Source organism: Chryseotalea sp. (assembly GCF_057350905.1).
The window spans coordinates 1-57,671 of record NZ_JBMRCF010000023.1 but is presented as its reverse complement, the minus strand read 5'-3'; the positions used below and the strand labels follow the sequence as shown (position 1 = coordinate 57,671).

The following is a 57,671-nucleotide window of genomic DNA, read 5'->3' as shown; positions in this document are numbered from 1 at the left end:
CGGTTTAGATTTTCTGGCCACAGCCAAAAGCATAACACCGGGCGTTGTGCATATCAGAACTTCTTATGGCCCTGGCGATTTTAGTTTTAATCCTCTGGCCTTTCGCCAGGATTGGTCAGCACGCTCTTCCGGTTCCGGTGTTATTGTTTCCGATGATGGTTATGTTGTAACCAATTATCATGTAATTGAAGATGCCACCAACATTGAAGTGGTAATGAACAACAACCAACGCTTTTATGCTAAGTTAATGGGCGTGGACCCCAGCACCGATTTAGCCTTGCTTAAAATCAAAGGCAGACAACTTCCCTTTGTTAAATATGGTAACTCAGATAATGTGCAACTCGGTGAGTGGGTGCTGGCCATTGGCAATCCATTCGATCTCAACTCAACAGTTACTGCTGGTATCATCAGTGCAAAGGCACGCAACATTGGCATCTTGCGCGATCGCAACAACTTACAGGTGGAGGCATTTTTACAAACCGATGCTGCTGTAAATCCCGGCAACAGTGGAGGCGCCTTGGTAAATTTAAAGGGAGAATTGATCGGTATTAATTCAGCCATCGCCACCTCTAACGGAGGCTATCAGGGTTATTCATTTGCTATACCTGTAAGTCTTGTAAAAAAAGTAATGGACGACCTGCTGGAGTTTGGTCAGGTACAGCGCGGCTTGTTAGGCGTTCAGATTACCGATGTAAATGCGGAGCTGGCAGAAGATCTTCAGTTGTCGATTAATCAGGGTGTATTGGTAAGCAGGGTAAATGAAAACAGTGCAGCGCAGGCAGCGGGCATACAACAAGGAGATGTGATTGTTTCAATTGACAGGCATACGGTAAATACAGTTTCAGAATTACAGGAGTGGGTAGCCAGAAACAGGCCCGGAAAAGAATTAACTGTAACCTATGTAAGAGCCGGTAACACCCAAGATGTAAAAGTGCGTTTGCGCAACAGCGAAGGCCTGGAAAATATTGCTGTAAAAGAAGTAAAGTATGAAATGGATGGGGCTACACTTGAAGATATTAACTACAAAGAACTGGCAGCCCTTCAGTTAGAGGGCGGTGTACGCATTGCATCACTCAAAGAAGGCAAATGGAAGAAAAGCGGAGTAAAAGAGGGCTTTATCATTGCTTTCGTTGACAAACTACCTGTTAATAATGTTGAAGATTTTAACCGTATTCTCGATTTTAAGAAGGGCGGCATACTCATAGAGGGCTATTATGCTGATGGAGAAAAAGGTACCTACGGAATTGACTGGTAGCTTCTGAAATTCCTGTTAGTTTTGCATGGTAAATACTGATAACCATGAATAATTTTGGCATGCAAGAAGCACTCAAAACATTGGGTGTAAACAGATCTAATCAAGGTACATCTACAGGTTCTACATGGTACAAAACCAAAGGTGCCAAACTTGAATCTTACTCGCCTGCCGATGGTAAATTAATTGGTACAGTACAGGCTACTGATGAGAAAGCCTATCATGCCGTAATTCAACAAGCGGCAAGTGCTTTTGAAGCATGGCGTTTATGGCCAGCACCCAAGCGCGGAGAAGTAGTGCGCCAGATTGGTGTTGCGCTTAGAAAATACAAAGAACCCCTTGGGAAACTTGTTTCTTACGAAATGGGTAAATCCTATCAGGAAGGATTGGGCGAAGTGCAGGAGATGATAGACATCTGCGATTTTGCTGTTGGCCTTTCGCGTCAGTTGAATGGACTTACCATGCACTCTGAACGCCCTAATCACCGCATGTATGAGCAATACCATCCTTTGGGTATTGTCGGTATTATTTCTGCTTTTAATTTTCCTGTAGCGGTGTGGTCGTGGAATACCATGCTGGCCTGGGTTTGTGGTGATGTATGTGTTTGGAAACCCTCAGAGAAAACGCCTTTGTGCAGCATAGCCTGCCAGAATATTATCAATAAAGTTTTTGAAAAAAATGATGTGCCTGAAGGTGTATCCTGTATCATCAACGGGGATGCAGTTATTGGTCAGCTCATGGCTGCCGATGAGCGTGTACCCTTAGTTTCAGCGACTGGTTCAGTGCGTATGGGAAAAGCCGTGGGCAGAACGGTAGGTGAGCGTTTGGGACGTGCCTTGCTTGAGTTGGGTGGCAACAATGCCATCATTATTTCTGAACATGCAAATTTAGATATTGCCATTCGCGGTGCATTGTTTGGTGCTGTGGGTACAGCGGGTCAACGTTGCACCACTACACGCAGATTGATCATTCACGAAAGTGTGTATGAAGAAGTAAAAGAAAGATTGAAGAAAGCCTATTCGCAATTGAGCATAGGTAATCCGTTGGATGCCAACAACCATGTGGGGCCCCTGATTGATCAGTTGGCTGTAAAAGCGTATAGTGCTGCGTTACGTAAAGTAAAAGAAGAAGGAGGTGAGATTTTGGTGAGGGGTGGTGTACTTAGCGGAAAAGGATATGAGTCTGGATGTTATGTAAAACCTGCCATTGCGGAAGTCAAGAACGAATACGCGATTGTGCAACACGAAACCTTTGCACCTATTTTATACATTATGCCTTATAGCACCATTGAGGAGGCCATAGCACTTCAAAATGGCGTGAAGCAAGGATTGTCCTCAGCGATTATGACAAACCACATGCAAGAGATGGAGAAATTCCTGTCTCATGCAGGTTCTGATTGTGGCATTGCCAACGTTAATATTGGTACCTCTGGTGCAGAAATTGGCGGAGCTTTTGGTGGCGAAAAAGAAACAGGCGGTGGACGCGAATCGGGTTCTGATGCCTGGAAGGTATATATGCGAAGACAAACGAACACCATTAACTATGGTAGCACTTTGCCATTGGCGCAGGGGATCAAGTTCGATATATAACGGACTCTATATCCGCTTATCACTTCTAGGCACTTTATAGCCTTTTAATTTGTAACTATATTTGTTATATAGCCCTATTTGTATATTTTTAGTAAATAATATACCAGTTTTCCATGGCAAAGAAGTACAAGACCGTAATGTTGATTGACGATAATGAGATAGACAACCTCATCAATCAGAAAATGATAGAGGCAGCTTCCATTGCAGAAAATATCTACACACACACGGGTGCAAAAAGCGCCATTGAGTTTTTGAAGAATATGGAAAAAACGGGCGTGGCAGATCAGGTATTGCCAGACGTAATTTTCCTGGATATCGATATGCCCCTGATGGATGGTTTTCAATTCCTGGATGAGTTCGAAAAACTTTCAGCCGTGGCCAAGAAAAAGTGCCGCATTGTTATGCTCACCTCTTCCATCAACCCGCAAGACTTTAATCGTTCAAAGAAATACGAAAACGTAAAGCTTTATCTCAACAAGCCACTCTCACACGAAAGCATCATTAAACTGGAGGTGTAGTGCTCTCCTAAACCCAGTTAGTATCTGCTCACGATTTGAAAAGAGAAAACACCGAATTGTTTTTTAAACAGACCATAGTCTAATTTGTATACTCAGCTTCTTAACGGCTGAGAAAATAAGATAAGAAAAGAACCATTGTTTCGGTTTTACCGAATAACGTCTGTTTTCCAAATCATTATTCAGGCATGTTTTTTCAGATGTCTAGTAGCTCGCAGCTGACAGCTAGTAACTATTAGTTGTTCACCGGCTCTATATCTGTAAGCTGCTTCACAAATTTGTCATCAAAGCGGATCAGCAACGTAGGAGCAAAATATTTCACTTCCAGAGTTTTTAACCGCGGCAGCAAAGCGCTGATTTTCTTAGCCTTTTCTTTTTTGGCTTCGCTGGTTGTAATCTTAAGTACCTTCAGGAATAACAAAATATTCTCACAACTGTCTTTACCGAGTAAGCGGATCTGGCGTTGTATGCTATTGCTGATCTGATTGAACAATTCATAATCCTGCATCATTACATATTGCAACGACAGCAAGGCCTTTACCTCCATAAAAGTAATGGCGTATTTCTTGAGACTGACTTCATTTAAAAGGTTGTTCAGGATCTTGGCAGCCTCATCATACTTGCCGGCATAATAACAAGCCATGGCCCGGTAGGTAGTGTAGATGGTATGCTTGGGTACATCCATCGGGTCTACCTCAAAATCCAGAAACAAGTTTTCATTTTCCTGATAAAGGTCACCCTCATTGCCCAGGCGTAAATGTCTTTGAATTTTAGTAATTAAAAACTGGGCTGGGAAAGTGTAGGTAGGATAATTAACCAACAAGTTTGTTGCGGCATCATTTACTTCCTCAAAGTACTTTTCAGACTCGCGATAAACTTTGTAATGGGTATAATATTCTAATCGTAAAAACTCAAACACCAGATTCAAATGATAGTAGATTGAATCAAGGTTATAGGTTTCAAAGATTTTTTGAACTTTAGCAAAAACATCTTCTATTGACTCCAGGTCCGGACGGTAGGTATCATCGGGTTCCACAAAAAGCCGGTGAAAAATAGACATGCAGCTGTGGTAAACGAACAGACGATGCGACTCGTAAAGTTTAGAGACGTTATCCATCTCCTTCAACAGTAAACCCAGGCTTAGTTTTTCTACTTCTCCACCCGTAAACAGATAGTCTCCGTATTTCTTGAAATAATCAGCCAGCAAATCCTCAGCCTTGTCCAGGGCCAGCATGTAGGCCACATGGCGGTTGTATAGCTGAGAGTACTGAAAGTAATCCGGTGAATTAATATTAAGTTTTTTGAGCGATTTATAGATGGTAGTCAACTCGTTAGCCAAATCATAATCGAGCAACTCTTTTTCCAGCTTCTTAAGCGTGGCTACTGAAATGGCTTTTTTCTTGGTAAAGAGCACTTCATTGATGTTCGCCAGCTTTTTGAGCACATCTGTGCGCGGACTTTCCAGCTGTGCCATCAAATACTCCTCAATTTTCAGGTTGAGTCTGGAACGCAGGGTGTAGTAAGCGTTGGCATTCACCTCCAACTCGGCCATAATTTTGTTGTCAGACAGCTGGCGCTCACGCAGTGATTTTAGCAGATAAGCAGATTTGTCCGCATTACTTTCTACCAAACTGTCGTGGATAGCCTGAAAATCTTTTTCGGAAAGCTGTTTAACAATATTTTTGAGCTTGGCCATCAGATCGGTTTATTTCAATGTTCAAGATAAAAAATATTTCTGTGCTCACAATATTCGGTGAAAGCTGTTTTACAGAAGGTAAAGAACTCCTCGCTTTCCTTACCTTCACGTTTTAGATCAGGTATGAGAAAACGCCTCCCATTTTTTGCCTGCGTCCTCTTTTTACTGCTGTCGCTGAAAAGCTACAGTCAGCTGGCACCTGAGCGCCTTGCCTGGAATAACCTGGGCAAAGAAAACTGGAATAAGGTGGAGATGCAGGTAAAGAAGGCCCTTCGCAAGGATAGTTTGAACCTGGGCGCTATTTACACCTATGCCTGGTTTTATTTTACTCCGGCAAATCCCAAATTCAACATCGATTCTGCGTCCTTGCTCACACGCAGTGCTCAAAATTACTTCAACAGGCTTACAAAAAAAGATAAGGAAAAAAATCTACGTTTTCCATTTGATAGTCTGGGCTTGTTAAAGCTGAGGACCTACATCGACAGTAGTGCTTTCAGTAGGGCTAAAAAATTAAATAATGTAGAAGCCTATTCTTTTTTCATCAACAACTATGCTGGCTCCAGCCAACTGGCCAGGGCCATTGAATTGCAGGAGGAGGTTGCTTTTCTGGATGCCCTGAAAGAAAATACTTACCAAAGCTTCGAGGCATATGTAAAAGCTTATCCACGGGCGAGCAGGGCTGAAGAAGCAAACAAACGCTATGAAAAATTACTTTTTGAAAGTAAAACCAAGGACCAGAAGTTAAACAGCTATATACGGTTTCTTGAAGAATACCCCCAAACTCCGTACCGGCAACAGGCAGAGCTTCAGGTATTTCAATTGAGCACAGCTTCAGGTGAGGTAAAAGCCTTTCAACATTTTTTGAAGATACATCCTACTAATACCTATGCGAAACAAGCCAGGAACTTTCTTTATTATTTTTTGAGAGAGCAGCCAGCGCAATTGCAACACATATTAACAGACTCCCTCAGCAAAGCACTATCGCTGGAAGGGCATACGTGGATACCCGTTTGGAAAAACGGTGCCTATAGTTTTTTGGATATAAAAGGCGAGGAGCATTTAAGTAATATGACTGACACACTCAATGCTGATATTGTTTGTGATGGTTTTATGCAAGATGTGTTGTTTACTAAACAGCAATTGGTGTCGAGAGCCGGCCAAGTGTTGGCCACAGAGGTAGTGGATGTGGAGGATATCGGTTTTGGATTTCTGCTGGTTGATTATAAAACAGAAGGCACAAAAGTCATGCACAAATCAGGATTGATTTGCCTGGATCAGCAAGCGAAGTTAGTGGGGCATCATTTTTTATTTTCGAAAAATGAAGGCGGGCATCTCTATACACTCACAGGCAGAAAGTTGCTGTCTGGTAACTGGGATGATGTAATGGCATACGGTGACAACATCATTTTTAAAGAGACACAAGGCTATCGGCTGACTACCGCCAGTAGCCTTGGCCTGCATATTAATGGTCAAGCACTTCAGTTTACAAATTATTTTGATGAAGTGAAAAGCATGGATGAAAACCATCTTTGGGTAAGAAAAGGAAATCAAACAGGTCTGCTTGATGTAAATCTTCAATTTGTGGTAGCACTTGCACCACAGCAAATCGAAAGGATGCAAGATTTGCTGATTGTAAAGCAGGGTAAGCAGCTTAGTATTGTGGTGAATGGCAAACAGGGTGAAGTTTATGATGATTTACAACTGACCGAAAACTGGAAGCTGGGCAAGCGACTGGGGCAATATCACTTAACCAACAGTTTAGATAAAAAGCAAACGGTATTGGATAGTGCATATATACTTTCATTTGCAGCCATAGGGTATCGCAACGATTCAACTTTTGTTTTTGCGGGCAGCACACTTCATCGTTTCTCATCGCAATTAAAAGTTGATCTGCTCACCAATGCGAATGTATCGTATTTAATGATTTCAGAAGGCGACAGAAAAACCATCATCGATAAAGCGGGTAATAAATTATTTACCGTGCAGGCAGACCATGTTGATTGTGTAAGTGCCGATTATTTTACTTATAAAAAAAGAGATAAACGCATACTCATTAATAAAAAGGGTATTGTTTTATCCTTAGCCGACTTTGATGCCTTTGGCAGTGCAACAGCACTGGCGGTGCCGGTACTGTCCAGGAAGAAGTTCGGATTAATTAACCGCGACAATGATAAAATCATTAAACCGTCCTACGATAGAAACCTGATCGCCTACAATGATAAACTGATTGTGTCTTTTAAAAACGGAGCCTATGGTTTTATTGGTTGGGATGATAAACCACTTAGCAAATTTGAATTTGATGAAATACAATACTGGAACGACTCCGTGGCCCTGGTCAAGCATCATTTCTCCTGGCGTTTTCTAGACCTGAGTAGCTTTAATTTTCGACTGGGTAAGATTACTGAATTTGTAGCTTTTAAGAATGCCAGCGAAGAACAAGTATTGATTTATAAACAGGATAATTTCTATGGAGTACTATCTAACAGAAATGGAGTTCTTCTGGAGCCTACCTACACCTCTATTGTAAACCTGGGCAGCAGCGAACAGCCTTTTTATATGACGGACAAGTTTGTAGAGGAGGCAGAGGTGCATATTGTTATCTATTACGACCAAGCGGGAAAGCAAGTAAAGAGACAGATTTATGAGGAGGAGGAGTTCGATCACATCCTTTGTAAATAGACACTTAAATAATTAACAGTCGCTTCATCAACTTTTCTGTATTCTGCAGGTAGTATTTCTTATTATTGTTTTGCATTTCATTTAAAAGCCATGAAAAAAACAGCTTTGTTCCTCACCTTTTCTCTTTTGCTTTTTAGTTGGGTACTTCCTGCTCAGCAGAATACTTCACAAAATGTGCCCAAACGCCCAAAGTTGATGGTGGGAATAATTATTGACCAAATGCGTCAGGAATATTTGTACCGCTATGAAAGTAAGTTTGGTGAAGGAGGATTTAAGCGATTGATGCGGGAGGGCTTCATGATGAAAAATGCACATTACAACTATGCCCCTACAGTAACGGGTCCCGGCCATGCTTCGGTTTACACGGGCACAACACCAGCTATTCATGGTATTATTGGCAATGATTTTTATGATAAGGATTTGAAAAAAATGGTGTATTGTGTAGAGGATCCTACACAACGCATGATTGGCAGCACCATGTCTGGGGGTGTATCTCCCTGGCGCATGTTGTCAACTACAGTAACAGATGAGCTAGAGTTATTTACCAACAAAAAGGCAAAAGTAATCGGGCTCTCTATTAAAGACAGAGGAGCTGTGTTGCCAGCCGGACACATGGCTGACGCAGCGTACTTCCCGGAGGGCAGGGGAGGAAATTTTATTACCAGCTCATTCTACAGAAATGATTTACCGGAATGGGTAACAAAGTTTAATGCAAGAAATCTTCCTGCCACCTACGTTACTAAACCCTGGACACCACTGTTGCCGATTGAACAATACACAGAAAGCGGTGCGGACGACTCTCCTTATGAGCGCAGGATTGGTGGTAAGGAAAAAATGACTTTCCCCTATAACTTTGCAGAAATGATTACGAAAAGTGGTGGTGAGCTTTTTGCTTACTCACCGTATGCGAATGATTATATAACAGAATTTGCAAAGTCGGCTATAACAGGTGAGCAAATGGGAAAAGACGATGTCTCGGATTTTCTGGCAATATCCTACTCAACGCCTGATATATTCGGTCATGCAGTCGGGCCGCGCTCTGTTGAATTGCAGGATATGTACATGCGCCTGGATCGTAACCTGGAAGATTTATTAAAAACACTTGATAAGGAAGTAGGTGCTGGCAATTACACAGTTTTTCTTTCTGCTGATCATGCTGTGGCTGATGTACCTCAATTTATGAAAGACAATAAAGTTCCTGCGGGTTATTTTAATGATGAGTATGCATTAGCCAAGCTTAATGAATACCTCGCCACATTTTATCCGGGTAAAAAACTGATTGAAAAAATCAGTAATGAACAGGTGTTTCTCAACCACAATGCCTTTGATGGTGATGCCCGTACTTCAGGCCTGGATATGTTTGTGGTAGCAGAGCTGGCAGGTAAATTTTTAATGACCATGGAGGGTGTGGCCAACTATTACACGGAAGCGGTTATCAAACAAAGTGATTTTGATGAAGGTGGTATAAAGGGAAAAATTATTCGCGGACACCATGCAAAGCGCTCTGGGGATATTGCCTTTGTGTTAGAACCCGGTTGGTTTGAAGGCAACAGTGTGCAGGGCACAACCCATGGTTCACCCTATGCTTACGACACGCATATTCCCATGCTGTTTTTTGGTCATGGTGTAAAGCAAGGTTCTTCTTCCGTGTATCATCCGATTACAGATATTGCACCAACAGTTTCAGTGCTGTTGAAGATTATGTTCCCAAATGGATGCACAGGTCAGCCGATTACGGAGCTGTTAAAAGATTGATGTGCGGATTAGAGTTGATGTGCTGATTCGTTGATTCGTTGATGTGCTGATTCGATGATTTACCACTGCTGTTCGACATGCTAGCGAAGCGCATGTCGAACTATTTATAATGCCGGATTTAAATCCGGTACATCACAAGTTCAAGATGCCCTGCAGAAACACCTGAAACAGCTGGGGGTCACACGTTCACCTTATATTATTGATCAATGCTTAAAGGCAAGGCCTACGCGCGTAACTTTTGCCATTATTCCTATAAAAGCGTTGAGCGCCTTCCATCAATAAAATTATTGCAGATCAGGTAAATTGTTAAATTGCTGAGATTATTCTGAAATATTATGAGCGAAAAAAGCTTTAAACCTGTATTGGGTCTTTGGGACGCCACCATGATTGTGGCAGGTTCTATGATTGGTTCAGGGATTTTTATTGTCAGCGCTAACATTACAACAAATGTTGGTAGCGCAGGTTGGTTAGTCGCTGTTTGGGTTATAACAGGTTTCATGACCATAACTGCAGCAGTTAGCTATGGTGAACTAAGTGGCATGTTTCCTAAAGCAGGCGGCCAATATCAATATTTAAAAGAAGCGTACAATCCACTGATTGCTTTTCTCTATGGCTGGAGTTTCTTTGCTGTTATACAAACAGGTACCATTGCCGCAGTAGGCGTGGCTTTCTCCAAATTCACAGCTTACTTGATACCGGCAGTAAGTGAAGATCTGGTCTGGCTCGATCTTGGTTTTGTTACCATCTCTCCTGCGCAGGTGCTCGCCATTTTTACCATTATTCTGCTAACCTATATTAATACACGCGGTGTTAAGAGCGGAAAAATTATTCAGTCAACCTTAACCACAGTAAAGCTGGTAAGCTTGTTTGGTTTGATCGTGGCGGGATTTTTTATGTTGAAACCCGAAATATGGCAAGCCAACTGGAGCAATGCCTGGGACATGAAAAAATTGTTACCTGATGGCAACATTGAAACGTATATTACCATTGGCGCATTTGGTGCTATCGCCTCTGCGATGGTTGGTTCTATTTTCAGCAGCGATGCCTGGAACAACGTTACGTTTATTGCCGGTGAAATAAAAAATCCACAGCGAAATATAGGCCTTAGCCTTTTTCTGGGTACGTTGATTGTGACTGTTATTTATGTTTCGGCCAACGTAATGTATACGGGTATTTTGCCGCTCAATGAAATTGCTTTTGCAGAGAACGACAGGGTAGGTGTTGCAGCATCGATCGCCATATTCGGAGCTGCGGGTACCATCGTGATTGCGTTGATGATTATGGTGTCAACCTTTGGTTGTAACAATGGCTTGATTCTTTCCGGAGCGCGAGTTTATTATACCATGGCCAAGGATGGTTTGTTCTTTAAACAGGTGGGTGAATTGAATAATGCATCGGTGCCTCAAAAGGCTTTGTGGATTCAATGTATACTGGCGAGTATCTGGTGCCTGAGCGGTAAGTATGGCGATTTACTGGATATGATTTCTTTTGTGGTGGTGCTCTTCTACATGCTTACCATCATCGGTATTTTTATACTCCGCAAAAAGAGACCTGATGCACCACGCCCATACAAAGCTTTTGGTTATCCTGTGCTACCCCTTATTTATATTTTGATGGGTATCACTTTTTGTTCACTACTGATTATTTACAAGCCAGAGTATACCTGGCCAGGATTTATCATCACACTGATTGGTATACCGCTCTATTATATAGCCTTGCGGAATAAATCAGATAAAGCCTAACGATCAGATTAGAAATTAAAAAACCCGCATAGTATGGCGGGTTTTTTAATGCTGATGCTGAAAAGGGAAGGCGCTTTGAAACCGATTTACTAAAATCAGATTTGTTCGCTGAGCAATTTTAAACCTTCATCAAATGAACGCGGCTCGTAACCAAGTTCTTTTCTGGCTTTGTCTATAATAAAGCCTGTGGTTAAGGGCCTCCGTGCAGTTTGTTTAAAAGCATTTGAGTCTGTTGCGGTTATTAATGACTTATCCAGTTTGAAGTAGTCTGCTGTTTTAATAGCGATGTCATAAGGACTCATAAAATCTTTACCAGATATATTAAAAATACCTTTTGCACTTTTCTTGGCAGCCAGGTAACAACCCATGGCTAAGTCTTCGGCCAAGGTAGGTGTACGCCATTGGTCGTTCACTACTTTTATCGCTTTACCTTGTTCAAGACTATTCTTAACCCACAACACAATGTTAGAGCGACTCATGTCTGGTGTAACACCATACACTAGTACTGTTCTTATAATACTCCAGGGGATAGCCGATGCCTGCACAATCTTCTCTGCAGCCATTTTACTTTCTCCATAATAGTTAACCGGAGCAGGTTTTTCATTTTCATCTAAAGGGCCATGACTGCCATCGAAAATGAAATCGGTAGAAACATAGATAAGGTGTGTATTGTACCATTGGCAGGCTTCCGTCAGCAATTCTACAGCAGTTACATTGGCGGCCCAGCATTTTTCACGCTGCACTTCACAGTCATCCACCTGGGTCATGGCTGCCGTATGAATGATCACTTCTGGCTTATGTTCAAAAAAAACAGCAACGATATCCTCCTTATTTTCAATATCCATTTTGGCATAGATGCCATTTTGCAACGCGTAGCCTAGGGGTTTACGTGCAGTCGCCACAAGCTCAATGTCGGGGTCTTCATCCAGGAGTCGGGCCAGTTTTTGGCCTAATAATCCATTCGCTCCGGTAATTAGAATTTTCATCGTAAAGCCACAGGGTTAGTAAAGATGCTTAATTTGCAGCCTTAAAAGTATCAATTCGTTTAATTGAAATGGTTAAAGGCACATGAAAATTTCCGCGAAGGCCGTCTATAAACTCACTTTACTTTGGGCTTTTGCTGAAAGCGGCCTGGGTGGTTTATTACACGGCTTGCACATTCCTGTAACTGGCTTTGTCTTAGGTGCTTTTTCTGTAGTTATTATTTCGCTAATGGCCCACTACTCGGCAAATCCTTCACGCGATATACTTACCTCAACACTTCTGGTAATGGCGGTAAAGTTTAGTGTAAGTCCACACAGCCCCGTGGCAGCATATGTTGCCTTACTTTTTCAGGGTTGTGCCGGTGCGCTGTTGTTTAGGTTGTTCAGCTATAATGCCATTACCCTAACAGTTTTTTCGATACTGGCCATGGTAGAATCGGCCATTCAAAAACCGCTGCTGGCTACTGTAATTTTTGGTAAAGAGCTTTGGTTGGCCATCGATGAATATGTGAATAAACTAATGGGTGTATTCACAGATTCTACTTTGGAAAGTTTCTCCATTTACTTTTTAGTGATATATATAATTTTGTATGCTTTCTGGGGATTAGTCGTGGGTGTATGGACATACAAACTTCCGGCTAAACTCGCAGCCTTTTCTATGGCTACAGAAAGCATGGAAAGCGAGACGACTTTACCAGTAATTGAAAGAAGAAAGCGCTGGTTTTTTGTTATGATCTTGCTGATCATTTTATTTTTATTGGCACTTTATGTTGTTGAATTACCGTCACCTCTACTATACATCATCAGAACTTTGCTTATTATCTTTTTCATGTACGCGGTCATTGCACCTTTGCTAAAATATTTCTTAAGGCGATTCACACAGCAGCATAATTCTTTTGTAAATGAATTTTATGAAGCACTTCCTGCAATAAAAAATACAGTTCAACAAGCAAATCGTGAAGCTTCTGTTAATAAGGGATTATATAAACGATGGAGTGTTTTTTTGTTGTGCTTACTTTACCTGAACCTGCATGATGAAGCCCGCTAAAATAGTAATACTGACAGGTGAGGTACAAAGTGGCAAAAGTACAGCCCTGCTGCAGTGGATTGAGCATAAAAATGTTGGAGGGTTTTTAGCACAGATTGTTGCAGGCAAACGTATGCTATTCTCTTTGCCGGAAAAAGTATATACTCCTTTCGAATCAGCCCAAGCCAATGAGCATACGTTGTCTGCAGGACGTTATCATTTACTGAAAAGTGCATTTGATCAAATGAATCATCAACTCATAAGTCAATCAGGCAGCTTGTTTGAGTGGTTGATTATTGATGAGGTAGGGCCATTGGAATTGAGAGGTGGAGGCATTTATCCCGGACTGATGTATGTACTCCACCACAGTGATACACCCTTACTGGTGGTGGTGAGGGTAGGTTTGGTACAACAGGTAATTGATAAATTTAAACTGAAGGACGTAGAAATTATTTCAAAGGAGCATATTGTTTAAATGCAGGTGTCAGGTTGTTGCAGACTCTATAACCGGAAAAGAAATCTGTACAATAGTTCCCTCATTGATTTTTGAACTGATGCGTAATTCACCTTTATGGAGACGTACAATATTTCTTGTCAAGGGCAGCCCAATACCATAACCCTCGTACTCGCGTGCATTCGATGCTCTGAAGAAAGGATCGTAAATATATTTGAGATCATCTGCTGGAATACCAATGCCCACATCTTTAATGATAATAAGTACTTTATTATCAACTATACTAATTGATACTGTAACAACCTGGTTGTTTGAATATTTACAGGCATTGTTGATTAGATTACTAATCGCCAGGTGAAGTAGCTGTTGATTACATCTAATCCGGAGCTGCTCTGGATTCTCCGGCATGGAACTTAAGTTTAGCTGAACCTTGTTTTTAGGATTGATTTTATCGATGGTACTTTTTACATCCCATAATAATTGATCAACCCTGGTTATTTCGATTTTTTGAACTTTACCTGTTAAGCCCGTTTGTGCGAGGAATAATAGCGATTTGGTTATTTTCTCCAGCCGTTCAGCTTCTTTTTGAATAATGGTTAAGGAATCTATGTATTCTTGTGTTGTCCTTTCCTTCGCCAGGGTTACATCGGCTTCTCCAATAATGGTGGTCAGGGGTGTACTGAGCTCGTGTGAGGCATTGCTGATAAAATTGTTCTGCGTCTCGAATGAAGTTTCGAGGCGATCGAGCATGTTATTAAAGGTTTTTTCAAGCTCACTTATTTCATCGTTTCCTTTCACGGATTCCAGCCGCAAATGCAAACTCTGTGAGCTGATCTCTTTTACCCTGTCAGTGATTTGTTTTACCGGATTAAAAATCTGTTTAGAAAAAATAAGCGCTATAAACAGGGCAAAGAGCGAGACAATAAAAATGCTGATGGTAAAGATATTTCTCAGGTAGCTGAGTAATTGGATGTTGTAATAATTGTCAGCTGAAACAATGACAATGTACTTGCCTGTTTTACCCTGGTATTGAATGCCGGCATAAAAAGTATTGTCCTTCCGATAATTTGCTTTTCCATCTTTCAACACTTTATCAAAAAATTCGATGGGTATAAACAATTCCGCAGCCTCCTGCTCAAAGCCCTTGCCTTCCTCCATTTTAAGAAAGTACTCACGTTCTTCCGGAAGTTTTTCTAAATGCATCTTGCGTACTTCTTCTAAAACAGCCTGACTGGCTTCCTCCTGATCCAAATAGGATTTGGCAGTTACAAAACCACGAATCTCGAGGCGCTTGTAAAAATCAGCAGCAGCGTATTGTATTACAAAATAATAAACACTGGCACTGAGAATAAGGATAGTGGTGAGTGAAATAAGAAAGAAAATGACCGCTATCTTAGTTTGTGTCTTCATCAGCTTCTTTTAAAACATATCCCATACCAATTACAGTGCGTATCAATTTTGTCTTTTGATCTTTGTCAATCTTCTTTCGTAGGTAGTTTACATAAACATCTACCACATTTGTACCCAGATCAAAGTCTACCCCCCAAACCTTTTCAAGTATATCCATTCTGGAAAATACTTTTCTTGGGTTTTTCAGAAAAAGCAGAAGCAAGCGGTATTCTGTTGATGTTAACGAGATAAGCTTATCACCGCGCTTCACCACTTTTGTGTATTCATTTAGGGTGAGATCATCAAACTGATAAATTTCTTCTGTATTCGCGGCAGGGTTTGTTAATGATGAACGATTGTCTGTTCTGCGCAGCAAGGACTTAATCCTGGCAAGTAATTCAACAAACTTAAAGGGCTTTACTAGGTAATCGTCTGCTTCGCTATTAAAGCCCGTTACAATATTTTCAGATGTACCTAAGGCCGTTAAAAACAGTATGGCTACTTGTTTATTATGCTTTCGGATGCTGCGACACACCTCTACGCCATTCATACCGGGCAGCATAATGTCCAAAATGATCAGATCAAAATGATGTGATAAAGCCATACTCAAGCCTGTATTTCCGTCCATGGCTACACTTACATGAAAACCCTCTTCGCTTAATCCTTTTTTAATAAAGGAGGCTACACCGGTCTCATCTTCTACTAATAAAATTTTCTTTGTTTCCGCCAGCATGCTTGGTCACATATAAGGTGTAAAATAGTAAAAGTATTCGAGAGATAATCGTGCCAAGCATGAGCAGTAGGCAAGGGTTGTATTGCCAGCGCAACCTGGGGTCTATTTGTTTTTTAGAATTATCAACGATGGCTTTGTTGCCTGACTTGTCTTCAAAGGGTACGGTCTCGGCTTGAAAATATCAGTTCGCACTGCTAGGATAAATATGGGTTTGGGAAACCATCATCCTGCACTGATTTTTCAGCTTCATAAAGCCAATGACTACACAGATCAACTGATAGTGCGTATTGTGTTAATTGCAGTTAATTGCACTATTCAGGTATTGTTTCTACGCTAAATTTTTTACTTGGACGTTGCGCAACTATAAAAGAGCTTTAAAAAACAAAGATTAATAAAATAAGCAGGCTTATTTGTGTTACAGATAAGTTATTTCCCCCTGGCTTGCTAGTAAAAGAAGGATTTACTAATTCCATTAGAAAATGAGATTTTTTATTTTTTCTATTTGGGTGCTTTCATATGGTTTACCCATACTTCCTGCCGGTATCCTGTTTACCAGAAAATTCCCTTTTAGCGATTTACCTGATGAGGCGCTCATCTTGATAATTTTTCCGGTTTCCCTTTATATCGTATTGCACTCCATCCAAAACCGTCAAAGGTATAATTTCATTACCGCCAATCTTTTTATTTCATTCCCTGCAACCATTGCCCTGATCCTGATCAGTATTCAGCAAGACCTGATCAAATACGCATACGTATTTACCTTGCTAAGTTGCCTGCTGGTACTGGTGGTCTGGTGGAAATATCCAACAAGGCAGCATAGATTTTTTTAAAAATCCTTACCTTAGTTTAATTAATTAACCGCACAATGCCCTCCAGATTATTATTACTGCTCTTATTGATCAGCCAGTTATGTTTTGCTCAACTTGAAACTCCTGTATTACCCAGTGGGCATTACGTGATCATTGGGGCTTTTGCAATACAGCAAAACGCCATCGCTTATCAGGAGCTTATACAGCGCAGTGGTTTAGCAGTAAAATACGGTTATGTACCATCCCGCAATCTCTATTATGTATGCCTGGATATGCGCCTGAACATTGAGGCTTGCCTGGAACAGGTGAAAGTAACCAGACAAGATCCTCGTTTTCCGGATGCCTGGGTGCGTTGGGTAGGTGATGAAAGTACTGTGAAAACTGAGCCGATCGTAGAAGTGAAGACTGAAACTGAAAGCATCCCTGTTGCCGAAGAGGAAATAAGCGAAGAAAAGGAAGAAGCGCCCATTCAATTTTTATCCAATCCTTCACTGGATAAAACGGAAGTATTTTTGAGTCTGTATAATGAATCTAACGATAGGGTAGTAGAAGGAAAAGTGCGCGTCATCGACAGTGAGCGGGCGCGACTGCTCACAGAAGTAGATGGTAATAGCTACCTGATGCTGCCTGACCCCAAAAGTAAATCGGGAAAGCTTGTTCTGCTGTGCGAAGCCTTTGGTTATAGAAAAGTGCAGCATGAAATTGACTTCAATAAACCCTATAACGATTCTACAGCCACCTTTATGGATGACATGGGCACCTCACTTATTGTTAAGTTTCCCCTGGTAAGGTATGTGAAGGGGGACATCCAAACTTTGTATAACGTATACTTTTATAATGATGCTGCGGTATTCTTACCAGAATCGAAATTTGAGTTGAACGAATTACTGGTGATGATGAAAGAGAATGCTGCAGTAAGAATACGATTGCACGGCCACACCAATGGTAGCTACCACGGTAAAATAATCAGAGTGGGGCCTAGTCAAAACTTTTTCTCCATCACACAAGATGTTAGCACTTCAAAAGGTTCTTCTAAAGAATTGTCAGCGAGCAGGGCAGAGGTTATACGCGACTACCTTATTGCCAATGGTGTGGATGGCTCCAGGGTAGAGATTAAAGCCTGGGGTGGTAAAAAACCCTTGTTCGATAAGCATAATGCCAACGCGCGAAAAAACATTCGCGTAGAAGTTGAGGTGCTGTAGATGTGATGCTGGCATTTCCAATTTGTTTTAGAATCATTCGATAGATTATTTGCAGGTTGGCAACTTGGCTATATGCCGCAGCATCCTGGAACTAATAAAATTTTAGCGAGGAGGCTTGGTGTTGTTTTGTAGAAAACAAGAGAATTCTTTTTGGATTTGGCGCATTGTACAAAACCTTCCGATATTAGAGGCTATATACAACAGCCGGGCTCCAGATAATGTAAATATATACAACAGTTGAATATACTTGACCGTTGCTTGCAATGTCTCTAACCCGACAATTTAGACAATGATGAACAATAGATTTATTAAAACACTAATTATTGTAAATGGACTTATCATTCCAATCTTTATATGCTTCTTTATTTATAAGTATCTATCTGACTATGCATCGGGAGTAGATTATGAAGCTGAAAGTATAATAGTTGGAGAAGAACTTGAAATGGCAAAAGCTGACAGTTTAGCACTGCAAGGAATTAGTTATGAAACACCGCAGCAGATTTATAACTCAACAAATTTGTATCTACCAATTTCAGTAATGACTTATGAAGAGGCTAAGGAACTAAAAAAAATGGCTTCTAGTGCTGGTGACATTAGCTTATCTTATTTCAATTATTTTAATGTAATATTCCTTGATAAGGACTACAAAGTAGTTGGCCAACTTCTTGACAAGAAAGCCTCAATAACAGAGATTTTCATTAACCGTGGGCAGTATGGATATAGATATGATTATCCAGAGAAAGAAGTCGATAAGACAGTCAAGAATATTGCTTATAGTATCGGATTTGAAGATTCTAACAATGACGGGAAACTAAACTCATTGGACAATCACGATTTATATATTTCAGATTTGGAAGGTAAGAACCTAAAACAAGTGACAAAGGAAATTGACATTCAGGACTTCCAATTTGTTAATTCAAATACTGAGATGTTTATAAGGTTTAAAGACAGGAGTAACGTCAGAGATGAATACAAATATGTAAAATTCGGGCTCTATAATATTGAATCGGGGATATTTATTGAGTTGAAAGAAATTGAAAACACATTACTTGATATCGAAAAAAAACTGGTGAGATAAGGCACGGCACACAGCACCGTGCGGGGTTTGGTGTTGGCTAATCAAATTCGTTTCTTAATTTAGTGCATAACGGTGGAGAGTTTCGGAGTGGTTGGGTTTGACATTCAGTTGCGTTCCATTTTTAAGCCCTCCTATACCCAGCACCGCATAAACACAAACGATGGTAGCAACGCATTTAAAAAAATGAGGACACTTATACTAATTGGACTTCTTATCATCACGTTTGACAATTATTCATGTTCATGTAGACGAGTTGGGATTATAAAAAATCAAAAGAAATCTGATTTTGTTTTCAAAGGACGAGTGACGGAAATAAATGAATTAGAGACACAAGAGACAATAACAGGAACCGACCGGACTGTAAAATACAGACGGATTGAGTTCACTTTTGAGGTATCTAAAATTTATAAAGGAAAGAAGCTAAAAGATTTTAAAAATAGAATTACAATAGTAACGACAGGAGGCGAAGCGGACTGCGGAAACAACTTTGATAAAGACAAAAAATATATTGTTTATGCATACAAGGCAGACAGTAAATTAGACATGGGACTTTACGACCAAAAGGTAGAGCCATTTATGACTACAAATCTTTGTACACGGACAAAAAAGACTAAACCACTGACAATTTTTGAGAGATTAATACTTAGTGTGACGTAATGCACTGCAGAAACACAAACGTTGGCAACAATTTCTATGAGACGACTCAGAACTATTATCATACTGACGATAACTTTACTAACAAGTGAGATAACTTTTGGGCAAGTCCTAACCGACAAGTTTAATGGACAATGGGTTAACACCTCATTATTTGACTCCACTAAAATAAAAAGGGAACTATCACCATGGATTAATGAATTTTATGGGACGGCTGTATTAGAAATATCACGTGACACATTAGTCCTTTTCGGCTGTATGGGCGGAGGATCTATCGAAAAGATTTTGATAACTGATGAAACGCATTTTACAATATCGGAGATTAGCTTCGAGCCAAAGTTTGAGTACATTAAGAATTCAGACTTAATCAAAATGACAACAAAAGAGAACTTTTTAACAGTCATTTTCAGAAGAGTGAATTCTTCAGACAGGCTTGACATTGTGACCGATGAAAAGAAATTTGAGAGCTATTTTAAATCACTCTTCTTTGAAAGTTACCTCAAGGCTGATAAAACCTTGAAAATTGACAAATTATGGGTTGGCTTTGAGACACACGCGCCTTTTGAGTTTGACGCATTTGGTGTACGGACACAAAACGGTGACATTCAATACTTCGGCTGGGAGACGAAAGACAAAACCCTTCGTATTTACGAGACAGTTAAATACACAGACCCCGACTCAGGTTTTTACCATTGGACAAAAGGAAAATTGAACAGAGAGGTAAAGTTAAAATAGAAGTTGTTGCCCAACCAAGAATTTCGCTTTTGTTTAAATTAAGCTGTGAATTTTATAAAAATTATAAGCGTTGAGATGTAGTTAATTCGGTTAATTGTAGTTGTGGTACTGGCGGTGGACTACTACTTATTCAATACATTTGCCTAATCACGCGGATACTGGCGACTTCGAAATCACACGAGCGCCACAAACACAAATCGTTGGTAGCAATTGCATAAAGAGAATATGAATTACAATATAAAATGGCTGACAGATAAATTTGACAACGGAGACGTAATCAAATATATTTTCTTTTGGGGGCACACTAACAAGCATAATGAAGATATTGGAAAATTTGTGTTCAGCCAATGGTATTACTCACCATTTACCGTTGATAACATTGAGTACAAAACAACTGAACATTGGATGATGGCTCAAAAGGCTAAGCTATTTAATGACCACGAGGCCTTTGAAAAGATAATTAGAGTTAATAAGCCTGGAGAAGTGAAGGAGATTGGAAGACAAATAAAGGGATTTGATGACATCAAATGGGAAGAAAGAAAATTTGATATCGTGAAAACTGGCAATATTTATAAATTTGAACAAAGCAAAAAATTAAAGGACTACTTAATCAGTACTGGTGACAGAGTTATTGTAGAAGCAAGTCCGACAGATACAATTTGGGGAATCGGTTTAACACAGGACTCAAAAATGGTTGATAATCCTCACACATGGAGAGGACTAAACCTATTAGGTTTTGCACTAATGGAAACAAGAGATTGCTTTAAACAATTGACCTGACATAATACAGAAACAGCTGGTAAAATAGAAATTAGTGAGGGGTAGCAGCAATCAACAATAGCTACATGACATGCTGGGTACTTTGCCAATTAATCTCAAACTATTAACTTCGCTTCGTAACGTTGTAAATAAACGTGCTTCGCTAAACTGATTTTGGATTGAGCCCAGCTTTGCAAGCAATTGGGCTGCTTAGTGAACGGAGACGCCTCAGTAATTGAGAGAGTTAATAACATCCCCATCGATTGCCTGTAAAAAAATAATCAGTTGAGAAGTTAAATCAATTGATGTAAATTGAAGGAACAGATTGCGAACCTATGGAGGCAGGAAAATATAGTGTTTTTGACAATTTGATTGAGGGGGTTCAAATCATAGACTTTGATTTTCGTTATATCTACGTCAATGAAAGTGTTGCTAACCAGGCTAAAAGCCCGAAAGAAGCACTATTAGGGTACACCATGGTGGAAAAGTATCCTGGCATTGAAAATACCGAAGTATATAAATCTATTCAAGAATGCATGATAAACCGCAATTACTTGAATATGATTAATGAATTCACTTTTCCAGACGGTTCAATAGGCTATTTTGAACTTAGAATTCAAGCAATTGAAGAGGGCATTCTAATATTGTCATTCGACATTACAGAACAGAGAAGAGCTGAAAAGATAATACGTGAAATCAACGCACAACTAGAGAGGCAGGTAAGTAACCGAACGATCGAATTGATTGAACAAAAAGCACTCATTGAAAATCAAATGTATTACCTTGAAGAACTAAATACGACCAAAGACAAATTCTTTAGTATTGTAGCTCACGACTTAAAAGCACCACTAAACTCTTTAAAATCATTTTCAAGTCTTTTAATCGACAATGTTGATAAAATGACAAAAGATGAAATAATTGAAATCAGTCAAAACTTACATTACTCAGTAGACAATGTATCAAAGATGGCTGACAATTTATTGACCTGGGCAAGAATTCAAATGAATGACTTTGAAACTCAATTTGATAAGGTATCGGTCAAAGATATAATTAGCGATTTATATGAGGTCTATAAGGATGTGGCAATTAATAAGCATATTAATTTAATCTACTCTGCAGAAGAAAATTTGTTTGTTCAGGCTGACAGAGACCAGTTAACTTTTATTGTAAGAAACCTTGTTAACAACGCAATTAAATACACTCAGAAAGGAGGCTCGGTAAAAATCAAGGCACACTCCAATGTCAATGAAGTATTAATTTCAGTATCTGACAATGGAGTCGGGATTTCAGATACTGTAAAAAGTGCTTTACTTTCAATTAATAAAGGACATAGTATGAATGGGACAGAAGGTGAAAAGGGAACAGGCCTTGGACTGATGTTGTGTAATGAGTTCATAAAACTAAATGGTGGGACTATTGAGATTGAAAGTGAAGTCGCAAAAGGGACAACATTTACTGTAAAACTTAAAAATTGGACTGATAAGAAATGAGTAATGAAAAGAGCCCAACTGCTTGCAACAAAATGCTTATGCAATGACGGGTTTTGACATAAATTTGTAGCTTTAGTTTAAACAACGTTTTATCACGGTTAACAGTGACGTGTAGGTTAAGCTAAACATTCCGTTGCGCTCCATTTCAAGCCATCCTCCTATGCCCCCAACAGCAAATAGCCAAACGTTGTTAACCATATTTTAATGAGACTCATTTTCCTACAAATATTTCTACTGACCATTGGGACAGCGTACTCTCAAACCGACTGTGATAAGTATCTGGAAAATTATATACCAAAGGACTTAAATGACGCTCTGAATTATTTAGATTGTGCTTGGCCAGACAAAGATAAAGGAGAATTTAAAACAAAAGACGAGAGAGATGCAGTTGGAGAATTGCACATGGGGACAGGACAGGGAATTAGAAATGGATGGGAGCTTTGGAAAGGAAAAAACTCACTGTACAAGTTCTTTAAATCAAAGGGCATCTCACATCCTGACGACATCTCGTCAATAATATTAACTTCATTCCATAGACAACTAAACAATAAGGACATCGACCTTGATGACCAAATCAAATATTACAAGGACTATTGGAAGCAGGCAGGACAGGAAAGCAAAAAAGCAGCGGCCGAACAAAAGCTTATTGATCAAAAAGAATTTGATAAGTACAAAATTGGAGACACAGTTAAAATGAGATTCTCACATGGTAACTGTGAGAAATGTCTACTTCTATACAAAATTCAAAATGAAGTTTCACCTTGGGAGGAAAATGAAAAATCTTGTATTGTTGTTGGTGTCGTTAAGAAAAAAAGAATCGAGAAGAAATATAACTTCATTTTGCTGATTGAGCCGACAAATATATGCGGAGAAAAAATGGCTTACCATGGAGATGGTGAAAAGGACAACTTGGTTGTGGGTAAAATATTCAGGTATAATGTCAGGTTTTATAACATAGCACGGGACTAAATTATGACTGCCAACAATAGTTACTGTCGCACAACCACATTGAAAAAGGAAATTGAAAAAATATCACCAAAATCAAACTTTTCGTTAAAATCGATGGATAACTCAGCTTGCATTTCGATTTTTCATTTTTTAGATAAGGCTTAAAAATCAATCTGTAGTCAATCTTTGACAACCAGTGCTAGAACAAATGGAATCAGCAATAATCGGTAGACCTTATGCTTTACTTTTCATCATCGGAATTCTTGGACTCTTATTTGGTCTGATATTTCTATCGATAATCGTATATAAGATGAAGGCTAAGAAGCTGGGCGTAAAAATAACCTGGGGACAGGTTATTGGGCAGCGAATCAGGACAACATTGACTTACGATATACTTGAAGCTGCGGCACTTGCGAACGAGCAAAATATCTCAGTGAACATCAAGGATCTGGAAACGCATAAATTAGCTGGTGGAAATCCTTACAAGGTCATTGCTGGATTAATCGACAATAAAGAATATGGACTGACACTCAATGAGGCGCTCGCATTAGACCTGGCAGGACTTGAAATCACAAAAGAAGAGATTACCAGACTTTTTAGAAAATGAACAATGAACCTGCTACCAATGTAGAGCAGTACAAGGGCTACCTTACCAGCTAGGTAATTTGCCAAGTCCTCACAAACTGCTAACTTCGTTTTGTAACGTTGGAACAAACTTGCTTCGATAAGCGGCTCGTCATGTAGCCCAGTGTTGGTAGCCATAATTTTGGATAACAGGATATGAAAAAATTATTTACGGAAAAACAAATAGGTATTTCAGCAATCATTGGTGGACCAATTCCACCAGGAATTCTATTCTATTTGAATTACATAAGAATTAATAAAGAGAAAGAAGCTTACATATCATTAGCTGCGACCTTCATTTTCACAATCGGACTATTTTATACGCTCATAAAACTGCCTGATGAAGTAATCGAGAAATTACCAAATTCAGTCGTGACAGGTTTTTATGGAATTTTAGTTTACATTCTCTACAATAGACTTTTGGCAAGAGAAATTAACCAGCTGCTTACAGAAGGAAACACTAAAGCAAGTAATTGGGCAGTAGCGGGTATGACAGTTTTAGGACTCGGGCTTAATCTTCTAATTATTTATGCAATTGCAATTAATGAGCCAGCTTTTGCAGGAGACAAAGTAAACTATGGTACAATTGGACACGAGATATATTACGATAAAAGTAAGACTACAATAGAAGACGCAAATAAACTAGGATTAGTGCTTACCAAGGCTGAATATTTTACAGAGGAATTTCCAGTCGCGGTGCATCTTGACAAATGGCAAAATAGCTATGTAGTTACTTTACAAATTGACAATGAACATTGGGACAACCCTGAATTGATTCAATACTTAGACGCTATAAAAAATGAATTAGAAATAGTATTTGGTAAGGACGTTACAATAGTATTAGAACATTATAATCTATCTGGAAAAAAATTTGAGAAGAGAATATAATCAGATATAACTTGATATTGGATTACAGCTACCAGCAGTATGTTTGCGCAATCGTGGCGGGATATTAAGATATTTAGTTGCATTTATTTTATAAAGTCTGTGCGCAGAGACGGGACGTGACTTTAGAAAGACAGCAATTCAGAAACACAGGCTGGCACAAACGATGGTTAAAATTTATCTATTTTTATTACTTACAATTTCACAACTAGATCTACTAGGGCAAGTGAGTCTTTGCAAAGCAGACTCAACAAAAGCTGGAATTCTTATTGACAAGTTGATCAATGAGTCGATAACAGGTGTATCTATGAGAAAGAGAAATGACAGTATTATTTTAAAAGCAACCCGGCTTTGTGAACATCATTTTCTATTATTAGAATTATTGGATAAAGAGTTGAAAGATAACCATGTGGAAACACTAACGACTTGTGACAACGGTACATTAACAGCTGTGGGATTTATTTTGACTACTAATCGCACCAGGGATAAGCAATCAATTATTAAGAAATTGAAAGAAATAATTGATAGCCGATACCGTATTATAACAAATGGATGTTCGGACGCGATTCAGACACTGTCTCTTGGTCAGTATTGCTACAATTTACTGACTCTAGAAAATAGCTTTATGGCTAACCAGGTCACGTTGTCAAGAAAGGAAAAAAGAGAAATCGAAGACAGGATAATCAAGGCTGAAAAGAACTTCTTTAGCATTAAATAGTGATAGCGAGCTCACAACAAAAGCTTCTATGATCACCTCCTACAACTACTTCCTTACGAATTTAACTGTTTCTACTCCTGCTGGAGTAAGCTCTTATACACTGTAGATACATTAATCTTAATTTTTCACTTTTATGCACCTCAATACAAATAGTTAAAATCCTTGATCTAAGACTACTTCGATTTAAAGAAATCAGCGATGTCTACTTCCAGTATCAGGGCTATTTTATAATTGTGTAGCGTATTGGAATCTTTTAGCCATTTTTAAAAAATATATCGTTGTACACATGTACAACGCATTCAATACAACTTTTTACGAAATTTACTTATTCGATAAAAAGTAAAGTTATGGCATTGGATAGCAAACAAAATCCCCTAACAAACCTATCGGTTGAAGAAATTGTTTTAATGCTCATCGCTGAGGAGCTCAAAAGTCGTAAATTCTTCAACACCTTACAGCACCTTGGCTTGGATGATTCGTGGTGTCAGCCCCACTTAGATGAACCCATCCTGATTTGCCTGGGGCTGAATGATCATACTAATGAAACTTTTGATTTTTATTATGCTGTGATGAATGAACATGCCGATAAAATAGATCAGTCAGCACCATCAGTACTGGAGCAGGCAAAAGAAGTTTATGAGAAGCTTTCGGTGAGGTAACCTGTTCTGTTAAGGCTTCCTTTATTGCGCACACAGCAAAAAAACAGCTTCGATACGTATGGAGTACGTATAAAGTCATATCTTCGTTTTTACTGAGCCCCGGTGATAGTATTTGTCAAAGGCCATCGTGGAAAGAACATCATTAAACTAAAAACAAGGATTAACAGCACTTTATGAGAAAAATAATTTCGTTTATGCACATATCACTGGATGGTTTCGTAGCAGGCCCCCAGGGTGAAATGGACTGGATTAAAGTGAATGAAGAAATTTTTGAACATGTTGGTAAGCGGATAAGCGAGGGCGACACTGCATTATATGGGCGCATAACCTACCAGATGATGGAGAGTTATTGGCCTACGGCAGCGGACAAGCCCAATGCAACGCAGCACGACATTAGGCATGCCAAGTGGTATAGCAAGGTGCACAAGGTTGTTCTGTCAAAATCAATGAAAGATGCACGCGTAACGAATACAACAATTATTAGCGATAGGCTTTCGGATAACATACATCAAATAAAACAAGAGGCAGGTAATGACATCTTGCTTTTTGGCAGCCCGAGTGCCACACATGCGCTGATCCAGCAAGACCTCATTGACGGATATTGGCTTTTTGTCAATCCAGTTATTCTAGGTCGAGGCATTCCCTTGTTTACAAACATCAAAGACAAAACAAAATTGAAATTACTAACCACCAAACAATTTGCCTGCGGAGTAATTGAACTGAATTACATATTGGACAGACAATAGAAATGAAGTGCAAACTGCACCGTAGCTGATTCATGGAGGAGTTTAAATTTATGTATTATTTTAGAAAAACCTTTTGTGAACAATGACGGAGCTTGAAAAGTATATCCAAACCTATTTTGGTGTAAGCAATCATGATTTGTCTGCCATTAGCGCCTATTTCAAGCAAAAAAAACTGAGTAAAGGTGATTTTTTTCTGAAAGCCGGTCAGTATGCCGATAAATTGGGTTTTGTTCAATCTGGCATAATAAGAGAATATGTGCTTGTCAATGATAAAGAAATAACAAAATGGATTTCGACCAAAGGCTACTTCGTGGTGGATCTGGCAAGCTTTGTTTTTGCTCAACCCGCTAGGTGGAACATTCAAGCACTGACAGATTGTGAACTCTATGTAATCGATAATGCTGACTATAGAAAAATCGGACAAGCAGTGCCGGGATGGGCAACTTTGGAAAAACTTTTTATTGCCAAATGCTTCACAGTATTGGAGGATAGAATTGTACAACACCTATCGCGATCTGCCGAAGAGCGATACGAGCAACTTTTTAATTTTAATAAAGAACTTTTTAATCTGGTGCCCCTTCAATACCTGGCATCTATGCTGGGAATGACCCCTGAAACTTTTAGCAGGATAAGAAGAAAGGCGACTGAAAAATCTTCTTGATTTTTGTCAAGAGCAAGCGCTGATTTCATGCGCAATTTTGTATTGTTCAATCTAACAACAATATAAATGAAAGCTATTAACGAAAACGCTCCGGTAAAGTGCAGTAAGCAAATTACCATAAACACCACCGGTAAAAATGTATGGTCAGTATTGACAGGTATTAATAACTGGGCAAATTGGCAAACCGATATTAGTAAACCGAGCCTGAACGGTGAATTAAAACCGGAAACTACATTTGATTGGAAAACAGGTGGCGTAAACATTCGATCTACACTACACACGGTCAATCCTTACAAAAATTTTGGCTGGACCGGCAAAACTTTTGGCATGTATGCAATTCATAATTGGACTCTAACCGAAAAGGATGGAATAACCATAGTTGAAGTAAACGAAAGTATGGAAGGATTTCTGGCCTCCCTCTTTAAAAAATCTTTCAATGCTAGCCTGGAAAAGGGAATGCAAAAGTGGTTGGATTTGCTGAAGGCTGAATGTGAAAAGTAGCTTAGATTCATTGGACAATGTGGAAAATACAAACTACTCGTAGTGAGGCGCAATTAGGGTTTGCAAGGGCTTTTCTCTTGTTATGTAGTAAATACCATGATCATGTGTATCAGTTGTGATTACTTTTCTAAGCTCATCGTTTTCGTAATCCTGATGATACTGTTTTTGAAGTAGAATAGTAAGGCCATTTCCAGTCTCATCATTTCTTGCCTCACGAATTTTATTACCGGCAACTAATTCGGATACCAGTATTGTTTCGAGGGATGGAACCAGCTTCCTTAATAGTTTCATGTATTCAATTTTTGAAGACATGGTGTGGCTTGATATAAAATGGTTATGCTCCAGATTCATAACAGACTATCTTTTCTTAGATAGAGAATTAATGCGAATATACAAAAACCGGTAAGGAGGCCGGAGAAAAATAACCTTGATACCAGTTTAGGATCGCCTTTTAAAAGATTGCACCACTTTAGAGGATCTCCGCCAAAAAGTGGGAATGTGTAGCATGGAGTAACTATAAACAGAAGAGAAAAACTCAAGGGTAGCAGTATAAGTAAGAGAAGCAGCAAAATGATGTTTTTGATTTTTCTTTTTTTAGTCAGTGTAGGCATTGAAAATGAAAGATGTTAGAACAGAAGATAATGACAGTATCAACTTCCTGTTGATTTACCTGAGCTGTGGTGAATCGACTTTCGGTTTTTTGCCCTACTTATCAATTTATATAGACCAAGACCTACCGCAAGGTATATTAGCCCTTTTTCATCAATCGGTACACCCTGATTTGGTCCGCCACAGGGTGGGTTAGTGCATGGCCTGTTTCCATTTCCATTCCCATTTCCATTTCCATTCCCATTGCCGGGTTGGCCAGACACAGTAGTTACTGCAATAATGATTATTGTGAATGCAAAGACCAACTTTTTGACGGACAGTTTAAACATAGCCGACCCTGAAGAGACAGAGAAAGCTATTCTTATTTTAAAACTATCTTGATTCTATAAAGTCCATTCTTAATCAATTCTAGCCACGAGGGCGCAAACGCTTTTGCAGGCTTTTAATCATTTGCAGTAGCTAGTTCAATGGAAGTCAGGCTTTGTATTTTTTCTTGTAGAATTGAAATTTGATAGTTTTTATTCTGCAGTTCAATTCTTAATTCTTCTGCGCTTCGCATTAATGTCTGTTGCAGATGGGTGCTTTCTTCTATGCTTTTTCGCATTTCTTCTTCTTGCTGTTTCATTTGTTCTGCCATAGCCTGCGTTTCATACAGCAGTGTTTGGGTATGTTCGTTAATTTTAATTGACCGTACAGTCATTGCTATGTTTTCACCGACCTCTAACAAAAAATTTATCTGATAGTCTTGAAATTCTTTGAAGGAAGCAAGCTCCATAACGCCATATACAGTATCATTCGTAATCAGCGGTACCAGTAGAATGCTTCTAGGTTTACTATCTCCAAGCCCACTACCGATAATAATATATTCTTCTGGCACATCCAGCAGGTATATATATTCTTTTTCCAGGTAGCATTGTCCTACCAAACCCTCCCCAATGGCTATTTGCTTTTTGATGTATTTTTTTCGTTGATAGGCATAGCATGCTTTCATATCCAGAAACTGGTTAGGCATTTCGCCTTCTGTTAGGAATAAACCACCCTGATTTGCATTTAATGCTTTTATTAAATATACCAGCGTTTTATCAGCTATTGTAACAAGCTCATCGTCTTCTCTCATTATTTTTACTACTTCAGCAACGCCTTTAGCGGCCCAGATCCTCTTTTCTTCCTCAGCTTTAGATTTGTTAAGTTCTTCAAGTGTTTTGCTTAGTTTTTCCTGAGCAACTCTTTGTTCTTCTCTTTCCAGTGCTACTCGTTTGATTAAGTCAGTGTTCTCTTTATTCGTTTTTACAAAAATGTTGTCCATGGCACTTAATAATCCAATAACGAGTATCAGTCCGATCGCGATGGTAATAAATACCTGGATAGGCGGTGTAAATGGGATTTGAGAGAGTTCAATCCACCGATTGAATTGTTCATAACAGCATGCTATGATTATGTTGATAGTGGTGGTGACTAAACGAAATTTCTTTTCTGATGGATCGAATAGTAAGAAGGGTAAAATCTGAAATCCCACTATAAACACCCAGGCCGAGGCATTGGGTAGCTGATTATTCATTTGGTAGGCACCTTGAATGCAACTGGCAACAACAACAGGAAGTATAGAAACTAAAACACGAGTAAGGTAGTGAAAGCCAAGACTGTGCATCCAGATGGTAATGGCTACTATTACTAACGATGTACTTATAGCAATCGTCATTATTTGCGTAGCAAAAAGTAAAGAACTGAGGAGCAGTAATAAAAGTATTGAGGCGAGTATGCTAAACACTACATTGGTGGTCTTGATGCGTTGTTTTAACCACTGAGGATGCGAGTCCTTTATGCCAATGTTCAGAATGTTCATAATCGTATTTTTTTCAATGCGGCCACATAACTTGTTCTTGATGTTTAATCTATCAAGGTCAGGTGGTAAAAAAACCTGGCTATTAAACTATAGAAATTATTTTCGGGATTAGAAAATTGAACTTTTAACAATGAAGATTGATGACAAATGAATATTTACTGGCTGAGAAAGTTGCGTAAAAAAGGAATTCAGTTTTAAAGCTGGAGGCAGTGATTTTTTTGGCTTGAGTAACCAAGGCTGTTCGGGTAAGCCTTCTTGTTGACTTTTGCAAAAAAACTGTGTGCAAACGCACCTCTCGTCCGTCTTCAGGGGGAGGGTGACTATTGAGCTAACCGGACTTATAATTGAAAAAGGTCTTTGCACTGATGGATATCAGCATAAAGACCTTTCCGTAAAAGGATGTTAATGATTTTAAGAAAGTTTCGGTACCGTACCTTATATTTCTTCGGCTTTAAATCCTGCCTTCTCTACTGCTGCTCTTACGGTTGTGGCAGCACTTTCAGTCAGAATACTCAGAATCTTGGCAGGATTATTCAAGTCGACACGCCAGTTACCTTCTCCCACACTTTCATTTAAGTGTGGTGTAACTTTGGCTAGACATCCTTCGCATTTTATGTTTGTTTTAAAAGTTTTATTTTCCATGTGTTCTGTTGTTTGAATTTCTGCTACCTGATAGCCAGCCCTTTTAATCGCCTCCAGTACAGAAGCCTGATTGTTGTCTAAAAGTTCAATTTCTGCCTGGCCGGGACTTATATTTTTTAAAGTCGCGTCTTTCAATTCTTGCAAAGCTTTAGTTACCGTCATCATGCAGTGTTCACTTTTCATGTTCGGTATTTTTACAGTAATGGTTTTCATAATGATTATTTCTATAATGTCATTAACGCAGTTTTTGGGTTTTCTGGTTTACAGGATTTTATGTATGCTTTATAAGATTCCATTATTAGAAATATCAGGTGTGCTGTTAAAACATGGATTACCCTGGGCTTGCAAAGCACGTAGGCTGAATTAAAGTAGCTGGCGTTTGAGATATTCAATATTATAAAAATATATGAATACAGAAAGCTGCTACTACAATGCCCAGCACAAGTATGAGTATTCTGGATGTTTTTAACATGATGCCTTTTGATGGTTCAAAAATACAGCTGCTTTTAACCTTTTTGTTATAAGATTGCATGATTGCTTTATAGCTTTTATTTAACTATGGGTTTTTGCTAAAATCATGGCGAAAGAATACTCCCCAGTTGCATTGTTGCTGTCTCTCGGCACCTCGTTCATCCACATTAAGCGCTAAACCGAAAGCACTGTGCTTGCGCTTCAAACCTATACGCACGTTTTGGTAACTTCTATTGTGAATGCTCTGTGTGTAATTACCCATCACCTGTGTTCGTATGTGCAGGAGGAGTTTTTCTGTTATCGGTACATCATAATCGAGTAAGGCCATTAGCTCGTAAGACCCGCCATGCTTGAGGTCTATGCGAGGTACAATAAGCGCTCGCAAGTATTGAACCTGAAAACTGCTTTGTAACGCCAGGGATGCAGAGATCCCCGGCTTTGATGCATAAAAGGTACCAGCAGCTAACCTGAAATGTTTAGTAAGTCCGTAGCTCAGGTATGTTTGACTCATCAGTTCGTTCTTTTGTTTTTCCACATAGAGAGAATGCAGTGATGAAGCATGAGAGAAACTGAAACGTTTATTACCTTCAAATGACTGATTAAGACTGTGTGCATAATAGTAATTCCGATCACCAGCCATTACCTCTGCGGTAAAATGTTGCGCCTGAGCACAATTGCATATGAAGATGATCGTCAACAGAACGATAATGTGTTTCATAATGCTTTTGCTTTAAAAAGCTTTTGATCAAGAGACATAGAACCACCGCCATAAATAAGCAATGTCAGACACATGGAGAGCACAAGTACATGGTATTCAAATCCCTCACCCGATTTAGTGCCCAACCAGTTCATGTGAAAGCCATAATCGAAATGGTAAGTGGCCATACCGATAAATATTCCGAAAATTCCCAAGGCAGCGATGCGGGTACCTACACCAAGCATCAGCATAATGGAACCAAAAAATTGTATGCAAATAACACTGAGGGCAACAAGCCATGGCAAATTCATCATCACAGTTAATGCTTTTAACGTGGTGGCAAGACCGTATCCACCAAACCAACCCAGCATGTTTTGGGCACCATGCGAAAATATAACAATGCCTAAAACGATGCGTAGGATCGTTGCGCCCCAGTTTTCTTTTGTGTTAAATACTATTTTTTTCATGTTGTTTAAATTTTTATTCGTTATTCTATTTTCCTTCAATGATAATTCCGTTAGAGACGGAGAATGAAAAGCGCAATGCTTTAAGAGCTGAATAGGCTGGCGAGTTATACCAGGCAATTGCTTTTTCATAGCTTGGAAATTCTATCATCACCAGAAAGCTGGGTCTCCACGTACCTTCAACAGTGATTATCTTTCCTCGATTAATGATATACTGACCTTCGTACTTTTCTACCAGCGGTACAACTTCTTTTCTATATGCTTCAAAATCTTCCCCATCGGAAATCTGTAAGCAGTCGAATAAACAGTAACCTTTCATACTTTAGTTTTTTATGAGTTGATGTTGTTGGCGTAACCTGCCGGTAGCCATGGCGATTTGTTGTCCGAACAGCTCGGCTGTCATCAGGTCGGCAGGTTCAGTAAATGTTTGGTGTGCATTATCGGAGAGCGTCATTAAACCTAAGTAGCTAGCCATGCCGTTGTGCTCGGACAGTTGTTTGCCCTGTTCGTCATACTTTGGCAACAAGCCGAGGGGTATCCAGAGCATGCTGTGTTGTGCAGCAAAAAGCGAAAGGCTGATAAGGGTATTTAGTTTATCGCCATTGGTACTGGATGAGTTTGTAAATCCTGCAGCCAGTTTGTTCTTCCATAATTGCTTTGCCCACAAGCCACCGGTAGACTCCATAAAGAGCTTGAATTCGGATGAGACATTACCAAAATAGGTAGGGCTACCAAAAACAAGGGTATCGGCCTCGTCCAGTAACAGTGGATTGGCCATGGCCTCATGTGTAGTGAGTAAATGAACCGCAGGAAGAATTGTTTTTGCACCTTGTGCAATGCGTTCGGCCACAACTTTTGTGTGGCCGTAACCACTGTGATAGATTATTGCTATTTTCATATTGAGTTTGTCTTTTGTTTGACGATTCAAAGGTGAGCCTAAGCAATAGCCTTAAAAATGAACTGAATTATTAATTTGACTTGAACTGGTTCAAGATGAAGAGCAAACTGTTATTAGAAAGTCTGGAGAAACACATTGCATTGTCGGAGGCTGACAAAAAGCTGATTACTTCCTGCTTGCGCGAGCGGAAAGTAAAAAAAGGACAATTTTTAGTGCATGATGGAGCAGTAAGCCGCTGTACGAATTTTGTAACGGAAGGCAGCATACGTACTTATTTTATTGATTTAAATGGGCAGGAGCATACTGTGCAATTCGCCATTGAGGGCTGGTGGATCAGTGACTTGAATAGTTTTATTATGCAGGTACCGGCAACCTTTAATGTTCAGGCCATTGAAGACAGTACTGTGTTGGAGATGTCTTTTGAAAGTTTGGAAATGCTTTATGAAAAAATTCCATTAATGGAGCGTTACTTTCGTATAATAACGCAAAGGGCTTTTGTGGCTTTTCAACAAAGGGTTGTGCAGAATATTAGCATGACTGCTGAAGACCGCTACCTGGCATTTCAGGAAAAGTATCCAAAAATTGAAATAAGAATTCCACAACGACTGGTTGCCTCTTACCTGGGAATATCAGCAGAGTTTTTGAGTAAGATCAAAAAGCGATTGAAAGAAGAAAAGGGGAAGAGTAGAAAGAATTGAGAACATCAGTTTTGTTATCAGTTACAAGACTGATAGTTATACTAAAAATCCCCACATACTCCCATAGCTTTAAAATTGAAGATGTTAGATAAAGAGATAATCCGTCTGACCGCTGAATTCGTATGTTAACAGCGGTTAGACGGATTTTGAGTAAAAAAGAGTATGAGTAATTTATTTATATTTTATACTGTAGTATCCAGGCTTTGGCTTTATCAGGATCGGTCATGAAATGTTCATTGTCACGACCGAATTTTTCCTCGTACTTACTGATCTTCGTTTCATCCTGATGAACATGCACTGCCGCCACACACTGAATATTTCTATTCTTTGAAAGTGTTAACTGATTGGCTTCTTCAAACAAATCTACATAGCCCACTTTCCAATAATACTTTGCCAGCGTAAGCGGAATAATAGTACGATATCGCTTATGTGCATGAATGTTGACAGCCGTAAAACCATGAAGGTTTACCAGGCATTTAAAAGTGGAGCCTGCAGGGATTTCACTCAGTGCTTTTTCTAAAGAATTTTCCCATTGAATGATATCCTCTTCATCTACATCTCCACTGAGGATGGTTTCCAGCAGCTTTTCTTCAGCATGCCATTGGCTTGTTGCTATTTTTTCAAGTGTATCCATTTATATATTCGCAAATTTTAATCTTAAACTATTACTCACCACACTTACAGAACTGAGTGCCATGGCGGCACCAGCAATCATCGGATCCAAAAGAAAGCCATTAAAAGGATATAACAATCCCGCAGCTAGCGGTATTCCGATAATATTGTAAATAAATGCCCAAAATAAATTTTGACGAATTGCCTTTACGGTTTGAGTAGAAAGATTCAGGGCTTTGGGTATTATGTTTAAGTCAGAAGTGATTAAAGTCATTTTAGCAACATCCATGGCAATGTCCGATCCTTTACCCATGGCGATACTCACATCGGCTTGCGCCAAAGCCTGCGAATCATTAATACCATCTCCCACCATGGCTACAACTTTTCCTTGCGCTTGTAATTGTTTTACAAATTCGGCTTTTTCACCAGGCAGCACTTCGGCTTTAAAATGTTTTAAGCCTACCTGCTGCGCAACGGCTTTTGCTGTTTGCTGATTATCTCCAGTAAGCATGTATACTTCAATGCCTTTGTTCTGTAAGGTAGCAATGGCTGCTTTTGAACTTTCTTTAATTTTATCAGCGATTGCGATGATTGATAATACTTGTTGCTGATCAGTAAAGTAGACTACAGTTTTAGCGGCTGCCTGCCATTCAATTACTTGTTTTTGAAGGGAGCTGGTAATACTTACTTTTTTATCTATTAACAATTTTTCATTGCCTAAATAATAGCGGTTCCCCTTGTTTTGTGCTTCAACACCTTTTCCGGTAATGCTTTCAAAGGTATCAAGTGTAATGGACTGTGCTTTATTTTCTTTCAGTCGATCGACAATGGCTTGCGCCAGGGGGTGTTCTGATTGCACCTCAATACTATATAACAAATCCTTGTATTGATTAAAGGCCTTATCCCCATCAATCCAGAACATATCCGTTACTACAGGTTTACCTTCCGTAATGGTTCCGGTTTTATCTAGGATGATGGCATTAACGGTATGTGCCAGCTCCAGACTTTCGGCATCTTTGATGAGTATATTATTTTCAGCACCCTTACCAACACCCACCATAATGGCAGTAGGAGTTGCTAAACCAAGTGCACAAGGACAAGCAATCACCAACACGGTAATAGAAGTTAACAAGGCATGCGTAAAGGCATTATCTCCGCCCAACATCATCCAGGTAATAAAAGTTACGATGGAGATACCAATAACAATAGGCACAAAAATACCGGCAATTTTATCCACCAGCTTTTGTACAGGCGCTTTACTACCCTGTGCTTCCTGTACCATTTTTATGATTTGAGAAAGGATAGTATCAGCACCAACTTTTTGTGCTTCAAATTGAAAACTTCCTTTTTGATTGATCGTGCCAGCAAATACCTGATCACCTTTTTTCTTTTCTACCGCAATTGGTTCGCCTGAAATCATGCTTTCATCGACAAAAGATATTCCATTGACTACCTGACCATCAACCGGTATTTTTTCACCAGGTCTTACAATAATGATGTTACCTGCTTTAACAGTGGCAATGGGCCATTCAAGTTCCTGGCCATCTACGAGTACACGCACTGTTTTGGGTTGCAAACCCATTAACTTTTTAATGGCTGATGAAGTATTCGATTTAGCTTTTTCTTCTAACAACTTACCTAAGGAAATGAAGGCGATAACTACTGCTGCTGCTTCATAGTACACATGGGCATGTAGGGCTCTGTTGTGCCAAAACTCAGGAAAGAAAGTATTGAAAACGCTAAAGACAAAGGCAATACCCGTAGAAAGTGCTACCAACGTATCCATATTGGCTTTTCCATGACGTGCTTGTTTCCAGGCATGTATAAAAAAGTTACGCCCGAAATAAAAAACAACAGGTGCAGTTAAAACCATGGAAATATAATTTCCATAGGGCATGTCCATAAAGAACATACCAATAATCACCACAGGCAAAGCTAAAATGGACGACCAAATGGTTCTGCTTTTTACAGCTTCGTATTGCTTACGTTGTGCTTCTTCTTTTATCGCTTGCGGATCTTCTGTATCAATAACCAGGTCATATCCGATTGATCTTACGGCTTGCTGTAAATCATTTACAGTTGCGGTACTGTTATCATATTCAACAAAGGCACTTTGATTGGCATAATTGACACTTGCCTCTGCTACACCCGGTGTATTTTTCAGCATTGACTCAACACTTACTGCACAGGCAGCACAAGTCATTTCCAGCACAGGAAAGCTTTGCTTGACCAACTTGTCTTTATTTATTTTAGGTGCTAAAGTAGTATTTGACATATCTCTTAAATTATGTGTAAGTATACTCTGCTTACAGCCCTATTGTTTTATATAATTTATGCAATTGTTTACAAAATAGTGGACTAGTAGCTTATGCGAACACCACCCCCCAGTTTCATATCGCTGTCGTAGTGTGTTGAAAGTGATACATACTTACTGAGAATATACCGCGCGCCTACACTGTATTCTAAATCACTATTTACATTTGCCCATAGCCTTATCCGTTGGGTCAGCGGAATATCATCACGACTTATTTGTAAGCGCACTATGCCTGTATGATCTACGCGCCAATCAGCCACAATAAACCAGGGCATGGTATATTGAAAACCAAAACAGGCAACGCCACGCTTGTTGCTAGTATTTGTCTGGCCAAAAATTGTTTCTTCTACTTCTGGCTCTGATCTGTAACGCTGATCCCAGCCAGTATATAAAAATAGAAATTGATTACGTCCGATAAATCTTCCTGCATGCAGCTCAGCTTCATAACCACTTTTTGAATTTAAACCAAGTCTCCACTCGCTTTGCAGCATCCAACGAGTATTGGAGAGCATTAGCTCACCATCACTACCGTTACTCTCCAGCCCAAGGGTAGCGCCCAGGTAAAAACGTCTGTCGTCCTGGTATACTTTACGTAAGGCTTTCTTTGGATTAGGAAGCTGTGGATTCGGTGGTGAATTTTCATAGCTAAAAATTTTACCCATCCCACTCATCATGTGGTAAAGAATATGACAATGAAAATACCAGTCCCCATATTCCTCTGAGGCATGAAACTCGATGGTGTCGGTTTCCATGGGCATAATATCAAGCACATTTTTTAGTGGTGCATAGTCACCTTGTCCGTTAACAATGCGAAAAAAGTGCCCGTGCAGGTGCATGGGGTGACGCATCATCGAATTATTGGTAAGGACGATCCGAATGTTTTCTCCTTTTTTAATCAGTATTTTATCACTCTCTGAAATGGTGCGATTATCCATGGTCCAGATGTAGCGATTCATATTGCCGGTAAGTGTAAAATTTAAGGTGCGTGTAAGTGCTTTTGGTAATGTAGTAGCAATGGGTGATTTGAGCATGGCATAGTTTAGCGTTACCGGACTTTGTTCTTGTTCGGTTAGTTCCCGATACATCACGGCATTCATATCCATTTGCTGCAGACTCATGTCCATGCCCATATCGTTCATTTGTGCGCCTACCGTCATCATGTCGTTCATCATGCTCATGCCTTCAAAATAGTTGAGGCGTGGCATGGGTGTGCTTGCTTGTTTCTTGCCTTCGCCTAACCAAAGGGAAGTATAGTTGGTTCTGTCTTCTGAGGTGGCACGTAATTCATAACTTCCTGCATCAGGTATTTTAATTATTACATCATAACTTTCTGATACGCCTACAATGAGGCGATCAACTTCCACGGGTACAACATCCATTCCATCGCTGGCTACAACGCTGATTTTCCCGCCTGCATAATTTAACCAGAAGTAGGTTGAGGCACTGCCATTAATAATCCTTACCCGAATGCTATCGCCTAGTTGTAAGGTTTTGTATGCTTGTTCAGGTTTGCCGTTCGTGAATACTTTGTCATAATACACATCGCTTACATCCATAGCAGCCATCCGTTTAAATTCATTTTCGAATTTTGTGCCCAGCTGTTTGGCTTTGATGGCTTCGCCATAACTTTGTGCAGCTCCTTTTTTAATGGCGTACCAATCGGTAGCATAATGCAAAGAGCGTTCAATCTGGTGTGGGTTTTCATCACTCCAGTCACTTAACAACATGGTATATTCCGGTATTTTACTTTCTTCTCTTTTATGAATGATGAAAGCGCCATACATACCAATTTGCTCTTGTAACATAGTATGCGAGTGATACCAGTATGTTCCATTTTGCACAATCGGAAAACGAAAAACATGATGTCCGTGCGGTAAAATCGGAGCAGTAGTTAAATAAGGCACGCCATCATACTCGTTGGGTAAAATTAATCCGTGCCAGTGGATGGAGGTTTCATGATGCAGTTTGTTGAAAACATGTATTTCAGCGGTATCGCCTTCGGTAAAGTAAAGCGTGGGGGCAGGTAATTGGCCATTAATGGCAATCGCTTTTTTTTCTTTCCCTGTATAATTAACAATTGTGTCGCTGATGACTAAATCATAACGCACAAGCTTTTGTGCTTGTGAAATTAAAGGGCAAAGCAATATTAGTATACTGCTGATAAGCGTACGCATAATTGAAGTATGTAAAATAAAACTAGTTAATTTTTTCAGCTACTTTTCCGCAGCTTAACATTTTAGCACCGTAGTATGGATTCTTAATGCTTTCCTCAGCACTGATCCAATGGCTTTTTTTCATGGGGCAATAATCGTAATACAGGGTTTCACCTGTAGTCGTCAGCTTTACAACGGACCAGTAGGCAACAGACAATTCAGCAAATGCAGCACGTTGTTTTTCAATATCCTTCGCTTTTGAGATAATATCAGCTTGCTTTAACAAATTATCTTTATGTTGTTTCCAGGCTGCTGCAACGGCATCATTGTCATCCGTTGTTTTAATTTTCGATATGGCCGTGGTTAACGCGATGGCAGCTTCACTGGCCTCAGCCGCTTTATTGGATATAAGTGCATCCTTTATGTCCAGGTAAGCGGTTAATAAGGATAGATCGTTGTTTTGCGCTTGTAGCTGATAAGAAAATAAAAGCGTTAGAATGATGATACGCATTTTCATAGTAAAATGATTAAGTGAACGTATGGTATTCAACGCCTGGAGGCTAACAGCGTTTTTTATAATTAAGGATAAAAGTTACACAATTTCTCTATTAAGCTCAATCAACCATCTTTATAAATCGTCAAGTGGTTTCCTGACATCTTTAGATTGCCTGTTTTTCTTTAATGCCGAGGGAGTCATGCCGGTAACCTTTTTAAATTGTGCGGATAAATGGGCCACACTACTATAACCGAGCTGACTGGCAATTTCACTCAGGTTAAGTTCATCATAGAAAAGAAGTTCTTTGGCCTTTTCAATTTTTTGCCGGATGATATATTGCTCAAGCGTGAGGCCCTCTACCGAAGAGAAAAGATTGCTTAGGTAATTGTATTCGTAATGTGCATGCTCGGCAAGGATAGTGGACCAATTGTGTTTTCGGTCAATTTCTTTGCTATGGTGAATAAGCTGAATGATTTTATTTTTCACAGCTTCAATAATGCGCGCTTTCCTGTCGTCTATTCTTTCAAAGCCTAAGTCCTGTAATCCCGCATCTAATTGATGCAGTTGCTCATCTGATGGGGGCTCAGTTAAATCAACTTCGCCTAGTGTAAGACTCGCTGGTTCCAAACCTACCTTATTGAACTCCTGCTTCACAGCAGCGATACAACGCTGGCAAACCATATTCTTAATAAAAAGACGATTCATAGAAAGATACTAGTATTCAGATAACCAAGACAAATCAAAGATAGTTTCTAGACTGACTTAAACTTTACATTGTTTACAGATAAATTTAGAGTATTTATTGTTTTGCGGTATCCCGTTGAGCAAGTTTGGTTGCAATAACGCTGATGATTAGAATTTGCAGCGCATGAAAGAGCATTAAGGGCAACAGCATGATACCTGCAGAGGCTGACTTGGCAAATAGTATTTTTGAAAAGACTGTTCCATGGACCAAGGATTTTTTGGTGCCACAAAACTGTGTGGTAATGCGATCGGCTCTGTTAAATTTCAGGTAGGTAGCCAGGTAGCCAGTAAAGTAATAAACTACAAAAAACAGAACTAACACAATCGGAAATAGTGTTAGCAACATCTTAAGACTTAACACATCGAATAAATTATTTACAAAGGATTCAGCAAAACTCTTGTAAATGATCAGGAGGATAATGACTCTATCAAAAAAAGAAAGTTGATGGCTGTATTTTAAAATATATTTTCCAAAGAATGGTTGTAACAAAATTCCCAGTACTACAGGCGCAATAATTTCCAGCAATAGTTTAAGATAGATGGTGCTGAAATTAAAGGCAGTTCCGGTGCTTTGTAAAAACAAACCCATCCATACAGGTGTTAAGCCTATTCCTATAATTCCTGACAGACTTGCATTAAAAATTGCAGCGGGTATGTTGCCCTTGGCAATAGACACCATCACTACAGAAGAAGAAACAGTAGAGGGTAAGGAAGCCAGAAAAAAGATAGCAAGCCACAGGGTTTTCTGATCATCGGTATTGGCTAAGGGATAAAATGCCAAAACAATAAGTGGGAAAATCAGGAAGGTGGTGGATTGAACCAGTAAATGAAGTCGCCAATTTTTTAACCCTTATTTTAGCTTTTCAAAACTGAGCTTTAGACCGTAGAAAAAGAAAATAAGTGAAACTCCGATACTGCTGATAAGCTCAAGGGATGAACCACCCGCTTGTACTGCCCACGTTGGAAAAAAGTAAGCAATAACTATTGTGAGTATGATGAACAGTACAAAGCGATCGATTTTCATTGAAGCAAATGATTTCAAAGGCAAGATATACCAGAATTAGTACAGATGGTAGTGAAGCTGTTAAAATCAAATTTGTATGATATAGCAATCATTTAACAATTTCAGGAAATAGAGCAAATGGAATGTCATCTATCAATTTGCATCGTCCCCTGAAGCGGGAGACGATGCGTGACATAATGCAACTTTTAAATCAATTAGTATTGGTTAACTTCTGTATGTTAGTCTGTGAGGACGTGGACTGAGGCGAAACATTTAGACCAAATAAGAATCTTAATACTTTTATTCTTCGTATAATTTCGTAGGTGATGTAGCAACCAGCAAAAGAAAAAATAAGTGTAAGTAAGAATTGAAGCGGTGCCACAATGTCAAGTGGAAAAATGATAGCAGAACCTACATATAGAAAAATCATGTGAAGTACATAGATCGGATAAGCAGCCTGACTTAAATATTGCAGGGTTTTACTATTATGGTTTAAATAGCTGTTGCCAAATGCTAATACAGTCAGTATCCAACAAATAGTCTCTGCAGGAAGCAGGTAAAAAGACAGTGACTTATTTATCTGAAATTCGGCAATGCGCAATACAAAGAGTGTAGTGCCGCCAAGGAAAAAAGGCCACCGCCAGCGTGCAATCATTTTCCAAAATTGTTCGCCACTAAAAACAAAAGTGAACCCAAAGAAGAATGAAAGTAAGCCAAGAAAAAATCCATGTAGATTCATGACATAGAACTCATAGGGCTGAGGCTTGATAACCAAAACTTCTATGATAAAGGCAACAACGACAATGAGTAAGCCCACAGGATGACGCATTACTTTCTTTATACTCAATGCTAACTTTCCATTTTCATTTTTCAGCAGGTAATAGAACAATGGTATGAAGAGTAGGATATAAACAAAGATGTTTCCTAAGAACCAAAGATGGCCTGAATAAGGAAAGTAAGTATACTCCAGACCATAATAACTACTCATAATATAAATGTGAATAGGCACGATGCAAAAGCTGCCAAACGCAAGAGGCACAAGTATGCGGTAAGCACGCTCTTGAAGTAATGCTATCCAGTTTCTGTTTTGAATAGCGAAGTACACACCCATGCCAGACACAAAGAAAAGCAAAGGTATTCGCCACACATTCAGCATGGCCATGGGCGTCCATAAGGCCGTCCATGGTTTAGCGTTTGTAATAAATCCAATCATCATACCCCAGGGCTGAAACCCAATAGATGAATGATAGATGAGGAGTAACCAGATAGCAATTACCCTTATCCAGTCAATATCATATCGTCTGTCGACAGTTAACATAGTTCTTAATTTTGATATAAATATTGCCGACTAAAACTGGTTATAAACCATTTTGTTTTTTAGTCAGATAATACTGATTTTGAGGTCAACTATTTTAACATAGCAGCAATTTCCGGACGGGTCTTTTCCAGGTATGCATAGTCTAGTTTTAAACCCATGGGGCCGAGCGCACTGACCATCATATCATATACAGGTTTTACGTCACTGAATGAACCGGCTACATTCTCGTAGGCAGTTGAATTGTATTTATTCTTGAGCGTTCTGTTGGCGTTTTTGGCAATGAGCATTTTTACAATCTCTGGTCGGCAAAAGAAGGCAGCGGTATGTAAAGCAGTAGACCCTTCGTTGTTTTGAAAATTGATGTCAGCACCGGCATCAATGAGTACTTTGGCAATTTCAGACTTTCCAAAAACGGCCGCACTGATGAGTGGACTTGATCCGCCAAATGGATCTTTTGTGTTAATGTCGGTACCCGCGGCTATGTGCATTTGTACAGCCTCAAGATTGCCGGTAACTACAGCCGTGTGGATATCCATTTGAGGTGCCGGGGCATTGCTTTTGCTTTGTTTACTTTCCGCTGCACCTTTTTTGTCCTGGCAAGCGCCCGAGGTTAACAACATGGCGAATAATGCGATTACAAAACTTGTTTTTAATGGATTGATCATACTGGTTTTCATAAGTGAATGAATTTTATTTTGTAGTGCAAAGAACTGGTTGAAGGTGTCTGGTGACTAAATATCCATGCGGCTAAAAGCATCAAAGTTGCAGCAAAGCATATAAATTTTGATGCAGAAGTATAAATTATCGCGCAAACCCTCGGTTTCTGACGATTTTTGATTGTTCAGAACCATCTCACCAAAGGTGCTCAGTCCATTTTTTTACTGCATATTGTAACAGTATTTTGTTGAAATTTTATCAAAGCACTGTCCTATGTCTGCCAACTCAACACCTTCAAATGAATTTTTGAGTCAGGTAACTGCCCTTATTGAAAAAAATATGGCTAACGAGCAATTTGGTGTTTCCGAATTGGCCGATGCCATGAACATGAGCAGGTCTAACCTGCTGAGAAAGGTAAAAAAGGAAAGTAAGCTTTCAGTAAGTCAGTTGATTAATCAGGTGCGTCTACACCGCGCCATGGAGATGTTGCGCCCCGGATCTTTAAATGTCTCTGAGGTATCGCACCAGGTGGGTTTCAACAGCACGTCATATTTTATTAAATGCTTTCGCGAGTATTATGGATATCCCCCCGGTGAGGTTGGCAAGCACCCCGAAGTAACTTCAACCCCCATGGCTATTGGTAATAAGCCTAAAAAGTTATGGATAGCGGTTTCAGCCGGAACTGCGCTTGTGGTATTGGTTTTACTCTTTATATACAGCAGAAGTACAATCACAAAGAATGAAGGAGAACTTGAAAAGTCGATTGCCATCTTACCTTTTAAGAACGAAAGCAATGACTCCACCAATGTTTACCTGATTAATGGACTGATGGAATCTACTTTACTGAATTTACAAAAAATTCAAGACTTGCGTGTGATCAGTCGAACCTCTTCAGAAAAGTATAGAAACAGTAACAAGTCAATTCCTGAGATGGCAAAGGAGTTGAACGTGCGTTATTTCGTTGAAGGAAGCGGACAAAAAATCGGAGATCAGATTTTGCTTAACATACAGTTGATTGAGGCATCTACTGATCGGCACTTATGGTCTAACCAATACAAAAGAGAAGTTAAAGATATTTTTCAGCTGCAGCAGGAGATAGCCCGCAGTATTGCCAATGAAATTCAGGCTGTGATTACACCTGATGAAAAACAGAGAATTGAGAAAAAACCAACAGAGAATCTGGCCGCGTATGATTTGTATTTAAAAGGGAAAAACCTGCAAATAGTAGGTGGGGAAGAAAACGAATTGAAGGCCATTGATTTTTTTAAGCAAGCGATTGAACAAGATTCTGAGTTTGCAGTGGCCTATGCAGAGACGGCAATAGCCTATTACTATCTGGATGTATTTAAGGCAGAGAAAAGATATTCCGAAGAAATCAGTCAATATGCAGACAAAGCATTTTTATATGATTCAAAACTAGGCGGAAGTCTGGTGGCGAAAGCCTTAGCCTACATGACCAGAAAGGAATATGAAGCAGCCGTGCCTTATTTAGAAAAAGCCCTTGAGTACAACCCAAATTCTGCTGAGGTCATTGGTTTCCTGTCAGACTTCTACTCGATTTATAATCCCAACACCGAAAAGTATTTGGCCTATGCTTTGAAAGGTATTCAGCTAGATATTGCTTCCCTTGATTCAACAACGGCAAGCTATACTTATTTACGTTTAGGAAATGCTTTAATTCAAAATGGCTTTGTAGAAGAGTCGTTATTATACATAGATAGAGCCTTAGCGTATAATCCGGCTAATCCCTATGCAAAATATGTGCGTGCCTTTATTCTTTTTGCGAGAGATAAGGATGCGAAGCAAACAAGGGATTTATTACTTGTTGAATTTAATAAAGACACTACGCGTTTTGATATCCTGCAGGATATCGGTAAAGTGAGCTATTACATGCATGATTATAAAGGTGCGTATCAGTATTATAAACGATTTTTAGAGATTCGTGAGTCGCAGCAAATGGATATTTACCATCACGAAGACTTAACCATAGCCTATGTGCTTGCACAGCAAGGATTAAAAGCAAAGTCTGATGAGTTAGTAAAAAATTATAAAGCATTTTTTGATCAGGATAAATCGATGTATAAGAACCTGGGGCTTGCGGCTTACTATGCTTATGTAGGTCAGCAAAAGGAAGCAATAGAGCACATGAAGCTATTTTCAAAAGAAGATAATGTGCAATACTGGATTATATTGTTTATGGAAGATGATCCGGTTATGATTTCCATTATAAATAATCCTGAATTCAGAAAGTATTTTGAGATTACAAAATCAAAATTCTGGGAATCGCATGAATTACTGAAAGAAGCTTTGGATGAAGAAGGATTGCTGGTGAAGCGGTAAGGGATTGGTTGATTTGAAAATTTGATGATTTGAAAATTCTAAATTCTAAATTCTAAATTCTTTATAACAAGTACTTTAAATTTCTAAATAACCCTGCACACTACTTACTAAATCTTAAAATGATACCCAATACTTATCAGCACAGGCGAGGGGTCATTGATCTCAATACCTGAAGTGTTTTGCAATGTTTTGATATCATTCTCAAAGGCAGAAGATCTAAATGGAATAACCAATTCCAAATGGATGTAGTTGTCATCACTGTTTCTTGTCTTATTCTCAAAACCGATTGCAAGCGAAGGCCCATAATACGTTTTGTCATATTGAGGTGCCCCTACTACTTTTATCACACCATTATAACCATACATGGCAGATATAGTGGGGACCATTTTTTGGTCACCAATCCGTAAAGCCAAACCAGCGTTAAAGCCAAGTCCGTTTAACGCAAAACCAGTAGCCACAAAAACACCTACCGAAGTCTTATCAGCATCACCCGGAATAAAAGTTAAACGCCCCCCAACACCACCATAATCAAGACCGATTCCGATGCCCAGGTATAAGTTAGTATTGCTAACTTCATCATCCTCTTCAGGTGCTGGACTGTTTTCTTGCGCTGGCATATCTTCTTGTTGCTTTTCTTCAGTAGGCTTACCTACAACAGCAGGACTGGCAATGGTGGTAATGCTCTGCCGAATGGTGTCGCTTGCTGGAGCCACTTCTTTTTCTTTAATAACCTTTACTTGTCCGATATAAACAACTATGTTTTCTTTCAGTAAATTTTCAATTAAAGCAGGATTTACGGTCTGCTGATCTTCCGTTTGAAATTGGATGATGGCAATAAGATTCAGTGAGAGTGCACCTTCTTTTACAATAAGTAAATTATCCTGAATCGTTTTTATTTCTGTAGAGACTCGTGCACTGTCCTTCATGGTAATGAGGGCTTGCTGTGCTTGTGCAGCTACACCGCATCCTAAAGAGAAAGTCAGAACAATAATCTTGATAAGGTTACGCATAATTAAACGTGATCGGGATATTGAGCTTTACTACTTATTTCTTTTTTTGCTCTTCAGGATATTTGTGGCCATAAAGCTTGGTGATTTTCTTCTTTGGCATCTCTTCAACTGTAACAAACATGCGTACATCTTCAGTCGGTCTGTCAGCACGATTGCGCTCCAATGCTGCTATTTTATCAATCACCTCTAATCCTTTAATTACTTTTCCAAATACGGTATATTGATCATCAAGGTGAGGCGCTCCGCCTGTAGTTGTATAGGCTTTCAATCGCTCAGGAGCCATTGACTTATTCACTTTAATACCTGTTTCTCTTTCAATTCGCGGTACCAGCGAATTTATACATGCCTGATACGCAGTTTGATCTGTCTGGTATAATTGAACTAAAGAATCATACAAAGGCTTGTTCTCAGGTTTTGAAATTAACTGCTGCATGCCCATGCCTAATTTATTTTGATCGATCAGCAAGTCGCTCTCTTTCCAAACCTGACCATGCACAATATAAAACTGAGAACCACTAGAGGCACGTTGTGGATTTTGTTTATCGCCTAATCGTGCTGCCGACAAGGCACCTTTTTCATGAAACAGTGAAGGCACAAATTCTGCGGGTACTGTATAACCAGGTCCACCGGTACCTACAGGCTGCCCTGCCATTGCTTTTTTCGAATCGGGGTCACCACCCTGAATCATGAAATTGGGGATAACACGGTGAAATAATAAACTATCAAAATATTTTCTCTTCGCAAGAGCGATAAAATTCTCTTTATGCTTCGGTGTTTCATCATAAAGAATGGCAACCATATCACCATAGCTGGTTTTAATGGTGACTACATAATCTGTCTTTTTAGATTGAGCACATCCTAATAAAAAGGTGAAGGATAAGAACAGGGAGAAAAAGCTGACACGATTCATATAATTCAGATACCAATATTTTTTAATGTTCCTTAACTAAGCTTGCAGGAGTCTGATTTTGTTGAGAATTTCCTGTCCGCCTTCCGCTAACACTTCTAATGCCACACGTTTGCCAAGCTCTTTAGCATCAATAGCAGGCGCTGCGTCTTTTATCTTCACCACACGCTTACCATCCAACGAAATAATACCAGCTTTTAGTGTAATCAAATTGCCTTCGTAGTGTGCATAACCGAACGAAGGTATGCTGCAACCGCCTTGCAAAGTTTTTAAGAAAGAACGCTCTGCGCGTAAACAATCTTCTGTATCAGGGTGATTGATATAACGCTGCACGGCATCTTTCTTTTTGAAATCAAGTTTTTTATGACACTCCACAGCAATAGTGCCCTGACCCACAGCCGGAACAAAATAGCTGGTTTCAATTTTATCCGCAATCAGATTATCGTAACCAAGTCGATGAACACCTGCGTAAGCGAGCATAAGGGCATCACATTCACCAGCTTTCATTTTTTCAATGCGTGTCTGTAAGTTGCCGCGTACGGTCACAGATTCGATGTTAGGATAGTAGTGTTTTAAAAAAGCAACCCTGCGGGTGGAGGCAGTACCAATGCGCAGGCCTACTTTGAATAAATCCAGGTGTTTATTCGTACTTACCAATACGTCATTAACTTGCTCTCTTTCAGTGAAGGCAATCAATTCCAGTTCTTCCGGTAGCTCACTCGACAAATCCTTGGCGCTGTGAACGGCAATGTCAATACTGCCATCCAATAGCTTGGCTTCAATTTCTTCTGTGAACACACCTTTGCTGCCAATTTTGCCAATGGTCACATCCAGAATTTTATCTCCTTTGGTGTCAATGGCAACAATCTCAGTTTTCATGCCGGATGGGCGGAGTAACTGTGCAATGTGTTCTGCCTGCCAAAGAGCCAACTTACTACCACGGGTACCTATGCGTATTGTCATACTATATGGTTTGAAAATGAACTGATGTGCTGATATGTTGATTTGCTCATGTGCTATTGGAAATTATATTGAATCAACACATCAGCACATCAACGAATCATCTAATTATTAGTTAGTGTTTTAGACAAGTTAACAGAAAGATCCAGAAATATCATTTTGGCGCTGCCATTTCTTTCCAGGTGATAGGTGGCATCGCTCATGAGCTGTACCGATTTTTCTATTTTTTGCCAGTTGAGCACTTTTCCGAAGTTTTGCACAAATTGTAATTCTTCACCCCGGGTTCGGTTAATGCCACTGGCTCCGGAGATGTGAAGCAGTGTTTCTCTCAGCATATTCATGCTATACGAAAGCATGCTGCGCTGACTTAGTTTATCCAGGTTGTGGTATTCATCAGCCATGCCAACCAGACCGATATAATCTTTTTTAAAGCAAGTGCGCATCCATTCAATAAAGCGCTGCGTGTTATTGTCCTCTTCTTTCGATAAAATTTTAAAAGAAAGATTCAAGTTGCCATCAGCCAGTTGTGCTGCCTTGGCTGCCCGCTTCTCATCTACTTCCATATGTTCCATCAAATACTGCTCTAACTCAGTATCGCTGAGCAGGGGCACGGTAATAAGTTGTGTACGTGATAAGATGGTGGGCAACAAACGATCCGCTGCGTTGGTAATCAGGATGAAGTAAGTATTGGGTGTCGGTTCTTCTAATATTTTAAGAATGCCATTAGCTGCCGAAGGATGCATGTATTCCGGCTGCCAGATGATCATCACTTTATTTTTACTCTCGAAAGGTTTTAACGAAAGTGCTTTAACAATCTCCCGGCTTTCTTCTTTCGAGATGTTAGCCTGCTTGTCTTCGCCACCATAAAAATTAGCCCAGTCTTCAATGTTGCCAAAAGGTTGTTGCAGCAAAAAACTTCTCCAGGTTTTTAGCTTTTCAATTTTAAAAGTTTCCTCGTCTTTGCTACCCTTAATATTCCCAATAGGAAAAACAAAGTGTGTATCCGGATGAATAAATTTCAGGTTTTTGCTACAAGCAGCACAAACACCACAAGCATCTTCTTCACCAGGATTCTGGCAATGCAGATAAGTAATGTAAGCCAATGCCAATGGTAAATTCAAGGCACCTTCGGCACCCAAAAAAAGTTGCGCGTGCGCCACATGATTGTTTTGTACTGCTTGCAGCAAAACTTTTTTTACTTCTGTTAGTCCGGGTATTTGAGAGAAGAGCATAACGTCAGGCTTTCTTTAATTCTTCGGTTGAATCAAAGATATGTTTCAATATGTCTTTGTCAAGTTGAGTAAGTGCTATATGTCTGCGACTCATCACGCGTTCGGCAGTTTCAAAGGCTTTATTGAGTTGATAAGGAATAAAACCCGAAGCGCCTCCCCATGAAAATGAAGGGACGAAATTACGCGGGTAGCCATCGCCAAAAATATTAGCTGAGACACCTACCACGGTACCCGTATTAAACATGGTGTTAATACCGCACTTACTGTGGTCGCCCATCATTAAGCCACAAAACTGCTGGCTGGTATTAACAAAACCACGTTTGGCATAACTCCATAACTTCACCTGATCGTAATTATTTTTTAAGTTAGAGGTGTTGGTATCTGCACCCAAGTTACACCACTCACCTAATACGGAGTTACCAAGAAAGCCATCGTGTCCCTTGTTGCTAAAACCAAACAACACACTGTTGCTGATTTCACCGCCAACTTTGCAATGTGGACCAATAGTTGAATCGCCTCTCATTTTTGCACCCATGTTTACAGTAGAGCCTTCGCACAAAGCAAAAGATCCCTTGATGAGTGAGCCTTCCTGCACTACAGCATTTTTGCCAATGTAGATCGGTCCACTTTCCGCGTTGAGTACAGCAGCTTTAATATCAGCACCTTCTTCTACAAAAATATTTTCTGCGCCATATACAATGGTATGTTTGTCTTGTATGCCAAATGATTTTCTTCCCTTGGTAATCAATGCAAAATCCTTTTTCAGTTCAGCTGCATTGTGTTCAAAAATTTTCCAGGGCTGATCAATCAGTGTATAGTTGCCAGCGTAGGTAATACGTTCTTTTGCTAAAGATAAATCAAGTGTATTGCAGCGCGCAGCCAATACCACATTTTCGCTAACAAGACTTTGGCCGATTGTTAGTTGTTTAATAGCACTTACTATATTTTCATCAGGACACAACGCTCCGTTAATCATCAGGTTGTCGGCTGTGGCCAGCGCAGGATATTTTGCCTGAAGGTAAGTTTCAGTAAGGCTTGAGCTCTTGTCACCAAAATAGTGCTCCCACTTTTCGCGAATGGTTATAATGCCGATGCGTATGTCAGCAACAGGACGCGTAAAGGTGAAAGGCAACAGGTTGATGCGAAAGTTGGGATCGTCAAACAGTACAAGATTCATGGAGTAAAAATAAGGGCTTATTGGTAATTTCAGCGCGATTGGGAAAGTTGATTGCCAAATAAGTGAAAAGCTTTTTCGCTAACCTTTCTTCGTGTTTTGAATCCGTCTGACCGCTGTTTACTTCAGCGTTCAGTGGTCTGACGGATTGTCATTCTTTGACAATAACTTCAGATTGATAGCTAGATAGTAGTGATACACGTGAATTAGATGATTTATTTGGGCCAGTTATAAAAGAAAAAATCCTTCCCCAGTGACAAGGAAGGATTTCTAGCAAAATAATTAGAAGAAGTAATTATGCTTTTTTGTATTTGTTCTTGAATTTTTCAACGCGACCAGCGGTATCCACAAACAATTTCTTACCAGTGTAAAAAGGATGTGAAGCAGAGCTCACTTCGACCTTAATTACAGGGTATTCTTTGCCATCTTCCCACTTTACAGTTTCCTTAGACTTAAGGGTAGAGCGAGTTAAAAATTTAAAATCGCTTGCCATGTCGTGGAAAACAACTTCGTTATATTCCGGATGAATGTCGTTTCTCATATCAAAATTGATGTTTTTCTCAAAAGGGACTGCAAAGATAGGAGTCAGGCAGCAAAATACAAGCACCCCTTTTTAATAAATCCTGAAAAACAGCAAAAAGAGCATCGAAAGCCTTAATTTTATGTTTTTATGAGAAGAAAATCAGCGTTTTTATGGCTTTTCCTCCATTTTTCAGGTTTGGCACTTGCTCAAAGTAGCTACATACCCCTGAATGAAGACTATTACCAGCGTATTGACCGCTACGAAATAAAGGCGGGGAAAATCTATCCTCAAATATTTACAGGTGTAAAACAGTACAAACGCTCGGATGTAGTGGCTTTTATAGACTCTGTTGATGCAGATGGCAAGCTGACCTCGAAAAGCGATCAATTTAATGCAGCCTATATCCGAAATGATAGCTGGGAGTGGAGCCAGGCTGAGGATGCCGATAGCAAAAAACCAGTTTTAAAGCACTTTTATAAAAAGAAGGCCGATTTCTATAGCTATCATAGTGAAGATTTTGATGTTCATATAAACCCTATTTTATACACAGGGGTAGGAACTGATACTCGTTTAAGCGATGATCAGCTCTTTATTAATACAAGAGGAGCAGAGGTGAGAGGTATGGTAGATGGTAAAGTGGGTTTCTATACCTACCTGACCGAAAATCAGATGATCATGCCTGAATATGTGAACGAAGAGAGAAGGCGGATAGGTGCGGTGCCACACGAAGGTTTCTGGAAGGGGTATAAAGGAGGGCCGGGTGTAGACTTTTTGCAAGCCAGAGGCTACATCACTTTCGAAGCAACCAAACACATCAACCTGCAGTTCGGACACGATCGTTTTTTCATAGGCAATGGCCATCGATCAATGATTTTGTCTGATTATTCGCCACCAGGACTTTTCTTAAAAGGAAATGTGAAAGTCTGGAAACTCAATTATTTATTTCTTATCAACCGCTATACTGCTGAGCCACGTGGCAACGCGGGCGGTTCTTTTGGTGATTCAGGTTATCCGGAAAAGTTTGTGGCCTTGCATCATTTCAGCATTAACGTAGGTAAGAAATTAAACATTGGTGTTTTTGAATCGGTGGTGTTTGGCGCTGACTCGTTGAATCAGGGTAAGTTTGATTTTGCCTATGCGAACCCAATTATTTTTTACAGGGCCATTGAACATCAAACCGGCAGTCGCGATAATGTATTGTTGGGTTCCGATTTTAAATGGAATGTTATTAAAAAAGTACAGCTCTATGGTCAGCTCACACTGGACGAGTTTTTACTCGACAATATTCGGGCAGGTAATGGTTGGTGGGCTAATAAATTCGCAGCACAAGCAGGCTTAAAATATATCGATGCTTTTGGCGTCTCTAATCTTGATATTCAAGGTGAATTGAATGTAGTGAGACCATTTACTTTCTCTCACTATACCCAGTATGGAAGTTACTCTAATTTTAATCAGTCGCTTACGCATCCTTTAGGTTCTAATTTTCAGGAGCTATTAGGCATCATTCGTTATCAGCCTGTGTCAAAATTAACACTTACTGCAAAAGTAATCATGATTAAGACCGGTCGCGATGGTGTAAATGAAAACTGGGGTGGTAACATTTTGAAGAATTATACAACCCGGCAGCAGGACTTTAACAATACTATTGGCCAGGGCATACAACAAGATATTATGTACGGAAGCTTTACAGGAAGCTGGATGTTGAAACATAATCTCTTTATCGATGCAGTGTTAATCACACGGGATAGTAAAAGCCCCGATCCGCTTTATCAGAATAATAGTACAATTGCTAGTTTAAGTCTGCGTTGGAACATCGCACAGCGTCATTACGAATTTTAAAAGATGAAGGTTTATTTCAGAATATTAAGTTACGCCCCACAGCTTGGTTTAAGACTTTTTCAATTTTTCTTATTTTCAGTATTAGGTGTTGTTTTTCAAGCTACCTATCTAGGTCTTACACAACCTATGTTGGATGTACTCTTCAACCAAAACGGAGAAGTTGCCATCGTGCCAATGCCTGAGTTCTCATTAACAATCGATTATTTTAAAGGCTTGTTCCGCCACTACATGACAAGTAGCGTAGTCAATAATGGGCCTTTGGATGCATTGTTATTTGTTTGTATATCGATTGTATTCTTTGTATTCCTCTCTAACCTCTTCCGCTACCTTGAGCGCATGACAGCCTCCTTGTTAAAAGCTGATGTAGTTAAGAACATGAGGGTAAATATTTTCTCGAATATCACTAAACTGCACATCGGCTTCTTTAACGATCAAAGAAAGGGAGATTTGATTTCAAGATTTACAAACGATGTGTCTGAAGTAGAAGGTGCTGTGGTTAATAGCTTGAAGTCGGTTTTTAAAGAACCCATTACACTGGTGGTTTTTATCATCATGCTGTTTTCCATTTCGGTTAAGCTGGCGTTGGTGACTTTAATCATCTTGCCAATAACCGGGGGACTAATTGCTGAAATTATTAAGCGGTTGAAGAAAAGAGCACAACAGAGTCAGGAGACGATGGGCAGAATTGTCAATATTCTGGATGAAGCTTTTGGCGGTATGCGGGTTATCTATGCCTTTAATGCAAGAAATTTTCTATTAAAAAAGATTGAAACAGAAACAGCTTTTCACAAAAAAGTGAACATGTCCTTATCGCGAAAAAATGAATTAGCTTCACCCCTTTCGGAGTTACTGGGTGTATTCATTGTGGCTATTATTCTGTACTACGGTGGTAAATCAGTTTTAGCAGGCGATGAGGAATTGAAAGCATCATCCTTCATTTTATTCCTCACCATTTATGCTTCAATGATACAGCCAGCAAAGAATTTTTCTAATGGCATTACCTCATTGCAAAAAGGTATTATCTCGGCAAGGCGCATTTTCGAAATCATCGATACCGAGTCTGCTATTCAGAGCAAACCAAATGCAGTTGTGCTCAAATCATTTGAGGATAAAATTGAGTTTAATAATGTAAGCTTCGCTTATAATGATAACACGGTGCTTAAAAATATTAACCTGTCGGTTAAAAAAGGGAAGACTCTCGCCCTGGTAGGGCCATCGGGTGGTGGTAAATCTACTCTGGCCGATTTAGTGCCTCGCTTTTACGATCCCCTTAAAGGTGAAGTATTGCTAGATGGGCTTTCATTGAAGGATTATGAGTTGGAATCACTCCGCAGTGTTATGGGTGTGGTTACGCAAGAGTCTATTCTTTTTAACGATACCATTTTTAATAACATCGCCTTTGGTATGGAAAACGTGCGGGAAGAAGATGTGATGCGTGCAGCTAAGGTGGCCAATGCACATGACTTCATTGTGCAAACTGAACAGGGATATCAAACTACCATTGGTGAACGCGGTAGTAAATTATCAGGCGGGCAGCGTCAGCGCTTAAGCATTGCGCGTGCTGTGCTCAAAAATCCCCCAATTTTAATCTTAGATGAAGCTACTTCAGCCTTGGATTCGGAATCCGAGCGTCTTGTGCAGGATGCCCTGACCAAATTGATGGAGAATAGGACTTCTATTGTGATTGCCCATCGCTTGAGCACTATACAACATGCCGATGAAATTGTAGTGGTACAAAACGGAGAAATCGTAGAAAGGGGTAGGCATGAGGAGCTGATTGCGAATAGCGGTTTGTATCGTAAACTCACAGAAATTCAGAAAGTCTGACATTTTTATTTAACTTTCCAGTGTCCTTATAACCGAAAACGAAGATCATGAATCGCAATCGCCTTATTTTTTACATAGCTTTTGGTGCTTTTCACTTAGGCGCCTTCATTTTTACAGTCATGTTAAACAATGACACTGGCTTGTTATTTAAGATGGTAGGCTATGTACCCATGTTTAAATGGGTAACATTTGCAGGCTTACTTATGTTGCTGATTGATGCTGGTTGGTACTTTATTACGAACAGAAATACATTGAAAGAAAAAGCGGCTCTCACCCAAGAGCTGAATATGCTGAAAGCAAAACTTTTCGATTTGCAGGAAGCAGCAAAAAAGCAGGCAGCGGCAGCTGCTCAGAAAGAAGGGAAATAATACTTTTTAGCCATGTTGGCGAAAACATTCGGAAGTGCAGTACAAGGAGTGGATGCCCGTACCATTACCGTAGAAGTAAACGTAGGTCAAGGCGCCAAATTTTGGATGAGTGGCCTGCCTGATGGTGCCGTTAAAGAAAGTGAGCACCGTGTTGAATCTTCTCTAAAAACTTTTGGCTATTACATGCCACGACAAAAAACTGTCGTAAACTTAGCCCCTGCAGATTTAAGAAAGGAAGGATCAGCATACGATTTGCCCATTGCTTTATGTGTGTTAAAAGCATCCGGACAAATTGTTACCGAGAAGCTCGAGCAATACATGGTGATGGGTGAGTTGGCATTAGATGGTACCCTTCGTCCGATCAAAGGTGTTTTACCCATTGCCATACAAGCCAGAAAAGAAGGCTTTAAAGGCATTATGCTGCCCAAAGACAATGCACGTGAAGCGGCCATTGTGAATAGTATTGACGTTATACCCGTCTCAACATTAGCAGAAGCCGTTGATTTTTTTGAAGATCGCCTACAGATTACACCCCTTGTTGTTGATACACGCGAAATATTTAATGCGGAGCTCAACAACTACAATGCTGACTTCAAAGATGTGCAAGGTCAGGAAAATATAAAGCGTGCGATGGAGATTGCCGCAGCCGGAGGACATAATGTGATTATGATCGGTCCACCTGGTGCCGGTAAAACCATGTTGGCAAAACGCATCGCCAGTATATTGCCACCACTCTCTTTACACGAAGCACTCGAGACTACCAAGATACATTCTGTTGCAGGTCGTCTCGGTCGTGATGCATCTCTCATGACGACTCGCCCCTTCCGCAGCCCGCATCACACTATTTCGGATGTAGCGCTTGTTGGAGGAGGAGGTAATCCACAACCCGGAGAAATTTCATTAGCACACAATGGCGTTTTGTTTTTAGATGAATTGCCTGAGTTTAAGCGAACCGTGTTAGAAGTAATGCGTCAACCGATGGAGGAGAGACGTGTTACTATTTCGCGCGCGAAAATATCGCTTGATTATCCCGCTAACTTCATGTTAGTCGCCAGCATGAATCCCTGTCCGTGTGGTTATTATAATCATCCTGAAAAAGAATGTGTGTGTGGGCCGGGTATTGTGCAACGCTACTTAAGTAAAATCAGCGGGCCTTTGCTAGACCGTATCGACTTGCATGTGGAGGTAGTGCCAGTTGGTTTTGATGAGATGACCGCACGCAGAAAAGCAGAGAGCAGCAGCGAAATTCGAGAACGCGTGGTGAAGGCACGTGAAATACAGAGCAAACGTTTTGAAAAACATACTGACGTATACTCTAATGCCATGATGCCTTCCAACATGGTAAAAGAAGTGTGTGAGATCAATGAAGCAGGACGTGCTTTGTTGAAAACGGCTATGGAGCGTTTAGGATTAAGTGCACGTGCTTACGATCGTATTTTAAAAGTATCGCGCACCATTGCCGATCTGGCGGGTGCTGAAAATATTAAGACAGAACATTTGGCGGAAGCCATTCAATACAGAAGTTTAGATAGAGAGGGTTGGGCAGGATAAGTTCAGTTAACAATGATGAAATTGACAATTGACAATGT

General features: G+C 39.7%; 54 protein-coding genes and 1 pseudogene (1 of these 55 running past the window's edge). 29 read left to right on the top strand and 26 right to left on the bottom strand.

Going from position 1 to position 57,671, the window contains the following annotated elements; translation table 11 throughout:
• From ACO1XM_RS20700 to ACO1XM_RS20690, 3 genes are all read left to right on the top strand, one after another.
• Positions 1-1,255, top strand: partial view of a S1C family serine protease gene (locus tag ACO1XM_RS20700; protein ID WP_486232616.1) — the 3' portion only. 179 nt of this gene lie to the left of the window's left edge; only the last 1,255 of its 1,434 coding nucleotides appear in the window; its start codon lies beyond the left edge, outside the window; its stop codon occupies positions 1,253-1,255.
• Positions 1,256-1,299: 44 nt separating this feature from the next.
• Entirely contained in the window at positions 1,300-2,841 is a 1,542-nt protein-coding gene (amaB, locus tag ACO1XM_RS20695; protein ID WP_486232614.1) for an L-piperidine-6-carboxylate dehydrogenase, read from the top strand.
• 113 nt (positions 2,842-2,954) lie between these two features.
• Positions 2,955-3,359, top strand: coding sequence for a response regulator (locus ACO1XM_RS20690; RefSeq protein ID WP_127123423.1), 405 nt, complete (start codon positions 2,955-2,957; stop codon positions 3,357-3,359).
• A 232-nt stretch (positions 3,360-3,591) separates the two neighbouring features.
• Here ACO1XM_RS20690 and ACO1XM_RS20685 read toward each other — a convergent pair whose 3' ends face one another.
• On the bottom strand, positions 3,592-5,052 hold the full coding sequence (locus ACO1XM_RS20685; RefSeq protein ID WP_486232612.1) for a hypothetical protein: 1,461 nt from the start codon (positions 5,050-5,052) through the stop codon (positions 3,592-3,594).
• Positions 5,053-5,175: 123 nt separating this feature from the next.
• On the opposite strand from ACO1XM_RS20685, the gene ACO1XM_RS20680 reads away from it, so the two are divergent.
• The 3 genes from ACO1XM_RS20680 (at position 5,176) to ACO1XM_RS20670 (ending at position 11,228) form a co-directional block, all read left to right on the top strand.
• A complete protein-coding gene (locus ACO1XM_RS20680; protein ID WP_486232610.1) occupies positions 5,176-7,731 on the top strand; it encodes a tetratricopeptide repeat protein in 2,556 nt (851 codons plus the stop codon).
• A gap of 90 nt (positions 7,732-7,821) precedes the next feature.
• A complete protein-coding gene (pafA, locus tag ACO1XM_RS20675; protein ID WP_486232608.1) occupies positions 7,822-9,486 on the top strand; it encodes an alkaline phosphatase PafA in 1,665 nt (554 codons plus the stop codon).
• Positions 9,487-9,821: 335 nt separating this feature from the next.
• Positions 9,822-11,228: an APC family permease gene (locus tag ACO1XM_RS20670; RefSeq protein WP_486232606.1), complete on the top strand. Its 1,407-nt coding sequence runs from the start codon at positions 9,822-9,824 to the stop codon at positions 11,226-11,228.
• Between the two features lie 95 nt (positions 11,229-11,323).
• On the opposite strand, the gene ACO1XM_RS20665 is transcribed toward ACO1XM_RS20670, so the two are convergent.
• Complete coding sequence (locus ACO1XM_RS20665; RefSeq protein WP_486232604.1) at positions 11,324-12,214, bottom strand: SDR family oxidoreductase; 891 nt, start codon at positions 12,212-12,214, stop codon at positions 11,324-11,326.
• Between the two features lie 82 nt (positions 12,215-12,296).
• Between ACO1XM_RS20665 and ACO1XM_RS20660 the strand changes: the two genes are divergently transcribed.
• Complete coding sequence (locus ACO1XM_RS20660; protein WP_486232602.1) at positions 12,297-13,259, top strand: hypothetical protein; 963 nt, start codon at positions 12,297-12,299, stop codon at positions 13,257-13,259.
• On the top strand, positions 13,243-13,713 hold the full coding sequence (locus ACO1XM_RS20655; protein WP_486232600.1) for a nucleoside-triphosphatase: 471 nt from the start codon (positions 13,243-13,245) through the stop codon (positions 13,711-13,713). The genes ACO1XM_RS20660 and ACO1XM_RS20655 overlap by 17 nt, the downstream gene beginning before the upstream one ends.
• A 9-nt stretch (positions 13,714-13,722) precedes the next feature.
• Here the strand turns inward: ACO1XM_RS20655 and ACO1XM_RS20650 are convergent, their stop codons facing one another.
• Both ACO1XM_RS20650 and ACO1XM_RS20645 read right to left on the bottom strand, forming a co-directional pair.
• Positions 13,723-15,102: a sensor histidine kinase gene (locus ACO1XM_RS20650; protein ID WP_486232598.1), complete on the bottom strand. Its 1,380-nt coding sequence runs from the start codon at positions 15,100-15,102 to the stop codon at positions 13,723-13,725.
• Positions 15,086-15,814 (bottom strand): response regulator transcription factor, encoded by a 729-nt coding sequence (locus ACO1XM_RS20645; RefSeq protein ID WP_486232596.1) that lies wholly within the window; start codon positions 15,812-15,814, stop codon positions 15,086-15,088. The genes ACO1XM_RS20650 and ACO1XM_RS20645 overlap by 17 nt, the downstream gene beginning before the upstream one ends.
• A 479-nt stretch (positions 15,815-16,293) precedes the next feature.
• Here ACO1XM_RS20645 and ACO1XM_RS20640 point away from each other — a divergent pair, with 479 nt between their 5' ends.
• The 15 genes from ACO1XM_RS20640 to ACO1XM_RS20570 all read left to right on the top strand — a co-directional run bounded on the left by ACO1XM_RS20640 (position 16,294) and on the right by ACO1XM_RS20570 (position 28,283).
• Positions 16,294-16,644 (top strand): hypothetical protein, encoded by a 351-nt coding sequence (locus ACO1XM_RS20640; RefSeq protein WP_486232594.1) that lies wholly within the window; start codon positions 16,294-16,296, stop codon positions 16,642-16,644.
• 35 nt (positions 16,645-16,679) lie between these two features.
• A complete protein-coding gene (locus ACO1XM_RS20635) occupies positions 16,680-17,825 on the top strand; it encodes an OmpA family protein (RefSeq protein WP_486232592.1) in 1,146 nt (381 codons plus the stop codon).
• Between the two features lie 289 nt (positions 17,826-18,114).
• The gene (locus ACO1XM_RS20630; RefSeq protein WP_486232590.1) at positions 18,115-18,903 is read left to right on the top strand and encodes a hypothetical protein; all 789 of its coding nucleotides are present in this window, start codon (positions 18,115-18,117) and stop codon (positions 18,901-18,903) included.
• A gap of 183 nt (positions 18,904-19,086) precedes the next feature.
• Positions 19,087-19,560, top strand: coding sequence for a hypothetical protein (locus ACO1XM_RS20625; protein ID WP_486232588.1), 474 nt, complete (start codon positions 19,087-19,089; stop codon positions 19,558-19,560).
• A gap of 36 nt (positions 19,561-19,596) precedes the next feature.
• On the top strand, positions 19,597-20,292 hold the full coding sequence (locus ACO1XM_RS20620; protein WP_486232586.1) for a hypothetical protein: 696 nt from the start codon (positions 19,597-19,599) through the stop codon (positions 20,290-20,292).
• 225 nt (positions 20,293-20,517) lie between these two features.
• Entirely contained in the window at positions 20,518-21,072 is a 555-nt protein-coding gene (ybiA, locus tag ACO1XM_RS20615; protein ID WP_486232584.1) for a riboflavin biosynthesis intermediates N-glycosidase, read from the top strand.
• A 314-nt stretch (positions 21,073-21,386) separates the two neighbouring features.
• Positions 21,387-22,541 carry a PAS domain-containing sensor histidine kinase gene (locus ACO1XM_RS20610; protein WP_486232582.1) on the top strand — a complete coding sequence of 385 codons (1,155 nt, stop codon included), beginning with the start codon at positions 21,387-21,389 and terminating at the stop codon, positions 22,539-22,541.
• 204 nt (positions 22,542-22,745) lie between these two features.
• A complete protein-coding gene (locus tag ACO1XM_RS20605; RefSeq protein WP_486232580.1) occupies positions 22,746-23,510 on the top strand; it encodes a DUF6794 domain-containing protein in 765 nt (254 codons plus the stop codon).
• Positions 23,511-23,697: 187 nt separating this feature from the next.
• The gene (locus tag ACO1XM_RS20600) at positions 23,698-24,096 is read left to right on the top strand and encodes a flotillin-like FloA family protein (RefSeq protein WP_486232578.1); all 399 of its coding nucleotides are present in this window, start codon (positions 23,698-23,700) and stop codon (positions 24,094-24,096) included.
• Positions 24,097-24,269: 173 nt separating this feature from the next.
• On the top strand, positions 24,270-25,001 hold the full coding sequence (locus ACO1XM_RS20595) for a hypothetical protein (protein ID WP_486232576.1): 732 nt from the start codon (positions 24,270-24,272) through the stop codon (positions 24,999-25,001).
• A 163-nt stretch (positions 25,002-25,164) separates the two neighbouring features.
• Positions 25,165-25,716: a hypothetical protein gene (locus tag ACO1XM_RS20590; RefSeq protein ID WP_486232574.1), complete on the top strand. Its 552-nt coding sequence runs from the start codon at positions 25,165-25,167 to the stop codon at positions 25,714-25,716.
• Between the two features lie 347 nt (positions 25,717-26,063).
• Positions 26,064-26,375, top strand: coding sequence for a hypothetical protein (locus ACO1XM_RS20585; protein WP_486232572.1), 312 nt, complete (start codon positions 26,064-26,066; stop codon positions 26,373-26,375).
• Between the two features lie 173 nt (positions 26,376-26,548).
• Positions 26,549-27,121: a dihydrofolate reductase family protein gene (locus ACO1XM_RS20580; RefSeq protein ID WP_486232569.1), complete on the top strand. Its 573-nt coding sequence runs from the start codon at positions 26,549-26,551 to the stop codon at positions 27,119-27,121.
• An 82-nt stretch (positions 27,122-27,203) separates the two neighbouring features.
• Positions 27,204-27,782, top strand: a complete 579-nt coding sequence (locus tag ACO1XM_RS20575) for a Crp/Fnr family transcriptional regulator (protein ID WP_486232567.1) — start codon at positions 27,204-27,206, stop codon at positions 27,780-27,782.
• A gap of 66 nt (positions 27,783-27,848) precedes the next feature.
• Complete coding sequence (locus tag ACO1XM_RS20570) at positions 27,849-28,283, top strand: SRPBCC family protein (RefSeq protein WP_486232565.1); 435 nt, start codon at positions 27,849-27,851, stop codon at positions 28,281-28,283.
• A 33-nt stretch (positions 28,284-28,316) separates the two neighbouring features.
• Here ACO1XM_RS20570 and ACO1XM_RS20565 read toward each other — a convergent pair whose 3' ends face one another.
• The 8 genes from ACO1XM_RS20565 to ACO1XM_RS20530 all read right to left on the bottom strand — a co-directional run bounded on the left by ACO1XM_RS20565 (position 28,317) and on the right by ACO1XM_RS20530 (position 33,907).
• The gene (locus tag ACO1XM_RS20565) at positions 28,317-28,574 is read right to left on the bottom strand and encodes a hypothetical protein (protein ID WP_486232563.1); all 258 of its coding nucleotides are present in this window, start codon (positions 28,572-28,574) and stop codon (positions 28,317-28,319) included.
• Positions 28,575-28,933: 359 nt separating this feature from the next.
• The gene (locus tag ACO1XM_RS20560; RefSeq protein WP_486232561.1) at positions 28,934-29,197 is read right to left on the bottom strand and encodes a hypothetical protein; all 264 of its coding nucleotides are present in this window, start codon (positions 29,195-29,197) and stop codon (positions 28,934-28,936) included.
• Positions 29,198-29,334: 137 nt separating this feature from the next.
• Positions 29,335-30,735: a GAF domain-containing protein gene (locus tag ACO1XM_RS20555; protein ID WP_486232559.1), complete on the bottom strand. Its 1,401-nt coding sequence runs from the start codon at positions 30,733-30,735 to the stop codon at positions 29,335-29,337.
• 435 nt (positions 30,736-31,170) lie between these two features.
• Positions 31,171-31,590 carry a heavy-metal-associated domain-containing protein gene (locus ACO1XM_RS20550; protein ID WP_486232557.1) on the bottom strand — a complete coding sequence of 140 codons (420 nt, stop codon included), beginning with the start codon at positions 31,588-31,590 and terminating at the stop codon, positions 31,171-31,173.
• Between the two features lie 343 nt (positions 31,591-31,933).
• The gene (locus ACO1XM_RS20545; RefSeq protein ID WP_486232555.1) at positions 31,934-32,566 is read right to left on the bottom strand and encodes a hypothetical protein; all 633 of its coding nucleotides are present in this window, start codon (positions 32,564-32,566) and stop codon (positions 31,934-31,936) included.
• Complete coding sequence (locus ACO1XM_RS20540) at positions 32,563-33,012, bottom strand: DoxX family protein (protein ID WP_486232553.1); 450 nt, start codon at positions 33,010-33,012, stop codon at positions 32,563-32,565. The genes ACO1XM_RS20545 and ACO1XM_RS20540 overlap by 4 nt, the downstream gene beginning before the upstream one ends.
• Before the next feature lie 25 nt (positions 33,013-33,037).
• Positions 33,038-33,328 carry a DUF1330 domain-containing protein gene (locus ACO1XM_RS20535; protein WP_486232552.1) on the bottom strand — a complete coding sequence of 97 codons (291 nt, stop codon included), beginning with the start codon at positions 33,326-33,328 and terminating at the stop codon, positions 33,038-33,040.
• A 3-nt stretch (positions 33,329-33,331) separates the two neighbouring features.
• On the bottom strand, positions 33,332-33,907 hold the full coding sequence (locus tag ACO1XM_RS20530) for a flavodoxin family protein (RefSeq protein ID WP_486232550.1): 576 nt from the start codon (positions 33,905-33,907) through the stop codon (positions 33,332-33,334).
• Between the two features lie 95 nt (positions 33,908-34,002).
• Here ACO1XM_RS20530 and ACO1XM_RS20525 point away from each other — a divergent pair, with 95 nt between their 5' ends.
• Positions 34,003-34,605: a Crp/Fnr family transcriptional regulator gene (locus ACO1XM_RS20525; protein WP_486232548.1), complete on the top strand. Its 603-nt coding sequence runs from the start codon at positions 34,003-34,005 to the stop codon at positions 34,603-34,605.
• A gap of 175 nt (positions 34,606-34,780) precedes the next feature.
• Here the strand turns inward: ACO1XM_RS20525 and ACO1XM_RS20520 are convergent, their stop codons facing one another.
• The 8 genes and pseudogenes from ACO1XM_RS20520 to ACO1XM_RS20485 all read right to left on the bottom strand — a co-directional run bounded on the left by ACO1XM_RS20520 (position 34,781) and on the right by ACO1XM_RS20485 (position 43,922).
• Entirely contained in the window at positions 34,781-35,239 is a 459-nt protein-coding gene (locus ACO1XM_RS20520) for a hypothetical protein (protein ID WP_486232546.1), read from the bottom strand.
• Positions 35,240-37,492, bottom strand: coding sequence for a heavy metal translocating P-type ATPase (locus ACO1XM_RS20515; protein WP_486232544.1), 2,253 nt, complete (start codon positions 37,490-37,492; stop codon positions 35,240-35,242). It abuts the gene before it with no gap.
• Positions 37,493-37,575: 83 nt separating this feature from the next.
• Positions 37,576-39,705, bottom strand: coding sequence for a multicopper oxidase domain-containing protein (locus ACO1XM_RS20510; RefSeq protein WP_486232542.1), 2,130 nt, complete (start codon positions 39,703-39,705; stop codon positions 37,576-37,578).
• A gap of 22 nt (positions 39,706-39,727) precedes the next feature.
• Positions 39,728-40,201 carry a DUF3347 domain-containing protein gene (locus tag ACO1XM_RS20505; protein ID WP_486232540.1) on the bottom strand — a complete coding sequence of 158 codons (474 nt, stop codon included), beginning with the start codon at positions 40,199-40,201 and terminating at the stop codon, positions 39,728-39,730.
• 111 nt (positions 40,202-40,312) lie between these two features.
• The gene (locus tag ACO1XM_RS20500; protein WP_486232538.1) at positions 40,313-40,885 is read right to left on the bottom strand and encodes a helix-turn-helix domain-containing protein; all 573 of its coding nucleotides are present in this window, start codon (positions 40,883-40,885) and stop codon (positions 40,313-40,315) included.
• Between the two features lie 94 nt (positions 40,886-40,979).
• A pseudogene (locus ACO1XM_RS20495) lies at positions 40,980-41,948 on the bottom strand (bile acid:sodium symporter family protein).
• Between the two features lie 190 nt (positions 41,949-42,138).
• Positions 42,139-43,245: an acyltransferase family protein gene (locus ACO1XM_RS20490; RefSeq protein WP_486232536.1), complete on the bottom strand. Its 1,107-nt coding sequence runs from the start codon at positions 43,243-43,245 to the stop codon at positions 42,139-42,141.
• Positions 43,246-43,334: 89 nt separating this feature from the next.
• Positions 43,335-43,922, bottom strand: a complete 588-nt coding sequence (locus ACO1XM_RS20485; RefSeq protein ID WP_486232533.1) for an ankyrin repeat domain-containing protein — start codon at positions 43,920-43,922, stop codon at positions 43,335-43,337.
• 253 nt (positions 43,923-44,175) lie between these two features.
• On the opposite strand from ACO1XM_RS20485, the gene ACO1XM_RS20480 reads away from it, so the two are divergent.
• On the top strand, positions 44,176-46,242 hold the full coding sequence (locus ACO1XM_RS20480; protein ID WP_486232531.1) for a helix-turn-helix domain-containing protein: 2,067 nt from the start codon (positions 44,176-44,178) through the stop codon (positions 46,240-46,242).
• A gap of 107 nt (positions 46,243-46,349) precedes the next feature.
• On the opposite strand, the gene ACO1XM_RS20475 is transcribed toward ACO1XM_RS20480, so the two are convergent.
• The 6 genes from ACO1XM_RS20475 to ACO1XM_RS20450 form a co-directional block, all read right to left on the bottom strand.
• Complete coding sequence (locus tag ACO1XM_RS20475; RefSeq protein WP_486232529.1) at positions 46,350-47,252, bottom strand: hypothetical protein; 903 nt, start codon at positions 47,250-47,252, stop codon at positions 46,350-46,352.
• 34 nt (positions 47,253-47,286) lie between these two features.
• The gene (locus ACO1XM_RS20470; RefSeq protein ID WP_486232527.1) at positions 47,287-48,162 is read right to left on the bottom strand and encodes a peptidylprolyl isomerase; all 876 of its coding nucleotides are present in this window, start codon (positions 48,160-48,162) and stop codon (positions 47,287-47,289) included.
• 36 nt (positions 48,163-48,198) lie between these two features.
• Positions 48,199-49,122, bottom strand: a complete 924-nt coding sequence (gene hemC / locus ACO1XM_RS20465) for a hydroxymethylbilane synthase (protein WP_486232525.1) — start codon at positions 49,120-49,122, stop codon at positions 48,199-48,201.
• Between the two features lie 101 nt (positions 49,123-49,223).
• Positions 49,224-50,351, bottom strand: coding sequence for a DNA polymerase III subunit (locus ACO1XM_RS20460; protein WP_486232523.1), 1,128 nt, complete (start codon positions 50,349-50,351; stop codon positions 49,224-49,226).
• 4 nt (positions 50,352-50,355) lie between these two features.
• Positions 50,356-51,528 carry a GlmU family protein gene (locus ACO1XM_RS20455; protein ID WP_486232521.1) on the bottom strand — a complete coding sequence of 391 codons (1,173 nt, stop codon included), beginning with the start codon at positions 51,526-51,528 and terminating at the stop codon, positions 50,356-50,358.
• 292 nt (positions 51,529-51,820) lie between these two features.
• The gene (locus ACO1XM_RS20450) at positions 51,821-52,066 is read right to left on the bottom strand and encodes a type B 50S ribosomal protein L31 (RefSeq protein WP_486232519.1); all 246 of its coding nucleotides are present in this window, start codon (positions 52,064-52,066) and stop codon (positions 51,821-51,823) included.
• Positions 52,067-52,195: 129 nt separating this feature from the next.
• On the opposite strand from ACO1XM_RS20450, the gene ACO1XM_RS20445 reads away from it, so the two are divergent.
• From ACO1XM_RS20445 to ACO1XM_RS20430, 4 genes are read left to right on the top strand one after another with little or no spacing between them, the layout of a single operon-like run.
• Positions 52,196-53,887 carry a hypothetical protein gene (locus tag ACO1XM_RS20445; protein WP_486232517.1) on the top strand — a complete coding sequence of 564 codons (1,692 nt, stop codon included), beginning with the start codon at positions 52,196-52,198 and terminating at the stop codon, positions 53,885-53,887.
• A gap of 3 nt (positions 53,888-53,890) precedes the next feature.
• Positions 53,891-55,714 carry an ABC transporter ATP-binding protein gene (locus ACO1XM_RS20440; RefSeq protein ID WP_486232515.1) on the top strand — a complete coding sequence of 608 codons (1,824 nt, stop codon included), beginning with the start codon at positions 53,891-53,893 and terminating at the stop codon, positions 55,712-55,714.
• Positions 55,715-55,761: 47 nt separating this feature from the next.
• On the top strand, positions 55,762-56,082 hold the full coding sequence (locus ACO1XM_RS20435; protein WP_486232513.1) for a hypothetical protein: 321 nt from the start codon (positions 55,762-55,764) through the stop codon (positions 56,080-56,082).
• A 12-nt stretch (positions 56,083-56,094) separates the two neighbouring features.
• Complete coding sequence (locus ACO1XM_RS20430; protein WP_486232511.1) at positions 56,095-57,633, top strand: YifB family Mg chelatase-like AAA ATPase; 1,539 nt, start codon at positions 56,095-56,097, stop codon at positions 57,631-57,633.
• Positions 57,634-57,671: the final 38 nt, after the last annotated feature.

Excerpts from the sequence above, each read along its gene's own strand:
- amaB (WP_486232614.1), top strand. The coding sequence starts at position 1,300 with ATGAATAATTTTGGCATGCAAGAAGCACTCAAAACATTGGGTGTAAAC.
- ACO1XM_RS20690 (WP_127123423.1), top strand. The coding sequence starts at position 2,955 with ATGGCAAAGAAGTACAAGACCGTAATGTTGATTGACGATAATGAGATA.
- ACO1XM_RS20685 (WP_486232612.1), bottom strand. The coding sequence starts at position 5,052 with ATGGCCAAGCTCAAAAATATTGTTAAACAGCTTTCCGAAAAAGATTTT.
- ACO1XM_RS20680 (WP_486232610.1), top strand. The coding sequence starts at position 5,176 with ATGAGAAAACGCCTCCCATTTTTTGCCTGCGTCCTCTTTTTACTGCTG.
- pafA (WP_486232608.1), top strand. The coding sequence starts at position 7,822 with ATGAAAAAAACAGCTTTGTTCCTCACCTTTTCTCTTTTGCTTTTTAGT.
- ACO1XM_RS20670 (WP_486232606.1), top strand. The coding sequence starts at position 9,822 with ATGAGCGAAAAAAGCTTTAAACCTGTATTGGGTCTTTGGGACGCCACC.
- ACO1XM_RS20665 (WP_486232604.1), bottom strand. The coding sequence starts at position 12,214 with ATGAAAATTCTAATTACCGGAGCGAATGGATTATTAGGCCAAAAACTG.
- ACO1XM_RS20660 (WP_486232602.1), top strand. The coding sequence starts at position 12,297 with ATGAAAATTTCCGCGAAGGCCGTCTATAAACTCACTTTACTTTGGGCT.
- ACO1XM_RS20655 (WP_486232600.1), top strand. The coding sequence starts at position 13,243 with ATGATGAAGCCCGCTAAAATAGTAATACTGACAGGTGAGGTACAAAGT.
- ACO1XM_RS20650 (WP_486232598.1), bottom strand. The coding sequence starts at position 15,102 with ATGAAGACACAAACTAAGATAGCGGTCATTTTCTTTCTTATTTCACTC.
- ACO1XM_RS20645 (WP_486232596.1), bottom strand. The coding sequence starts at position 15,814 with ATGCTGGCGGAAACAAAGAAAATTTTATTAGTAGAAGATGAGACCGGT.
- ACO1XM_RS20640 (WP_486232594.1), top strand. The coding sequence starts at position 16,294 with ATGAGATTTTTTATTTTTTCTATTTGGGTGCTTTCATATGGTTTACCC.
- ACO1XM_RS20635 (WP_486232592.1), top strand. The coding sequence starts at position 16,680 with ATGCCCTCCAGATTATTATTACTGCTCTTATTGATCAGCCAGTTATGT.
- ACO1XM_RS20630 (WP_486232590.1), top strand. The coding sequence starts at position 18,115 with ATGATGAACAATAGATTTATTAAAACACTAATTATTGTAAATGGACTT.
- ACO1XM_RS20625 (WP_486232588.1), top strand. The coding sequence starts at position 19,087 with ATGAGGACACTTATACTAATTGGACTTCTTATCATCACGTTTGACAAT.
- ACO1XM_RS20620 (WP_486232586.1), top strand. The coding sequence starts at position 19,597 with ATGAGACGACTCAGAACTATTATCATACTGACGATAACTTTACTAACA.
- ybiA (WP_486232584.1), top strand. The coding sequence starts at position 20,518 with ATGAATTACAATATAAAATGGCTGACAGATAAATTTGACAACGGAGAC.
- ACO1XM_RS20610 (WP_486232582.1), top strand. The coding sequence starts at position 21,387 with ATGGAGGCAGGAAAATATAGTGTTTTTGACAATTTGATTGAGGGGGTT.
- ACO1XM_RS20605 (WP_486232580.1), top strand. The coding sequence starts at position 22,746 with ATGAGACTCATTTTCCTACAAATATTTCTACTGACCATTGGGACAGCG.
- ACO1XM_RS20600 (WP_486232578.1), top strand. The coding sequence starts at position 23,698 with ATGGAATCAGCAATAATCGGTAGACCTTATGCTTTACTTTTCATCATC.
- ACO1XM_RS20595 (WP_486232576.1), top strand. The coding sequence starts at position 24,270 with ATGAAAAAATTATTTACGGAAAAACAAATAGGTATTTCAGCAATCATT.
- ACO1XM_RS20590 (WP_486232574.1), top strand. The coding sequence starts at position 25,165 with ATGGTTAAAATTTATCTATTTTTATTACTTACAATTTCACAACTAGAT.
- ACO1XM_RS20585 (WP_486232572.1), top strand. The coding sequence starts at position 26,064 with ATGGCATTGGATAGCAAACAAAATCCCCTAACAAACCTATCGGTTGAA.
- ACO1XM_RS20580 (WP_486232569.1), top strand. The coding sequence starts at position 26,549 with ATGAGAAAAATAATTTCGTTTATGCACATATCACTGGATGGTTTCGTA.
- ACO1XM_RS20575 (WP_486232567.1), top strand. The coding sequence starts at position 27,204 with ATGACGGAGCTTGAAAAGTATATCCAAACCTATTTTGGTGTAAGCAAT.
- ACO1XM_RS20570 (WP_486232565.1), top strand. The coding sequence starts at position 27,849 with ATGAAAGCTATTAACGAAAACGCTCCGGTAAAGTGCAGTAAGCAAATT.
- ACO1XM_RS20565 (WP_486232563.1), bottom strand. The coding sequence starts at position 28,574 with ATGAAACTATTAAGGAAGCTGGTTCCATCCCTCGAAACAATACTGGTA.
- ACO1XM_RS20555 (WP_486232559.1), bottom strand. The coding sequence starts at position 30,735 with ATGAACATTCTGAACATTGGCATAAAGGACTCGCATCCTCAGTGGTTA.
- ACO1XM_RS20550 (WP_486232557.1), bottom strand. The coding sequence starts at position 31,590 with ATGAAAACCATTACTGTAAAAATACCGAACATGAAAAGTGAACACTGC.
- ACO1XM_RS20545 (WP_486232555.1), bottom strand. The coding sequence starts at position 32,566 with ATGAAACACATTATCGTTCTGTTGACGATCATCTTCATATGCAATTGT.
- ACO1XM_RS20540 (WP_486232553.1), bottom strand. The coding sequence starts at position 33,012 with ATGAAAAAAATAGTATTTAACACAAAAGAAAACTGGGGCGCAACGATC.
- ACO1XM_RS20535 (WP_486232552.1), bottom strand. The coding sequence starts at position 33,328 with ATGAAAGGTTACTGTTTATTCGACTGCTTACAGATTTCCGATGGGGAA.
- ACO1XM_RS20530 (WP_486232550.1), bottom strand. The coding sequence starts at position 33,907 with ATGAAAATAGCAATAATCTATCACAGTGGTTACGGCCACACAAAAGTT.
- ACO1XM_RS20525 (WP_486232548.1), top strand. The coding sequence starts at position 34,003 with ATGAAGAGCAAACTGTTATTAGAAAGTCTGGAGAAACACATTGCATTG.
- ACO1XM_RS20520 (WP_486232546.1), bottom strand. The coding sequence starts at position 35,239 with ATGGATACACTTGAAAAAATAGCAACAAGCCAATGGCATGCTGAAGAA.
- ACO1XM_RS20515 (WP_486232544.1), bottom strand. The coding sequence starts at position 37,492 with ATGTCAAATACTACTTTAGCACCTAAAATAAATAAAGACAAGTTGGTC.
- ACO1XM_RS20510 (WP_486232542.1), bottom strand. The coding sequence starts at position 39,705 with ATGCGTACGCTTATCAGCAGTATACTAATATTGCTTTGCCCTTTAATT.
- ACO1XM_RS20505 (WP_486232540.1), bottom strand. The coding sequence starts at position 40,201 with ATGAAAATGCGTATCATCATTCTAACGCTTTTATTTTCTTATCAGCTA.
- ACO1XM_RS20500 (WP_486232538.1), bottom strand. The coding sequence starts at position 40,885 with ATGAATCGTCTTTTTATTAAGAATATGGTTTGCCAGCGTTGTATCGCT.
- ACO1XM_RS20490 (WP_486232536.1), bottom strand. The coding sequence starts at position 43,245 with ATGTTAACTGTCGACAGACGATATGATATTGACTGGATAAGGGTAATT.
- ACO1XM_RS20485 (WP_486232533.1), bottom strand. The coding sequence starts at position 43,922 with ATGAAAACCAGTATGATCAATCCATTAAAAACAAGTTTTGTAATCGCA.
- ACO1XM_RS20480 (WP_486232531.1), top strand. The coding sequence starts at position 44,176 with ATGTCTGCCAACTCAACACCTTCAAATGAATTTTTGAGTCAGGTAACT.
- ACO1XM_RS20475 (WP_486232529.1), bottom strand. The coding sequence starts at position 47,252 with ATGCGTAACCTTATCAAGATTATTGTTCTGACTTTCTCTTTAGGATGC.
- ACO1XM_RS20470 (WP_486232527.1), bottom strand. The coding sequence starts at position 48,162 with ATGAATCGTGTCAGCTTTTTCTCCCTGTTCTTATCCTTCACCTTTTTA.
- hemC (WP_486232525.1), bottom strand. The coding sequence starts at position 49,122 with ATGACAATACGCATAGGTACCCGTGGTAGTAAGTTGGCTCTTTGGCAG.
- ACO1XM_RS20460 (WP_486232523.1), bottom strand. The coding sequence starts at position 50,351 with ATGCTCTTCTCTCAAATACCCGGACTAACAGAAGTAAAAAAAGTTTTG.
- ACO1XM_RS20455 (WP_486232521.1), bottom strand. The coding sequence starts at position 51,528 with ATGAATCTTGTACTGTTTGACGATCCCAACTTTCGCATCAACCTGTTG.
- ACO1XM_RS20450 (WP_486232519.1), bottom strand. The coding sequence starts at position 52,066 with ATGAGAAACGACATTCATCCGGAATATAACGAAGTTGTTTTCCACGAC.
- ACO1XM_RS20445 (WP_486232517.1), top strand. The coding sequence starts at position 52,196 with ATGAGAAGAAAATCAGCGTTTTTATGGCTTTTCCTCCATTTTTCAGGT.
- ACO1XM_RS20440 (WP_486232515.1), top strand. The coding sequence starts at position 53,891 with ATGAAGGTTTATTTCAGAATATTAAGTTACGCCCCACAGCTTGGTTTA.
- ACO1XM_RS20435 (WP_486232513.1), top strand. The coding sequence starts at position 55,762 with ATGAATCGCAATCGCCTTATTTTTTACATAGCTTTTGGTGCTTTTCAC.
- ACO1XM_RS20430 (WP_486232511.1), top strand. The coding sequence starts at position 56,095 with ATGTTGGCGAAAACATTCGGAAGTGCAGTACAAGGAGTGGATGCCCGT.